At 42.5% G+C, this 57,671-nt stretch carries 49 protein-coding genes and 1 pseudogene (1 of these 50 running past the window's edge); 31 read left to right on the top strand and 19 right to left on the bottom strand.

The window, feature by feature from the left end:
* A protein-coding gene (locus C509_RS0111215) for a sensor histidine kinase (protein ID WP_018707035.1) crosses the window boundary here: on the top strand, window positions 1–661 show its end. Its footprint begins 1,103 nt before the window's first position; the window shows 661 of its 1,764 coding nt (coding positions 1,104–1,764); its start codon lies off the left edge, out of view; its stop codon occupies window positions 659–661.
* A gap of 167 nt (window positions 662–828) precedes the next feature.
* Here C509_RS0111215 and C509_RS0111210 read toward each other — a convergent pair whose 3' ends face one another.
* On the bottom strand, window positions 829–2,172 hold the full coding sequence (locus C509_RS0111210; protein WP_018707034.1) for an APC family permease: 1,344 nt from the start codon (window positions 2,170–2,172) through the stop codon (window positions 829–831).
* A 266-nt stretch (window positions 2,173–2,438) separates the two neighbouring features.
* Between C509_RS0111210 and C509_RS23855 the strand changes: the two genes are divergently transcribed.
* From C509_RS23855 to aspA, 5 genes are all read left to right on the top strand, one after another.
* A complete protein-coding gene (locus C509_RS23855) occupies window positions 2,439–3,704 on the top strand; it encodes a sigma-54 interaction domain-containing protein (RefSeq protein WP_018707033.1) in 1,266 nt (421 codons plus the stop codon).
* Window positions 3,701–4,507: a carbon-nitrogen hydrolase family protein gene (locus C509_RS0111200; protein ID WP_018707032.1), complete on the top strand. Its 807-nt coding sequence runs from the start codon at window positions 3,701–3,703 to the stop codon at window positions 4,505–4,507. Before C509_RS23855 ends, C509_RS0111200 begins: the two co-directional genes overlap by 4 nt.
* A gap of 79 nt (window positions 4,508–4,586) precedes the next feature.
* Window positions 4,587–5,381: a carbon-nitrogen hydrolase family protein gene (locus C509_RS0111195; RefSeq protein ID WP_018707031.1), complete on the top strand. Its 795-nt coding sequence runs from the start codon at window positions 4,587–4,589 to the stop codon at window positions 5,379–5,381.
* A gap of 329 nt (window positions 5,382–5,710) precedes the next feature.
* Complete coding sequence (locus tag C509_RS0111190) at window positions 5,711–7,054, top strand: MATE family efflux transporter (protein ID WP_018707030.1); 1,344 nt, start codon at window positions 5,711–5,713, stop codon at window positions 7,052–7,054.
* 178 nt (window positions 7,055–7,232) lie between these two features.
* Entirely contained in the window at window positions 7,233–8,660 is a 1,428-nt protein-coding gene (gene aspA, locus C509_RS0111185; RefSeq protein WP_026319810.1) for an aspartate ammonia-lyase, read from the top strand.
* Between the two features lie 152 nt (window positions 8,661–8,812).
* Here the strand turns inward: aspA and C509_RS0111180 are convergent, their stop codons facing one another.
* The 3 genes from C509_RS0111180 to C509_RS0111170 form a co-directional block, all read right to left on the bottom strand.
* Window positions 8,813–9,409 carry a cadmium resistance transporter gene (locus C509_RS0111180; RefSeq protein ID WP_018707028.1) on the bottom strand — a complete coding sequence of 199 codons (597 nt, stop codon included), beginning with the start codon at window positions 9,407–9,409 and terminating at the stop codon, window positions 8,813–8,815.
* A 103-nt stretch (window positions 9,410–9,512) separates the two neighbouring features.
* The gene (locus tag C509_RS0111175) at window positions 9,513–10,082 is read right to left on the bottom strand and encodes a manganese efflux pump MntP (protein WP_018707027.1); all 570 of its coding nucleotides are present in this window, start codon (window positions 10,080–10,082) and stop codon (window positions 9,513–9,515) included.
* A 565-nt stretch (window positions 10,083–10,647) separates the two neighbouring features.
* Window positions 10,648–11,640, bottom strand: a complete 993-nt coding sequence (locus C509_RS0111170; protein ID WP_018707026.1) for a zinc-binding dehydrogenase — start codon at window positions 11,638–11,640, stop codon at window positions 10,648–10,650.
* A gap of 171 nt (window positions 11,641–11,811) precedes the next feature.
* On the opposite strand from C509_RS0111170, the gene C509_RS23850 reads away from it, so the two are divergent.
* The 3 genes from C509_RS23850 (at window position 11,812) to C509_RS0111155 (ending at window position 15,025) form a co-directional block, all read left to right on the top strand.
* Window positions 11,812–12,396, top strand: a complete 585-nt coding sequence (locus tag C509_RS23850) for a class I SAM-dependent methyltransferase (protein ID WP_018707025.1) — start codon at window positions 11,812–11,814, stop codon at window positions 12,394–12,396.
* A 532-nt stretch (window positions 12,397–12,928) separates the two neighbouring features.
* Complete coding sequence (locus tag C509_RS23845) at window positions 12,929–13,174, top strand: hypothetical protein (protein ID WP_018707024.1); 246 nt, start codon at window positions 12,929–12,931, stop codon at window positions 13,172–13,174.
* A gap of 399 nt (window positions 13,175–13,573) precedes the next feature.
* Window positions 13,574–15,025, top strand: coding sequence for an alanine/glycine:cation symporter family protein (locus C509_RS0111155; RefSeq protein ID WP_018707023.1), 1,452 nt, complete (start codon window positions 13,574–13,576; stop codon window positions 15,023–15,025).
* Window positions 15,026–15,302: 277 nt separating this feature from the next.
* Here C509_RS0111155 and C509_RS0111150 read toward each other — a convergent pair whose 3' ends face one another.
* A complete protein-coding gene (locus tag C509_RS0111150; RefSeq protein WP_018707022.1) occupies window positions 15,303–16,418 on the bottom strand; it encodes an NAD(P)/FAD-dependent oxidoreductase in 1,116 nt (371 codons plus the stop codon).
* 16 nt (window positions 16,419–16,434) lie between these two features.
* Window positions 16,435–17,130 carry a DUF421 domain-containing protein gene (locus C509_RS0111145; protein ID WP_018707021.1) on the bottom strand — a complete coding sequence of 232 codons (696 nt, stop codon included), beginning with the start codon at window positions 17,128–17,130 and terminating at the stop codon, window positions 16,435–16,437.
* A 132-nt stretch (window positions 17,131–17,262) separates the two neighbouring features.
* Here C509_RS0111145 and C509_RS0111140 point away from each other — a divergent pair, with 132 nt between their 5' ends.
* Together C509_RS0111140 and C509_RS0111135 are read left to right on the top strand one after the other, a co-directional pair.
* The gene (locus C509_RS0111140; protein WP_018707020.1) at window positions 17,263–18,267 is read left to right on the top strand and encodes a DUF3231 family protein; all 1,005 of its coding nucleotides are present in this window, start codon (window positions 17,263–17,265) and stop codon (window positions 18,265–18,267) included.
* A 5-nt stretch (window positions 18,268–18,272) separates the two neighbouring features.
* A complete protein-coding gene (locus C509_RS0111135) occupies window positions 18,273–18,719 on the top strand; it encodes a hypothetical protein (RefSeq protein WP_018707019.1) in 447 nt (148 codons plus the stop codon).
* A gap of 22 nt (window positions 18,720–18,741) precedes the next feature.
* On the opposite strand, the gene C509_RS0111130 is transcribed toward C509_RS0111135, so the two are convergent.
* A complete protein-coding gene (locus C509_RS0111130) occupies window positions 18,742–18,972 on the bottom strand; it encodes a YczF family membrane protein (RefSeq protein WP_018707018.1) in 231 nt (76 codons plus the stop codon).
* A gap of 120 nt (window positions 18,973–19,092) precedes the next feature.
* Here C509_RS0111130 and C509_RS0111125 point away from each other — a divergent pair, with 120 nt between their 5' ends.
* Window positions 19,093–20,184: a GerAB/ArcD/ProY family transporter gene (locus C509_RS0111125; RefSeq protein WP_018707017.1), complete on the top strand. Its 1,092-nt coding sequence runs from the start codon at window positions 19,093–19,095 to the stop codon at window positions 20,182–20,184.
* 10 nt (window positions 20,185–20,194) lie between these two features.
* Here the strand turns inward: C509_RS0111125 and C509_RS0111120 are convergent, their stop codons facing one another.
* From C509_RS0111120 to C509_RS0111110, 3 genes and pseudogenes are all read right to left on the bottom strand, one after another.
* Window positions 20,195–21,427 carry a Ger(x)C family spore germination protein gene (locus C509_RS0111120; RefSeq protein WP_018707016.1) on the bottom strand — a complete coding sequence of 411 codons (1,233 nt, stop codon included), beginning with the start codon at window positions 21,425–21,427 and terminating at the stop codon, window positions 20,195–20,197.
* Window positions 21,411–23,019 (bottom strand): annotated as a pseudogene (locus C509_RS24780) (spore germination protein). The gene C509_RS0111120 and the pseudogene C509_RS24780 overlap by 17 nt, the downstream one beginning before the upstream one ends.
* Window positions 23,020–23,047: 28 nt before the next feature.
* Window positions 23,048–24,460 (bottom strand): FMN-binding glutamate synthase family protein, encoded by a 1,413-nt coding sequence (locus C509_RS0111110; RefSeq protein ID WP_018707014.1) that lies wholly within the window; start codon window positions 24,458–24,460, stop codon window positions 23,048–23,050.
* Window positions 24,461–24,598: 138 nt separating this feature from the next.
* Between C509_RS0111110 and C509_RS0111105 the strand changes: the two genes are divergently transcribed.
* The 16 genes from C509_RS0111105 (at window position 24,599) to C509_RS0111030 (ending at window position 41,643) form a co-directional block, all read left to right on the top strand.
* Window positions 24,599–25,339, top strand: a complete 741-nt coding sequence (locus C509_RS0111105) for a YqjF family protein (RefSeq protein ID WP_018707013.1) — start codon at window positions 24,599–24,601, stop codon at window positions 25,337–25,339.
* 139 nt (window positions 25,340–25,478) lie between these two features.
* On the top strand, window positions 25,479–26,135 hold the full coding sequence (locus C509_RS0111100) for a potassium channel family protein (RefSeq protein WP_018707012.1): 657 nt from the start codon (window positions 25,479–25,481) through the stop codon (window positions 26,133–26,135).
* 363 nt (window positions 26,136–26,498) lie between these two features.
* A complete protein-coding gene (locus tag C509_RS0111095; RefSeq protein ID WP_018707011.1) occupies window positions 26,499–28,076 on the top strand; it encodes a spore germination protein in 1,578 nt (525 codons plus the stop codon).
* A complete protein-coding gene (locus C509_RS23835; protein ID WP_169509205.1) occupies window positions 28,060–29,292 on the top strand; it encodes a Ger(x)C family spore germination protein in 1,233 nt (410 codons plus the stop codon). Before C509_RS0111095 ends, C509_RS23835 begins: the two co-directional genes overlap by 17 nt.
* Window positions 29,289–29,516 (top strand): hypothetical protein, encoded by a 228-nt coding sequence (locus C509_RS23830; protein ID WP_018707009.1) that lies wholly within the window; start codon window positions 29,289–29,291, stop codon window positions 29,514–29,516. Before C509_RS23835 ends, C509_RS23830 begins: the two co-directional genes overlap by 4 nt.
* A gap of 31 nt (window positions 29,517–29,547) precedes the next feature.
* Window positions 29,548–30,651 carry a GerAB/ArcD/ProY family transporter gene (locus C509_RS0111080; protein WP_018707008.1) on the top strand — a complete coding sequence of 368 codons (1,104 nt, stop codon included), beginning with the start codon at window positions 29,548–29,550 and terminating at the stop codon, window positions 30,649–30,651.
* A 129-nt stretch (window positions 30,652–30,780) separates the two neighbouring features.
* A complete protein-coding gene (locus tag C509_RS0111075; RefSeq protein ID WP_018707007.1) occupies window positions 30,781–32,385 on the top strand; it encodes an ABC transporter substrate-binding protein in 1,605 nt (534 codons plus the stop codon).
* 140 nt (window positions 32,386–32,525) lie between these two features.
* The gene (locus C509_RS0111070) at window positions 32,526–33,464 is read left to right on the top strand and encodes an ABC transporter permease (protein ID WP_018707006.1); all 939 of its coding nucleotides are present in this window, start codon (window positions 32,526–32,528) and stop codon (window positions 33,462–33,464) included.
* Between the two features lie 14 nt (window positions 33,465–33,478).
* Window positions 33,479–34,366, top strand: a complete 888-nt coding sequence (locus tag C509_RS0111065) for an ABC transporter permease (protein ID WP_018707005.1) — start codon at window positions 33,479–33,481, stop codon at window positions 34,364–34,366.
* Window positions 34,367–34,388: 22 nt separating this feature from the next.
* Window positions 34,389–35,228, top strand: coding sequence for a sensor histidine kinase (locus tag C509_RS23825; protein ID WP_018707004.1), 840 nt, complete (start codon window positions 34,389–34,391; stop codon window positions 35,226–35,228).
* Window positions 35,203–36,324, top strand: a complete 1,122-nt coding sequence (locus tag C509_RS25140) for a response regulator transcription factor (protein ID WP_018707003.1) — start codon at window positions 35,203–35,205, stop codon at window positions 36,322–36,324. Before C509_RS23825 ends, C509_RS25140 begins: the two co-directional genes overlap by 26 nt.
* On the top strand, window positions 36,315–37,568 hold the full coding sequence (locus C509_RS0111050) for a hypothetical protein (RefSeq protein ID WP_018707002.1): 1,254 nt from the start codon (window positions 36,315–36,317) through the stop codon (window positions 37,566–37,568). The genes C509_RS25140 and C509_RS0111050 overlap by 10 nt, the downstream gene beginning before the upstream one ends.
* A gap of 27 nt (window positions 37,569–37,595) precedes the next feature.
* The gene (locus C509_RS0111045) at window positions 37,596–38,609 is read left to right on the top strand and encodes an ABC transporter ATP-binding protein (protein WP_018707001.1); all 1,014 of its coding nucleotides are present in this window, start codon (window positions 37,596–37,598) and stop codon (window positions 38,607–38,609) included.
* Window positions 38,587–39,561 (top strand): ABC transporter ATP-binding protein, encoded by a 975-nt coding sequence (locus C509_RS0111040; protein WP_018707000.1) that lies wholly within the window; start codon window positions 38,587–38,589, stop codon window positions 39,559–39,561. The genes C509_RS0111045 and C509_RS0111040 overlap by 23 nt, the downstream gene beginning before the upstream one ends.
* A 20-nt stretch (window positions 39,562–39,581) precedes the next feature.
* Window positions 39,582–40,655, top strand: coding sequence for a M42 family metallopeptidase (locus tag C509_RS0111035; protein WP_018706999.1), 1,074 nt, complete (start codon window positions 39,582–39,584; stop codon window positions 40,653–40,655).
* A 508-nt stretch (window positions 40,656–41,163) separates the two neighbouring features.
* Complete coding sequence (locus C509_RS0111030; protein ID WP_018706998.1) at window positions 41,164–41,643, top strand: C40 family peptidase; 480 nt, start codon at window positions 41,164–41,166, stop codon at window positions 41,641–41,643.
* A 448-nt stretch (window positions 41,644–42,091) separates the two neighbouring features.
* Here C509_RS0111030 and C509_RS0111025 read toward each other — a convergent pair whose 3' ends face one another.
* The 8 genes from C509_RS0111025 to C509_RS0110990 all read right to left on the bottom strand — a co-directional run bounded on the left by C509_RS0111025 (window position 42,092) and on the right by C509_RS0110990 (window position 51,702).
* Window positions 42,092–43,786, bottom strand: a complete 1,695-nt coding sequence (locus C509_RS0111025) for a DL-endopeptidase inhibitor IseA family protein (protein ID WP_018706997.1) — start codon at window positions 43,784–43,786, stop codon at window positions 42,092–42,094.
* Window positions 43,787–43,833: 47 nt separating this feature from the next.
* Complete coding sequence (locus C509_RS0111020) at window positions 43,834–45,216, bottom strand: sensor histidine kinase (protein WP_018706996.1); 1,383 nt, start codon at window positions 45,214–45,216, stop codon at window positions 43,834–43,836.
* Complete coding sequence (locus tag C509_RS0111015) at window positions 45,213–45,920, bottom strand: response regulator transcription factor (protein WP_018706995.1); 708 nt, start codon at window positions 45,918–45,920, stop codon at window positions 45,213–45,215. Before C509_RS0111015 ends, C509_RS0111020 begins: the two co-directional genes overlap by 4 nt.
* A 117-nt stretch (window positions 45,921–46,037) precedes the next feature.
* Window positions 46,038–47,141 carry a Ger(x)C family spore germination protein gene (locus C509_RS0111010; protein WP_018706994.1) on the bottom strand — a complete coding sequence of 368 codons (1,104 nt, stop codon included), beginning with the start codon at window positions 47,139–47,141 and terminating at the stop codon, window positions 46,038–46,040.
* Complete coding sequence (locus C509_RS0111005) at window positions 47,138–48,235, bottom strand: GerAB/ArcD/ProY family transporter (RefSeq protein ID WP_018706993.1); 1,098 nt, start codon at window positions 48,233–48,235, stop codon at window positions 47,138–47,140. The genes C509_RS0111010 and C509_RS0111005 overlap by 4 nt, the downstream gene beginning before the upstream one ends.
* Complete coding sequence (locus C509_RS0111000; protein WP_018706992.1) at window positions 48,232–49,599, bottom strand: spore germination protein; 1,368 nt, start codon at window positions 49,597–49,599, stop codon at window positions 48,232–48,234. Before C509_RS0111000 ends, C509_RS0111005 begins: the two co-directional genes overlap by 4 nt.
* A 506-nt stretch (window positions 49,600–50,105) precedes the next feature.
* Entirely contained in the window at window positions 50,106–51,527 is a 1,422-nt protein-coding gene (locus tag C509_RS0110995; protein WP_018706991.1) for an amidase, read from the bottom strand.
* Window positions 51,520–51,702, bottom strand: a complete 183-nt coding sequence (locus C509_RS0110990) for a hypothetical protein (protein ID WP_018706990.1) — start codon at window positions 51,700–51,702, stop codon at window positions 51,520–51,522. Before C509_RS0110990 ends, C509_RS0110995 begins: the two co-directional genes overlap by 8 nt.
* A gap of 279 nt (window positions 51,703–51,981) precedes the next feature.
* Here C509_RS0110990 and C509_RS0110985 point away from each other — a divergent pair, with 279 nt between their 5' ends.
* Both C509_RS0110985 and C509_RS0110980 read left to right on the top strand, forming a co-directional pair.
* Complete coding sequence (locus C509_RS0110985) at window positions 51,982–54,252, top strand: transporter substrate-binding protein (protein ID WP_245542470.1); 2,271 nt, start codon at window positions 51,982–51,984, stop codon at window positions 54,250–54,252.
* Between the two features lie 167 nt (window positions 54,253–54,419).
* On the top strand, window positions 54,420–55,418 hold the full coding sequence (locus C509_RS0110980; RefSeq protein ID WP_018706988.1) for an ABC transporter substrate-binding protein: 999 nt from the start codon (window positions 54,420–54,422) through the stop codon (window positions 55,416–55,418).
* Between the two features lie 414 nt (window positions 55,419–55,832).
* On the opposite strand, the gene C509_RS0110970 is transcribed toward C509_RS0110980, so the two are convergent.
* Window positions 55,833–57,086 (bottom strand): glycosyl hydrolase family 18 protein, encoded by a 1,254-nt coding sequence (locus tag C509_RS0110970; protein ID WP_018706986.1) that lies wholly within the window; start codon window positions 57,084–57,086, stop codon window positions 55,833–55,835.
* Window positions 57,087–57,299: 213 nt separating this feature from the next.
* Between C509_RS0110970 and C509_RS26745 the strand changes: the two genes are divergently transcribed.
* Window positions 57,300–57,671, top strand: a 372-nt coding sequence (locus C509_RS26745; protein ID WP_211214267.1) for a hypothetical protein, incomplete at its 3' end; no start/stop codon positions are given.

Here is a 57,671-nt window from a genome sequence, read left to right as displayed (position 1 = left end):
AACCATTCAAGGATATGGACATATGTTAGAGAGTAATAAATATGATTTTTCTGCTGGTGAACTTGAAGAAATCGGTAAAACGATTAGGAAAAAAGGCGATTATATGCTTGAATTGGTAAATGATTTTTCATTGGTTTTTCAGCTAAAGAACAGTGGAATCACGTTGAATAAAAGCTCGCTTGAATTAAATCACTTTGTGCGAAAAGTGGTTGCGAAATTTAAAGAAGACTTCACGCTCTCAGAATACTCCTTTGAATGTATTGGAATGGAAAATCCAACCTATATACCTTTGGATCCGAAATGGTTTACAAGGGTTTTGGATAATCTTATTTATAATGCAATTAAACATAATCCTCCAGATACAAGAGTTACAGTGAGACTTCTTAGAACAGAAGAGTCAGTAAATATTCAAATTGAAGATAATGGAATAGGGATGGATGAAGAAGCAGTTAAAAATCTGTTTGGCCGGTATTATCGTGGTACAAACACGAATGAAAAGTCGGATGGGCTCGGCTTGGGGATGAGCATAGCGAAAGCGATTGTCGAATTGCATGATGGAGATTTAGTTGTCGCGTCCGAGGTTGGAAAAGGAACAACCATTACGATTGCACTGCCAGTAGCAATCTATTCTGCGAAGCAGAAAGAAAGCATTGCATTGTAGGTTGTTGGCTTTGACATTGGTTCGTTAACGGGCAATCCGAAGGGCGCGCTCTTGACTTTTAAGGCTTTGGACATTGGTCCGAAGCCTTTTTTGGATACTGAAAACACATAGAAGAAAAGAGGAGGGGACGTGATCCCCTCCTGAATCACAAAATTGTTGAAAAACAGTTATTCCGCATCCTCGAACTTCATCTCGGGAGGCTCTTTCTTAAATCCTCTTGTTAAAATGAGTAAATAGACGAAGCCGATGGCAGCCCAGATGGATCCAAGTGTCAAAGCGTGGACATCCAGGTTAGTGAATAGCCAGATGTTCAACCCTGTTCCGATTAAGGGAAGGAGTAAATAAAGGATTGTTCCCTTGCCGTTTCGTCTTTTACTTTTTACAAAGTAGTGCCCAATGACTGACAGGTTGACAAATGTAAAAGTGATAAAGGCTCCAAAGTTAATAAATGAAGTGGAAGTTGAAACATCCATTGCCAATGCTATAAGTCCAATAATGCCTATAGCGCTAATGTTGATAATGGGTGTGCGGAATTTTGGGTGCAATGCGCCAAATAATTTTTTCGGCAACACATTATCCCTTCCCATTGCAAACAGCAGACGAGCGGCGCTGGCCTGTGCAGACAATCCTGAAGCAAACTGAGCGGTAATCATCCCGGCAAGAAAAATGGCGCTGAATAAGTTACCTCCGACAAAGCGGGCGATTTCCAGTCCGGCAGAGTCGGAATTGGCAAACTGTGTATAATCCGGAAACACGAGATGAACAAAGTATGAAGCCAAGACAAAAATGGCTCCACCAATTAAAGCAATAAGAAAGATAGCCCGAGGCAATGTCTTTTCAGGATTGATCGTTTCCTCTGAAAGGGTTGTTACAGCGTCGAAGCCTAGAAATGAATAGCAGGCGACTGAAGCTCCGGCGAGAACAAGCGAAAGAGACATGTCACCATTAAAAAATGGTGTGGCTGTAAAAAAGGTGCCCATGCCATTCCCTTTTGACAGACTGACAATGGATAAGATGATAAACAATCCGATAACGAGAAATTGAAAGACCATCATAATTAAGTTGATGTTTGTTGTTAAACGGATACCGATTACATTGATTGCTGTGGTAATTAAAATAAATACCAAAATCCATATCCATATGTCTACACCGGGAAATGCCGCATTTAAATAAACGCTTCCAATCAGCCAAATAACCATCGGAAGAAATACATAATCAAGTATGACGGACCAACCGACCATAAAGCCTAAATGCGGGTTAATGGATTTCCGAGTAAACGTATAAGCAGAACCGGAAACAGGGTAGGCTTTCACCATTTGCCCATAACTGTATGCCGTAAATAACATGGCGATCATGGCTACTAGATACGCAGTGGATACTACTCCTTCCGTTGCCTCAGCAAGTACACCATAAATGCCAAAAACAATCATGGGAGTCATATAAGCAAGGCCAAATAAAACGATTGGCATTAAAGTCAACGTTCGTTTAAGAGATTGAGTGCTCTGTTCCATAGTATGCATCCTTTCATTTGTTAGCTTTGATTAGACTAACATTTTATATGCAATTATCATGCCAATTTTGTTATGCAAAAAAGACGCATTCTTTATAGTTGAAAAGCTCTTAATGATGATTTTTTTCATTATATTATAAGAGGAGAGGTGTTTTTCAGAATGAAAACGATTGATATTTCTTTGGGAACTGAAGTATAATGAAAATAATCATTAAAGATGCCAATTTTCATTAACGTGTGCTCTACCCTTTAGGGGAGGTTTTTTATATGGTCGATTATTTAACAGTTTTTATGGATAAAAGACATAGAATATCTAAGATACAAGGGGATGTAACGAAGGTTTTCGGCGCCACTCCATTCTCATTGGCGGTTGGTATTCATTTATTTGATATTGACTGGAGCAATGTGGTGGATGCTCCCCCTTCTTTGATGGAAGGGTCTCATATTACAAAGATGCACTCGGGAGACTTTATTTTATTCTTTACTGTGGATATTCCGTTTTCAAATCCGGAAATGGATTATTTGCTGCTCATCTGCCGGTTGGACAGCGGTTTTTATATGGAAGGGCTCCAGCAGTCTTTCCAAGAACCTCTGGATCATATGCCGGCGAAGTCGGATGCAATGAAAAAAATCATTGATATTATTCAACGAATATCTGAGGTTGATTCCACCGTATTGCTATTGGGAGAAACCGGGGTAGGGAAAACGATGCTGGCCCGTTACATTCATAAATCCAGCTCCCGTTCAAAGCAGCCATTCGTAACAGTTAACTGTGGGGCGATACCGGATAGCTTGATTGAATCTGAATTATTCGGTTATGAATCTGGTGCTTTTACTGGAGGAAGAAGTAAGGGGAAGAAGGGATTGATTGAATTAGCGGATGGGGGAATCCTGTTTCTGGATGAAATCGCAGAATTGCCCTTTTCTGTACAATCCAAGCTGCTTGAGGTGCTGCAGGAGCACACTTTTAGAAAAGTCGGCGGTACAAATAGTGTAAGCGTTGATATTAGAATCATAGCAGCTACCAATAAGGATTTGCAGCAGATGGTGGACGAAAAGAAATTTCGCGAGGATTTGTATTATCGTCTGCACGTCGTACCACTTACAATTCCTCCTCTGAGAGAAAGGAGGGAGGAAATCATTCCTTTGGCAGAACATTTTGTGCGCAAGTTTAACGAACAATATGGCCGTCATTTTGTTTTATCAGCAAACGTAAAGGACCGCTTATTCATAAATCCATGGCGCGGAAATATCCGTGAATTAGAGAATACAATCGAGAGGATGGTTGTCACCCAATCAGAAGAAATGGCTCCGCCGGGAGATGAAATGCCATTTGAAATTTCAGGCAGCTATGCAGGGAATAAGCTTCCTCCATTGAAAGAAGCAAAGAAGCAATTGGAAAAGGAATTAATCTTACGGGCTTATGACCTATATGGAACGACTTATAAAGCGGCAGAAATTTTACAAGTCGACCAGTCGACTATTGCAAAAAAAATAAAGCAATATCGGGAAGAAGAGAGGCTGACAGAATGAACACAATCAATATTGCTTTGGCACAACTTCGTTGTGAATTGTGCAATAAAGAGATGAACCTTTTACGGATCCTTAAAAGTTTGGAGGAGGCGAGTAAGAAGGGAGCTGATTATGTCCTTTTTCCGGAATTATACTTGACGGGATATATCATGGACCAACAGCTTCCTATTCTGGCTGAAACAGAGGATGGTCCAAGCATTCGAAGAATCCGGGAAGAAGCAAAAAGGTATGGTGTCGGAGCGATTGTCGGGTTTCCTGAGTTGGAAGGAGATTTGCTGTATAACACAGCTTTGTTTATAGGTAAAAATGGTGAGATCATAGGGAAATACCGTAAAGTCCATTTATATCATCGTGAAAAAGAGTGGTTCACTCCAGGAGAATCATTCCCTGTGTTTTCTCTTCCAGAGGGAAACATAGGGTTGATGATTACATATGATATGGAATTTCCGGAAGCCGCTCGTATCCTTTCCCTCAAAGAGGCGCAACTCCTTCTTGTTCTGGCTGCCAACATGGTTCCTTATCAGCATTTCCAGGATACCTTTATCAAGGCGCGTGCTTTGGAGAATCATGTTTATACAGCTTTGGCCAATATGGTTGGACTTGACAATGAAAATATATTTTTTGGTGAAAGCCAAATTGTTCATCCAAGTGGACGGGAAATTTATAAAGGAAAAAATAACGAGGAAATTCCTGTGATCAATCTTAATTTATCTAAAATAAATTCTGAAAAACAAGTGCTTGATTACCTTCATAATCGTAGGACTTCAGTTTATGAGGCAGAAAATTTAACTGAGAAAAAATAGAAGTGTGGTTGGGTAACCACACTTTTTTTAAGAAACGGCACAAAACTTGCATGAGATTTATAGGTGAGGAGGGATCATTGTGAAAGCGATTAAAGTTTCTGTAGCACAATTGACACCAAAACTGGGAGACAAGCAGCATAATCTCCAATTGATTTCCGACGCAATGATTGAGGCGAAAGGAGATCGGGCCGATTTGATTGTATTCCCTGAATTATTCCTAACGGGTTATTCCGTAGGAGATGATTTGGACCGAATGGCCGAAACGGAAGAAGGACAAGGCATGACTGAAATAAAAAAATTATGCGTAGAACATGGGCTGTACGCAGTGATCAGTTTTCCAGAGAAGGGTGAAAGCGGGCAATTCTACATTTCTTCCGCGCTGATTGATAATAATGGAGATGTGTTGGGCATTTACCGAAAGACGCATTTGTTTGACAAGGAGAAAGTGCATTTTACTCCGGGATCGGAGTTTAAAGTCATCGAGACGCCAATTGGAAAAATGGGACTAATGATCTGCTTTGATGTAGAATTCCCGGAAATAGCCCGGTCGTTGAAATTGCAGGGAGCTGACTTCATTGTCATCGTCAATGCCAATATGTATCCATACGAATTGCATCACCATCTTTTTTCCAGAGTCCGGGCGATGGAGAATGAAATCCCCGTCATTATTTGTAACCGTCTGGGGGTAGAGGGAGATTTGGAATTTTGTGGAGACAGCATGGTCATTGATGCGACTGGAAACATACTTTTGGAAATGAAGCAGGCGGTAGGCGTTAGAACTGTGGACATGCCAATCGAACAGCAACTTGACCCAAAAATGAGCTATACGGCCAATAGAAGGGCGGAACTGTATTCCAAACTAGCTAAACATTAAATAATGAGCCAATCATAAACCCGGTTTTCCGGGTTTTTTTCCATTTTCTGCGTGCCTTCAGTCAGAAGGTGTATTCGTCCCAGATCTCCATTGCCGCATAATCAATTGTTTGATTAAATCCCGTTTAAGCGGACTCTCTGAATGAATTAAACGTTTGATTAGCTTGGAACTATTGATACCTATAAGGATTTGCCGCTACTACCTCAATGGCTATTTATTGATCAAACGTTTGATTAACTGCTTAAGCCAAAATCATGCTTTTCCCTTAATCCAGCATATATAATGAAAGTAGTATCTATCAAAGCAATGCAGGAAAGGATATCTTTACAATGAAACAGGAGGATTTCACGGCTGGCCCGATTGGGAAGCAGCTCCTTGCTTTTTCGCTCCCTATTCTGGTTACCAACCTTCTTCAGACATCCTATCAATTTATCGACAGTCTGTGGGTTGGGAATTTGCTTGGGACAACTGCTCTTGGAGCTGTAGCGGTTTCGAGTACGGTCATTTTTACTGTTCTTTCTTTTATAATTGGCGTAAATAATGCGACGCTGACAGTCCTCTCCCAACTTAAAGGGAAGGATGACGACGCTAGGTTAAGGAGTTTTGTCAACGCATTTGTTGTCATTTTAAGCGGTATGGCAATAGCTCTTGGGGTTGTAGGGTTTATCTTGGCAAAAGACATTCTCCAATTCCTCGGTACTCCTGATTCAATGATTGCGGAGGGTGTCAGTTATTTGCAAATCAACTTTCTGGGAATTTTGTTCTTGTTTGGCTATAACTTTATTTCCACTGTGTTTCGGGCGCTTGGAAACAGCAAAACACCTGTCCGCTTCGTCTTGGTTGCTGTTATTTTAAATACGGTTCTTGATCCTTTGTTTATTGACATCTTTGATTGGGGAATCGAAGGGGCAGCTTATGCGACAATTTTTGCACAGGGAGCTGCTTTTGTTTATGGCCTGATGGTCAGCATCCGCTTCAGACAGATTCCTTTTTCCATACCAAAGCTTCCAAAAAGGGAAGAGGTATCCATCATTTTAAAACAGGGGATTCCTTCCGGGCTCCAAATGACAGTGATTTCGGCAGGGCTTGCTGCTATTATGAGTGTTGTCACTTCATTCGGCCCGGATGCTGTGGCCGGTTTTGGTGCAGCCCAGCGGCTGGATAGCATCATCATGCTTCCGGCACATGCACTTGGTACGGCAGTCAACAGTATGGCGGGGCAGAATATCGCAATCAAGCAATGGGATCGGGTCAGGCAGATCACGAAGTATGCTCTGCTTATGAACTTGGCTGCTATGTTCTTGGCGGCAGTGGTTATCTTTATTTTTGCAAGATGGGGGATTCGCATGTTCATCTCTGATGAAGGGGCAGTTGCCTTCGGGGCGGAATATGTGAAGATCATCGCTTTTTTCTATCCGTTTCTCGGTCTCAATTTTGTATGGAACGGTATTGTTCGGGCTTCAGGGGCTATGTTCCAGGTACTTTTGCTTAATATTATTTCTTTCTGGGTGCTTCGTTATCCTTTGACGTTCATTTTTGCGAAGTTAATTGGAGAAAAAGGGGTAGGTGTCGGTATTGGTGCAAGTTTTGTCATTAGCAGCATTCTTGCGTTTGGCTACTATCGATTCGGGAAATGGAGAGAAAGGGATCTGTTTAAGAAAGCAGCTCAGTAGGGTACTTCTTTTTATAGGAGAAGAATGGGGAAAATTAAATGTTGAAAACTTACTGTTTTCAAAAGCTGCTTAACCATGTAAGATGGAACTATAAATAACCTATGATAGCCCGGATCTTGAAAATTGATCCGGGCAGACTTTTATGCATGTAAAAGAATACCAGATGGGAGACGGAAAAATGGAAGCGTCAGTCATGGAAACGCGAGTGGAAAAAGATTTTTTAGGAACTAAAAATGTACCCGTTGATGCTTATTACGGGATTCAGACACTCAGGGCTGTGGAAAATTTTCCTATCACGGGAAACAAACTTCATGAAGAGTTGATTAAAGCATTGGCCATTGTAAAGAAGGCTGCAGCACTGGCTAACACTGAAGTCGGATTGCTGCCGGGAGAAATAGGGCAAGCGATTGTTGAGGCATCTCAGGAGATCATTGAAGGGAAACTGCATGATCAATTTATCGTGGATCCGATTCAAGGCGGAGCCGGTACATCGATGAATATGAACGCCAACGAGGTTATTGCAAACCGGGCGCTTGAGTTGCTTGGCAAAAAGAAAGGGGATTACGCCTCAATCAGCCCTAACTCCCATGTGAATATGGCCCAATCGACTAATGACAGTGTTCCAACAGCCATCCATGTGGCGGTCTTGAATGTTCTTGATGGATTGCTGTCAGTCATGGAAGATATGAAAGCCGCTTTTGAAGAGAAGCAAAAGGAATTTGACCATGTAGTAAAAATGGGAAGGACACATCTTCAGGATGCTGTTCCCATCCGCCTTGGCCAGGAGTTCGGTGCTTACAGCCGTGTCATCAAAAGGGATATTCAGCGCATCCGCCGTTCAAAAGAGGCTCTTTATGAAGTAAACTTGGGCGCAACGGCTGTCGGATCAGGCTTAAATGCGGATCCAAAATATATCAAACTGGCTGTTGAATACCTGGAAGATATCAGCGGATTGCCAATGGTGGCTGCAGAAAATCTGGTTGATGCAACGCAAAACACGGATGCTTACACAGAAGTGTCCGCCGCATTGAAAATCTGCATGACGAACATGTCCAAAATTGCAAACGACCTAAGATTCATGGCATCCGGACCAAAAGCGGGCCTTGCGGAAATCAATCTTCCTGCAAGACAGCCAGGTTCATCGATCATGCCTGGAAAAGTGAATCCGGTTATGGCTGAACTCATCAACCAAATCGCATTCCAAGTCATCGGAAATGACCAAACAATCAACCTAGCTTCGGAAGCGGGACAATTCGAATTGAATGTCATGGGACCGGTTCTTGTCTACAATTTGATGGATTCCATCACAGTGATGACCAACGGTTTCAGAGTGTTCACGGAATATTGCGTTTCCGGCATCACCGCCAACGAAGAAAGAATGAAGCATTATGTAGAGTCAAGTATTGGCATCATCACGGCAGTCAATCCGCATATCGGATACGAAGCTGCGGCTGCCATTGCGGGAGAAGCATTAAAAACGGGCCGTTCTGTTCGTGAACTCTGCCTTGAGCTAGGCGTTCTGACTGAAGCAGAGCTTGATCAAATTTTGGATGCACACGAAATGACCAATCCTGGCATCGCTGGTGCGGCTTTGTTGAAAAAATAAAAGAAAAACCCTCGATAAATCGAGGGTTTTTGTTGTTTTGCAGGATAAGAAAAACAGAACATATAAACATGATACGGATAACCATTATTGCAAAACGTTAGAGGAATAGTTCCATGTAAAAAGGATGTGCAGATATTGTTACAATGCGCCGTTCAAGTGATCAGCAGAACTCTATAAAAATAAATCAATGTCCCTTGTCTAATCATAATAAGGATGCCTAGAGTTATGAATACAAAAGGAACCATCTTTTGAACGTAGAGCTCTAATATGCGGGAAATGAATGGTTGCTTAACTAAGGCATTTCCCAAGTAACACCAAACAGCTACCAGGACTAAAAAGATTACCAGAAGCAAAATAATACGTTCAAGATTATGAATTGCTAAAAACGGAATATATACGCCAATATTATCAGCACCGTTTGCAAAGGTGATTGTGGCCACTTTGAATAACCATCCGAGGTTATGGCTAGCATCTTTTCGTACCTGATACAAGTCCCTTAATGATTTGATCCCAATATAAATGGGAGCTAATCCCAACAAACCTATCCACTCAGCAGAAAGCTGCACAGCACCAATAGCGCCGATAAAACTAAAAATTAAAATGAGTATAAAACCCAGGTATTGTCCGGCTACAATACATAGTTTTTGTTCGGTTGTCTTTACTTGTGAAAACCAAGTCATCAAAAAAAAGAGGTCGTCAATATTAGTCGCGATAAAAAATATAATGATGGAAGCAATCAAACTTAACATAACGATGGAAATGATCCCTTTCTTTGTTTTTCAAGTTATCATTCCATTATATTAATATTAATTGTCCAAATGATGATTCGACTAACAACGTTAAATAACGATATTAAAGTAATTGGTTAAGTCCGATTGCAATAAAAATAAGCCCCGCAACAAGAGAAGAGTAACGACCAAGCATTTTTGAAATAAGATTTTTCCCTACCGCATTTCCTATCATGATGGAAATATACCCCCATAATGTTATGCTGATGATCAATTCCCAAATAAGTGTGTCATAGGCAACAGCTAGGCCAATTCCAGCAGCAATATTTGTAAACGACAATGCAAAGCCAAGAAAAATAGCATCTCGCAGCCTAGGTTGTTGTATTTTTGTTCCAGAGTGCTTTTTCCTATAAATCAAACTTGAATAGCGATTGCAGATAGTCACTATTCCGATACAGAAAAACACAAAAAATGAAACTAGTCCAATGTCTGCGGGAGAAATAATTTGGGAAATTAAAGAGCCTAGATAAACACCAATCAGTGTGTAAAAAAAACCGATTATATTGATAATCATGTTGAACCAAGCTGGTATTCGAAAATTATTAAGCCCGTATGCAATTCCAACACCAGTATTATCCAGGTTTGCACTTATTCCAATTAAATTTACTATTAAGAAAGAGCTAAACCACTCCAAATGACATCACCCCAATAATGGTCTCTACAACATCACAAAAAATCCCTACAAAACTAGCATATGTAAAAGGAATTCCAAGCGTGTCCTTATGAATACCCATTAATAGAGCAAAAATTATACACAGAAAAAAATGATTGTCCACATTTTTTAAAAAAGTAGATGTAAATCTGGGGTATTCTTGATAAAAGAAGAAATATCCACAGGTCTACCAGGAGGTTATCCACAAAATCCTGTATATCCACTACATGAATCCACAATTGTGGTAAAACAAACTTTTCTATAGAGAGTTACCAACATAAAAAAAGATAAACATGTCGTAGAAGTAAAATTATCCACAAAGTTATCCACGATTGGGTATAAATTAGAAAACGCTTAAAACTGAGAATGAATAATCTGCAATGTCAACAGCTCCTCTAAACGAGCCCGACTAAAGCTTTAACCTGGCTGAACGGTTGAAATGTTGATTATATATAAACTCCTTAAGGTCCAATAGGTATCGAATTGGCTGTATTAACAAAGACCATTCCAATCAAAACAGGACAGAGCAGCCGCCCTGTCCCAATTATTAATCAATCAAGAATCCTATTTTTCCAAATTGCTCGGCCTCTTCCAAACGGTTGAAGGCGATTTCGTATCTGCTTAACGGAAAAATAGCTTCGATTTCCGGTTTGATTTTATGTTTTTCCACAAACTTGATCATCTCTTTGAACTCTTCGGCACTTCCCATGGTAGTGCCAAGCATGTTGTACTGTCCATAGAAGAAGCTCCTGAGGTCAATACTCACTTCATCTCCCGCGGAAGCTCCAAAGGTAACGATGGTTCCCCCTGGGCGGAGCTGGCCGAGTGATTTGTTGAAAGTAGCTGCTCCAACGGACTCGATTACTAAATCAACTTTTTCGCCGTTTAGCTGTTCATTCCAATCGCCATCACTATTGATCGCTTTATCGGCTCCAAGTTCAAGGGCGCGCTGAAGTTTTTCTTCTGAACGTGATGTAACATAGACGGTGGCTCCTGCTGTTTTGGCAAACTTTAAAATAAAGGTGATAACGCCGCTTCCGACTCCTGGAAGAAGCACTGTTTTACCAGGTGTAATATTTCCTCTCGTAAAAAGGGCGCGATATCCTGTAAGGGCAGCGAGTCCAAATACCCCTGCTTCTTCCCATATCAGATGTTGGGGTCTGGGGACTGCATTTTCAGCCGGAATCACGATGTAATCGGCAAATGTTCCATGGTCCGGAAGCCCGACAATCTCAAATCCCTCAGGCGGAGCATCGCTTTTTTCCTTCCAGCCCAATCCAGGATTGATGATCACTTCGTCTCCGACATTGATACCCGTGACATCGTCACCGATCGCATCGATAATGCCTGCCCCGTCGGAACCAATGATGAGCGGAGGTTCCGTTGGTTTGTGGCGGTGAAGAACAAATAAATCGCGATGATTTATCCCTGCTGTTTTTAGTTTAACCCTTACTTCACCCGGGCCAGGCTGGCCAACTTCCATTTCGCGTAAAGAGAGACCTGCAATTCCTGACTTTCCTTCGTGAACAATCGCTTTCAACAAAATCCCCCCATTTTGTATATATTCCAACCATTCTCATAGTCTATCATAAGGAGTATGGTTCTGCGTCGGATAAATCAGATTTTTATATATTTTGACTGTTGAAAATAATAGGTCCTTATGTTTAATTAGGGGTATATTTCAATTAAAAAACGGAAAGAGGGAAACACAATGGCCGACCTGGGACAGTTTGGAAAGCCGAAGGGTCCACTTGGAAAGTTCTTTGGCTGGATGATGGACAGATATAATAAACTCGAGCATGTTGAAACAATTAAAAGTCTTGATTTGCAACCGGATGATCGGGTACTGGAAATTGGTTATGGAACAGGTCAAGCGATGATTTTGTCGGCGGAAAAAATTCATGATGGAAAGATTGTCGGCGTTGACCATTCAATTACTATGTTTGAAGTGGCATCACGGAAAAACAATAATTGGATTGATCGAGGAATTGTTGAGCTTCATGTGGGAGATGCAGAAAGCCTGGATTTTTCTCAATCGTCCTTTGATAAGGTTTACAGCATTCATTGCATTTACTTTTGGACTCAGCCTGAATCCAATCTACAAGAGATTTATAGGGTGTTGAAAGATAAGGGGACAGCAGTGATCGCCATTCGGACCGGTAAGGGAGAGGTCTATCAAAAATTTACAGATACGAATGTAAAGAAGTGGATGGAGAACTGCGGATTTAAAAATGTCACGATAAGACGTCTTGGTAAAAGAAAGCACAAGGCATCTGTCATAATGGGGGAAAAGTGAGACTGAGGAAATTGAGTCGCTGTTAGCGATTAGGAAGCATACTGCCTATAGGACTGTTTTTCGATTTTTTTGCTGTGAATTTAGCGGTCGAAGCTTCTGCTCAGTTTAATATCCGAAGATGGCAGCTTATCACTTCGGAGCGGTCTGAAAATTGAAGAGTTGTGGTGGTGATTTTACAATATCGATCCTGTATGGACGTATTTTTATCATTTATGAATTTCGAAAGCAAACAGTTAGGAAATCAATCTTTAGACTGTTTGTCACCCAAAGCAATGGGAGACTTACAATGTCACAGGGTTGGATCTGTACGTTCATCAAGTTACCCCTTGGGAATATACGCATATAATCGTTTTGGTACGGTACCGGAGAGCTGAAACGATTCAATTTTATTACATTCATTTATCTGTTCTGGATGAGGGGAGAGAAAGGGACCGCATGGCCTCGTATCCGGCATACAGGTAAAACGTCTGAAGATCTCATGAAACTTTAGATTAAGTTTGGTCGTATTATGAAAAAAGGGAGGCATATCGAGATGGAAAAAGAAGAAATGAGTCAGCAATTATTAAATGAATTAAAAGAATTGAAAGCCAGGGAAGACGCAAATACACAATTGCTTAATGAGATAAAAGATATGAGAACCAAGATGGAAAAGATAGAGCAGGATATCGAAGATATCAAGTTTTTCACCCCAAAGCCTGTACTGACTCCGGCAATGATTGGGCAAGTGGGCGGCATTATATTAGGTGCGCTCGTCATCATCGGGATTTTTTGGCTATAAATACGTTGGAGATACCGAACAAGCACTGTATCAAAATGTTAAGTTAGCCAGCTTTAAACTCAATCATTTGCAAATTCATTTTACAACGTACAGTGGGCTTGTGCGTTGTTTTATTTTTTGCAGACATCATACCCATCCGTGATTGAAACGGTTCTTGCAGGTGGTGGATGAGTGCAGTTGAAGAAAAAAAGGTTGGACAAGATGGACTGTAAAAATTAGGAATTATGAAGGGGGATGGTTCAAAAAAGGGTGTTTCAAAGGGAGTATTGGTTGCTCGAAAAAATAGGCACAACTTGTTCCGTAAAAGATATTGTTTTATTTTTTATTACAGTATATAATTCTAATTGTAAGCGCTTACACATATATTGATATAGTCTTATAAAATGAGGAGGAATGCAGGTGGGACATTTCGTTGAATGGCTGAACGGTGTATTGTGGAGTTCTCCCCTTATTTATTTGGCACTGGGCATTGGCATTTTATTTTCGATTATGACTCGTTTTATGCAGCTTCGCCTTATCAAAGATATGATCACACAACTATTTTCGGGGAAGAGCTCTGATGCTGGAATTTCGTCGTTCCAGGCGATGGCGGTTGCACTTTCAGGGCGGGTCGGAACCGGTAATATTGCCGGAACGGCAACAGCCATTGCATTCGGAGGACCGGGGGCCGTCTTTTGGATGTGGGCGATCGCCTTCCTTGGTGCCAGTACAGCGTATGTAGAATCAACTCTGGCGCAAATTTATAAAGTGAAACAAGATGGACAATACCGCGGAGGTCCTGCCTATTATATTGAAAAAGGTATGGGGAAAAAGTGGTATGCAGTGATCTTCGCAGTCTCAACTGCTATAGCCATGGCTTTTCTGATGCCCGGGGTGCAGGCAAACTCCATTGCCAACGGTCTTCAAAATGCTTTTGGGCTCAGCACTGTTGTCACAGGCATTTTTATCGTTCTGTTACTGGGTTTCATTATATTTGGGGGTATTAAAAGAATTGCAAAGACGGCAGAATTGGTTGTTCCGTTTATGGCTGTTGGATATGTTCTTGTATCACTAATTGTCATAGCGTTTAATATTACAGAATTGCCCTCTATTATTGCGCTGATCTTTAAAAGTGCTTTTGGTCTGGATTCTGCCTTCGGCGGTATTCTTGGAATGGCTATTTCCTGGGGGGTAAAACGGGGAATCTACTCAAATGAAGCCGGCCAGGGATCGGGAGCCCACGCTGCGGGGGCGGCCGAAGTATCGCACCCTGCCAAACAGGGAATCGTTCAGGCGTTTTCTGTTTACATTGATACCCTTGTTGTATGTTCAGCTACAGCATTCATGATTATTATCACGGGTATGTACAATACGGTTCGCCCGGACAATTCCTATATTGTCAAACGTCTTGGTGATGTTGAGCCCGGGCCGGGCTATACACAGGCTGCCGTAGAATCTGTATTGCCCGGATTCGGTTCTGGCTTTGTAGCAATTGCCCTCTTTTTCTTTGCGTTTACGACAATTATGGCTTATTACTACATGGCCGAGACGAATGTCGCATATTTAACAAGAGGAAGAAACGGGCAGATTGCGATGTTTTTCGTAAAAATCGCCTTACTGGCAACTACGTTTTATGGATGCATCCGAACGGCCAAAGTAGCTTGGGATCTCGGGGATATCGGGCTGGGCATTATGTGTTGGTTGAACCTGATCGCCATCCTGATTTTGTTTAAGCCGGCCATGATTGCTTTAAAAGATTATGAAGAACAGAAAAAACAAGGATTGGACCCTGTTTTTGATCCTAGGAAAGTGGGCATTAAAAACGCCGACTTCTGGGAGAGCGAAGACTTTAAAAAGCGGGATGTCAGCTAAAAGAGGCAGCCGGGCTGTTTGATCAGCCCGGTTTTTCTTTTACAGGAAGACCGGAAACGCATAAATTGTTAGAAACGTATTATCTGTTTTTTTGACCAGCTTTAACGGACAAGAGATCAAGTACTGCCGATGTCACAGACCAGCGTATAGTTCCGGATCAAACCGCTTAGCAAGAGCTCTTGTTTCAGTGCTTTTGTTCTCATGAGATTAATTATTTACTCTGCATATAACAGTCATACACCAAGTTTTGATATAGCTGTTATGTCAAAGCATATCCTCACCCCAACGCACGCTCGACACGATACAGGCTCAAATCCATTCCCGGCTCCTCCTCCAAAGCCAGACGAGCCAGCTCCGAGCCTAAATATGGTCCTGCGGTCAGGCCAGTTGCCCCCAGACCGTTTCCGATCAGGATGTTTTCAAATCCAGGCAACTCCCCGAGTACCGGAATCGATTCAGGCGTATAGGGCCTAAAGCCAACTCTCGTTTCCAAAATGGTACTGTCGGTGAGGCCAGGTGCTGTTTCCAGTGCCTTTTCCAATATTTCATGCATTCCGCCGGCCGTTACCCGCAAATCGAAATGAGTGAAATTTTCATAGGTTGCACCTGCCACAATCCGGCCATCTTCAAATGGCACGATATATTGGCTTCCTGGTGGCATGATCACCGGCCAATTCCCCGTTTGTGTTTCAGGCAGTTCCATATGTACAATTTGCGCCTTCAAATCCTTCGACCGAAAGTCGACACCGATTGCATTCATTAGCTCCTGAACCCATGCACCCGTGGTTACGATGACCTTTGAAGCATGATGAAAAACCTCATTTGCCTCGGCACCCACAACCTTTTTCCCTTCCAAAACGAGTCGTGCATCTCCGTAAATGATTCGCGCTCCAAGTCGCTCCGCTGAACGCAAAAGGGAGTCACGCAGCGCACGTCCATTCACACGGGCCGCGCCACTTACAAAAACAGATCCGTAGCCTTCCGCCAGAGGAGGAAACATCATTCGAGTTTCTTCCTCGTCCAGAAGACGGATATCCCCTATTTCGGGAGCACCTTCACGTCTCTTCAAAGCCCGTTCTTTCATTTCAATCAGTTTTTCCCGTTCGGTATGAAGGCTGACGGCCCCGACTTTCGCATATCCGGTATCTGTTTCCCCGGCCTTTTCAAGCTCTGAAATGAGGCCGGGATAGAAAGCAGCTCCTGTTTTGGCAAGTCTATACCAATCTTTATTCCGCCGCTGGGATAGCCAGGGACAAACAATGCCTGCAGCTGCATCTGTTGCCTGTCCTTTGTGTTTCCGGTCAATAACGGTCACTTTCGCTCCTGATTTGACCAAATGATAAGCTGTGGATGCGCCGAAAATCCCGGCGCCGATTACAATAAAAGTATCCATGATTTACATCCTTTTTCTACGATTGCCCCTTTAAGGAACGATATGTTTTGATAAAAAACCCTTCTGTTTCAGACCATTCTGCGTACAAAATATTATCTATGTCCGAATAACCTTCCCTTTTCAATTGCTCTTCCAGCCAATCGTCCGTTTTTCCGATGGACTTCAGCATGTCTTCTTGTATTCGTCCTTCGTCTACTAGCAAAATGGACGGTGCTTCGTCTTTAACTTTCATCCGAAGGATTTCTGCGGTTGGCGGTTCAGCGGAGGAATGTTTCTTTACACTGATGGATCCGCTTGTCTCCAAATAGAGATCCCTCACATCTTTTAATGAGAATATTCCTTGTTGACGAAGCATTGTACGAAGCTGTTCCATTTCTATATGGTTACTTTTTAATTTCTCAAGATCAAGCTCTCCGTCTTTCATCAGCCTTGATGCACTTCCTTTGAAAATGCCCCTTAGCAAGTCGTTTTTCCCAACTAGAATCTCTACTATATAAATTAACACAGCCCATACGGCAACACCAAACAGCATTTGCCAAATGGATATTTGATGATCGTAAAGACTTTCCTCTAGCAATGCGCCCAAAATGAGGGCATATACGAAATCAAAAGGGGTGAATTGCCCCATCTCTTTCTTTCCGAGCAGCCGAGTGACTGCGAGCAGAGCCCCTAGCCCCAGTACTAATTTGATGACGGTATCAAAGTAGAGCATAGAAACCTCCCCAATTTTCTGTCTTCCCTCATTTTTTACCACAATAAATGCTTGCTAAGCATTTGGCATAAAGCATTATAAGTTTTTTAATGAAGGGAATACTATTCAATAATCAAAAGGAGGTCCGTTCTTATGACAAACCATGACCATGTAAAATTAACGGCAAGTGAATTGTCCACATATTTTATGTCGTATTTGCGGGATACAATGGCAGTGTGTGTACTTTCTTACTTTCGGGAGCACGTAGAGGATCCGGATATTAAAGAATCTGTTGAATATGCATTACGGCTATCGGAAATGCATGTCGACATTGATAGGAATTTATTTGACGAAGAGGGACTTCCTACGCCGGTAGGGTTTACAAAACAGGACGTAAATGTGAATGCACCTAGGCTTTTTGGGGACGAGTTGATTCTTCAGTACATCACTAATTTAGGGATATTGGGAATGAGCGCCTACAGTCTTGCCATTACAAATTCAGCCCGGCCAGACGTACGGGAGCATTTTACATCTTGCCTGCAGTCGTCAGCCGAGTTATTTAATCGAACTGCAACTCTTCTGCAGGAAAAAGGTTTTTTCATTCGTGCACCTTATATTCCTTACCCGAAAACCACTGAATTTGTTAAGAAAGAGCACTTCTTGTCAGGGTGGATAGGTAAACAAAGGACTTTAACGAGCACGGAGATTTCATTTTTGTATATGAATTTATTGCGAAACAGTCTCGGAGGGGCCTTATTGACAGGCTTTGCGCAAGTTGCAGAGTCAAAGGAAGTCCGCACATTCATGGTAAGAGGGTCAGAGATTGCCAAACATCATGAATCTGTATTCAGAAAGTTTTTATCTGAAAGCGACATTGCTACTCCCCTTCCATGGATTTTAACTGTATCAGATTCTAGAGAACCTGTGTTTTCCGATAAATTATTAATGTTTCACACAAATTCCTTAAATATTTCCGGTGCAGGTTATTATGGCCAAAGTATGATAGCAAGCCCTCGGAGCGATTTAGCAGCGGCATACAGCCGTTTAATTATTGAAGTTGGTGAATATGTAACGGACGGGACGGAAATCATGATTTCTAATGGATGGCTTGAAAAGCCGCCTTCTGCCCCTGACCGACAAGATTTGTCGAAGGGTTAAAGAAAGTGAATGCGAAGGAAAGGTTGTTTTGGAGCATTGCCGTACCGGGATTTGGCCAGTTATTAAACGGAAAATATATAAAGGGAATTGTACTGATCGCTTTGGAATTTCTCGTTAATGTAATGGGTAACTTTAATGCGGTTATCATTGCCAGCTTCCATGGGGATATCGAAAGGGCCATCAATCAAGCCGATTTTCAATGGCTCATGTTTTACCCCTGCCTCTATTTCTTTGCCATATGGGATGCGTACAAGGATGCAGGTGGGGGTAAGGAACCTTATTCATTTCTTCCGTTTGCCTTTACAGCTTATTTTGTTACAGCGGGAGTCATTTTTTCAACAAAAGTAAGATTATTTGGAGTGCTGCTCGGCCCCATATGGCTTCCGATCCTCAGTGTCATTCCTGGAGTGTTGGCAGGACTTTTATTGAAAAAAATATTGAAACCAACGTAAAAACGGCAGAAAATCCTGCCGTTCATTCATTCTGGCTTTGTTTTCCTTTTTTATATCGGAAATAAAGAGGGTGTAAAAAAATAACTAAAGGGAATAAAGTGTAAAGTACTTTTTCTGAAACGGTCATGGCATAAAAAGATTTGGCCGATTCACGGATGGCATCTTTGAATCCAATGCCGATAAATAGGTTGGCACTTATGGATAATACTGTCATCAACGCCATCATTAATAAAAATATCACGATTATTTTCAATTTAATCACTTCCTGCCAACTTTCTTTTCTTTAGGGGTCATGGTTATAAAAGTGTTTTATTATGGGTAAAACGGTGAATGAGCTCACCTTTAGGGTTCTCTAAACAGGAGTGATCCATCCATGGAAAAGGCCAAGATCAGTTCTTATCAATTGTTTGTCCTTTTACTGTTGTTTCTACTTGGAAGCGCTTTGTTGTTCCCGCTTGGCATTGATGCCAAGCAGAACGTATGGCTTGCTATACTGATCTCAACTATAGGCGGATTTTTAATCTTTTTTATTTATTACGGTCTATTTTTGATTTATCCTGATGTATTACCAACGACCTATGTCCAGGAGATAATAGGGAAGTTTTTTGGAAAAATAACCGCTTTTTTATTTATGGTTTATTTTACATATTTTGCTGCCAGAATTCTTAGGGACTTGGGGGAGATGCTTGCAGTTGTTGGATATCTCAATACTCCGTTGGTCATTAATCACACATTATTGATTTTAGTAGTGATTTATACTGTCCGCAAAGGCATTGAAGTCTTGGCTAGGACAGGAGAAATCCTATTTGTATTGATTTATTTAATGGCTATCGCAGGATTTTCATTTATTGTTTTTTCCAGTTTAATTGATTTTGATCGATTGAAGCCATTTCTTGAAGACGGTATTTGGCCAGTTTTAAAAGTGGCTTTGACACAGGTTATCTTTTTTCCGTTTGGTGAAGTGTTTGTTTTTGCTATGATTTTTCCTTATATTGCAAATAAGAAAAAGGTGAAATCTGTAAGCTTATTTGCCATAGGGTTAAGTGGAGTGAACTTGGCCATCAGTATGGCGATAAATGTTAGTGTTCTTGGTGTTTTCGAGGTGGAACGATCGCTATTCCCTCTCCTTGGTACCATCCAATCCATCGAGATAGCTGATTTCTTAGAGCGGCTTGATATTTTTTTTATGCTTGCATTAATCATTTTGGGATTTTTTAAAATCAGCATTTACTTTTATGCAATTACAATGGGGATGGCTGACATATGGAATATTAAAGAACCAACGAAGCTTGTTCTTCCGATTGGATTTGTCGTTTTGTTTTTCTCCATCGCTATTGCGGGCAATATGGAAGAACATGCGAAAGAGGGAGTTAAAGGAATCGCTCTATATTTACAGTTGCCATTTCAAATTATTATTCCATTACTATTTCTGATTATCGCTTTTTTTAAAAACAAGAAAAAATAACTCCATATTCTCATTCGGAGTTATTTTTCATTTGGTATAGGTAAGGGCTATTTTTTAATCCAGTACGTACGATAGCTGCATCAACCGTCACTTTTACTTTCAATTCCGGGAAATGCTCTTCATTCCAATCTTTTTTTAATCGATCCCATGCTTGCGGATGATTACGATAAATGTTTTCTCCGAAGCCGAAAATATCCGCCTTTTTTGATTGGGCATGTTTTAAGGATGCATGTACTTGCTCTTTAATTCTCTTTTCCACCTTTTCATTAATTTTATTTCTTACATTTAAATCCTTCAGGTTGATGGGAACATCCACCTCCCCAACATTGCCTTTTACCTGGATCCGAATGGATATGACAGGATTCCCGTTGGAAAAGTCAGTTGTAACCTTTGTTTTTTCCCTTAAAACCTGATAGGTTATTGCGTCTTTTTTATCTCCCCAATCGACCGGAACATTCGTTTCCTTTATTTTATCTAGTGTCCATACAATGCCTCTTGCCTTCCTTGTATCCACCCAATCAATCATCTTATCTTCCTTGAAAATGGCCAAACCGTCAGCCGAAAGCGTTGCTTTTGGTTCGGTGTTTTGCAGGTTGCTAATATTTTTTCCTTCTTTTAAACTCCCTCGAACTTTAAAGACCGGTATAATAGTTTCTTTGCCAGGGAGGGAAAGACTTTCAAGCACATCCCGAATATTGACTGTTACGTGACCACCCCATAGTTCTTCAGAAAACTTTAACGTCTTCATAATTTTATTGGCAGGAATTTTATCGACAGGAGTAGTAACCTTTAAAATATCTTCTGCTTTTGTTTCATGGGCAATCACGACCTTGGCGGTGTTTCGGAACTGGATATCCCTATCAAGAGTATCCAATACCCTGTATAGGCCTTCCTCCTTTGCCAACTGTTCTCCGATCACCAACAAGTTGGCGTGTGAATAATATAATATTCTTGACAGTTTACTGGATGCCTGCCGGGTTACTTCATAAACATTTTTTCCAGTTGACGTATAAACAGTGACAGCAGAAGCATCTCCCATTGTTCCTCCTTGCAGCCCCCCGGCTACATTGCTTGGATTTACAATTTGAAATGTCCCGACAATCTTTCCATCTTCACTTTTATCAAAACCAATTGCAATGACAAATGCCAGGTCTGTTAATTCTTTATTGCTCCAGCAGCCGGAGAGTATGAGCATATGGAGGAAAAGAAACAGAGCGACTAATATTTTACGTTTCATTGGCATCACTTTGCCCCTTTTTACTCATGGTCATTTCCCGCTTGTTAGGTGGCTTTGGTTTAGCCATATTTTTTCCATGGATTTGTTCACCTTGCATAATCAGGTTTGCCCTTTCCCTTGTTGCCCACAAAGGTACACGAATAATGGTATCTCCCAGATTACCGAAGGATAATGGGGCGAGCGGCGACATGTAAGGAACGCCGAACGATCGGAGACTGCATAAATGCACAATAAGAACGATGATCCCCAATATCACACCATACATTCCGAAAATAGCAGCAATCACCATGAACAGGAACCTAATTAAACGGGCGGAAACTGCCATTGCAAAGGAGGGGGTGGCAAAGTTGGCAATAGCTGTAATTGAAACGATGATGACCATAGCAGGGGAAACAATCCCTGCCTGCACGGCAGCCTGGCCAATGACAAGCGCTCCCACAATCGAAATGGCCGATCCCACAGCTCTCGGCATCCTGACCCCCGCTTCCCGTAAAATTTCAAATGTGATTTCCATCATGACTGCTTCCACAAAAGCCGGGAACGGCACTGATTCCCGTTGAGCGGCAATACTGATCACCAGCTGTGTTGGTATCATTTCCTGATGGAAGGTTGTCCCTGCAATGTAAATGGAGGGGGCGATAATTGAAATGAAAAATATTAATATTCGCAGGAAGCGCGGTGGCTATATCAAACCGCATGTAATAGTCTTCGGCGGCCTGGAAAAATTGGATGAAAACTGCAGGTGCAAGAAGAACAAATGGTGTTCCATCGACAAAGATTGCTATTCTGCCTTCAAGGATATTGCCTGCAACTGTATCGGGCCTTTCCGTATGATACAAGGTAGGAAAGGATGTCCAGGTCTGATCCTCAACTAATTGTTCGATATAACCGGATTCAAGGATGCTGTCTATATCAATCGTGTTTAATCTGTTGCGGACCTCATCCACAATTTTTTCGTTCACGGCACCTTTTAAATACATGATGGTTACATTGGTTTTTGTCATTCGGCCGATTTTCATTGACTCCGTCCATAAATTCGGGTTCCTTATGCGTCGTCTGACAAGGGCAATATTTGTTTGGATTGATTCATTAAACCCATCCCTTGGGCCTCGGACTGTCACTTGGCTCTCCGGCTGTTCTACGGAACGGTGCTCGCCGCCCTTTGTCCCTGCCGAAATGGCCTGGTTTGTCCCATTGATAAGAACAATTGTGTTTCCGTCCATTAATTCCTGAAAAAGGTCTTTCCATTCCTGAACCGTTTTTAAGCTTCCTAATGCCACTCCATTGTCTGCCAGATGCTGAAGAAGTGCTTCAGATGTCCCTTCATATTGCCGGGGATTGGCCATAATTGATTCAAAAATAAATTCATTGACTGTTGCGGCATCAACAATTCCATCAACATAGACAATTGCCAAATTAGCTACTGGTGATGCTTCAGTCTTTAATGGTCTTATGACAATGTCCTGACTATTCCCAGTTTGTTGCTTTATGACTGTCAAGTTATCTGGCAATGAAGGGGATAGAAAATCAGACTCTTCTATTTTTTTGTCGCTTTTCTCAAATAGCTTTTTTCTTGTTCGTTTAAAAAGTGAAGACATCCATTTTGTACCTTTCCGAGCTTTTGCTCTATTTTTTTCTTCCCTTTTCTGGCCACGGGTTAAATGTAAACGGAATTCCAATCATCCTTGCCGTCAGTTCATCATAGGAAGTGAGATCTCTTCTGGAAAGCTCGCTCAATGAACGTTTTCCCATCGCTCTCAGAGCCATTTTCATCTCTTCAGTACTTGCTTTCAAAAATTTTTCAGCCGATTCCGCTCCGTCTTTTACTTTAAATTGATGACTATATTTCCCTTCATTCCAAACTACCTGCGTTGGCGGTTCGAAGGGGAGAGATTTGGTCACCTGGCCGTGCGCAACGCTAAATAATATAGCCGAGCCTAAGTAAACGGCATCAGCCCCAAGGGCCAGCGCTTTTAAAAAATGACCGGGGATTAAAAGACCCCCAGAGACGATCAGACTGACCTGATCTTTCATTTTTCTCCTTTTTAAATGGTTCGAAGCACGGACTACTGCATGCAGCGTAGGGATTCCAAAATCATCGGCCAAAATGGGCGCACCGGCGTGAGTGGCCGCCTGCCCGCCATCCACCGCGATATAATCTACACCCATTTCCAGAAGATGATCGATATCTTCTTCAATTTTTCCACCGGCTCCCATTTTAGCCCCGATAGGGACTCCGCCGGACATGTCACGAAGCTCATCAACCAATTCCTTCAGATCCTCCAAAGTCTGGTTTTCAAAAAAATGCTCATGGATGACGGCATCTTCTTCTGCTTTCAGCCCCATCACTTCACGTGCCCTGCCAGTCAGGTTTTTCGGTGAAATCTTTGTACCGATTCCGAGTTTCGCACCTTGTCCGAGTTTGATTTCAATCATGTCCGCACGCTTGATGAATTCTTCTTCTTTTCCCCATTCCGTTTTTGAAAACTGCAATATATATTTTCCGGCAGCCTCCAATTCCTCCTTCATGATGCCGCCTTCACCGGAATTGATGGCCGTACCAGTTTTATTTGCTGCTTGAGCAAAAGACAATCGGACTTCTCTGCTGACACCAACCCCATAAGCCATTCCACTAATCATGAGTGGAATATCTATTTTCATCGGTTTTTTTGCTTTGGGACCTATTTTTACACTTACATCTACTTCTTCGTCTCCTGAAATGGCAAACGGAGAAGTCTGTGCAGGGATAAATGTAATCGAATCTAAATGCGGCCAAGTTTTTGAAGAGCCAAGCGGACGATTCAGAACATCGCCGCTTTCAGTCCGCAGATTGTTTTCAAGTACATTTTGAATCCCCATATGCTTGAAGCCTGGAATCATCTCAATAATATTTTCTTGATAACTATCTGTAAAAATGATGTTTCCCGTTTTTCTTACAATCATTTTCGCGATCCAGCGCCAGCTGAAAATCATCATCACAAATACAATGAACATAAAAACAACGATTCCAAATGTAATATAGGACAAAATATCTGCCATGCTCTTGTCCCCCAATCTCATAAGGCTTGATTCTATTGTTTCTCAGATGGAGAAAACTATGTGACGCCTTTGAAAAAATAGTGGTTAGCATAGAAGGCAAGTAAAAAGCACAAATTATTCACGAAAGGAGACGATACCATGGATATCTATAAAGAAGACGGACATCGTCCGCTGCCACTTCCTCCAAACAATTGGATCATGCGGCAGGCATGGCGGGATGTATTGTTTCTCCATTGGCCCGTTCAGCCTGAACAACTCCGTCCCTTTATTCCTTCCGAGCTTGAAATTGATACATATGACGGGTCTGCATGGATTGGAATAGTGGCGTTTGCAATGGAGGGTATTTATTTCCGTGGCCTGTCTTTCTTTTCTGTGGTAACTCCTTTTTCAGAGATGAACGTACGTACATATGTTAAACATAAGGGGAAACCCGGGGTTTTTTTCATTTCTCTCGATGTAAACGACTGGGCTTCTTTGAATATTGCCAAGAGGTGGTACCGGCTCCCGTATCATTCGGCTGACATTTCTATAAGACCGAAAGGAAGCACGATCTATTACGAATCGATTCGAAAAAATCAGCCTGTTCGGTTTGAAGGAACCTGCACAGCGAAGCAGGAGGAGTATTTTCCGGTGAACGGAACCCTTGATCACTTCCTCACAGAAAAATATTGTTTTTATACAGCCTGTGACAAAATAAATATATTTTATGGAGACATACATCACCCACCATGGCCGCTGCAAAGGGCAGATTTTCAAATTCAAAGGAACACGCTCTTTTCTCCATTAAACCTTGATTTTTCCGATGAAACTCCGATTGTCCACTTTTCGAAAGGGGTCGATTCGCTGATGTGGAATGTAAAGAAGTTGAAGAAGCTTTAGCATTCGTTTCGAGACATAAAAACTATCGTTTGAAAGATGCTTAGAGAGACAGAAGGCGGGTATTCATAAAGAGATTGGTGACATGTACAAGCATTTCTACACAAACGCAATAACTGGAGTTAAAAAATGAGGAGAGTCTATGAAGAAACAGTATGTTGTATTTGGTTTGGGGCGCTTTGGCGGAAATTTGGTAAAAGCGTTGGCTGAATCCGATTCTGAAGTGTTAGCAGTGGATCAAGATTATGACAAGGTCCAAGAATATTCGAAGTATGCGACCCAAGTGGTTCGAGCAAATGCCCTTGACGAATCTGTCCTCCGGAATTTAGGGGTTAAGAACTTTGATCATGCATTTGTCTCGTTTGGCGACAATATTGAGGCAAGTATTTTAACATCTTTAATGTTAAAGGAATCAGGAGTACCAATCGTTTGGTCCAAGGCCCAAAGCGATTATCACAGTAAAGTGTTAGAGAAGATCGGCGTAGATCGGGTCATTCAGCCTGAGAGGGATACAGCCAGAAGGATAGCTAAGCATATTGTCTCGGATAAACTGATCGATTTCATCGAGCTATCCAGCCACTATAGTATGGCTGAAATTATCGCATCTGAAAAGCTAGATGGTAAATCACTGGTACAATTAAGTATAAGGTCAACATATGGATGTGTACTGATGGGTATTCAGCGTGGGGAGGAAATTATGATTGCCCCGCCAGCAGAAGCTCTTGTCCGGAAGGGGGACATTCTATATGTCATCGGCCGCAACGAAGACATTAACCGTTTTGAGGAAGAAGGGGTATGAAGAAGAATGGATGTTGATTTCTTTACCTTCCGAGTAATGGATCTTGTTTGATGTTGTAGCTGTTTTTGGAACCGTGTGTTTAACTTTTGTACTGGAAAAGCCAATATTATGATCACCCTTTATAGGAAAAGCTAGCGGCCCTACCACTTTCCTTTCTTTGGCAAGATTGAAACCAAATAAAATCAATTTCATGAATGCGGACATCTGCACAGATCTTTTTTAAAAGCCGAGGGACTTCAACAGCCTTCGGCTTTTACCCTTTTTAATAAACCCGAAGGACTCACATGGTATTTTTAGGATTTACTGTATAAATCATCCCATTTGTAGAAAGATAAAAAAAAGATCTGAACGGAGGGAAGCGGCTTGATTCGGAATGTGCAAAGGCTACTTAAGAAAAAACATAAACACCAAACAAACGATCAAGCCCCATTGCCCAAACCAAAGGAAACCCTTCAGCGAAGCTTAAAAGAAAATGAAGAGGTTTTTCGGTCCATTTATAAAGAATGTTCAGATGTAGTTTTCCGGGATATTTGGATTTTTGGCAATTTCAGAGGGATGGTTATTTATATTAATGGTTTATCAGATGTAGAGTGGCTGGATGAAAGTGTTCTCAATCCGCTTATACGGAAAGACATCATTGATCCGCAGGAGCTGGAGCTTAAGATGATCGAGAACGAAATTTCCGTGCCTAATATCAAACAGGTATCTCTTATAGCTGACTGCGTTGAGTCAATTTCTAATGGGAGTCCTATTTTATTGATTGAAGGAGAAAAAATTGCTATTTCCTTAGGGTTGTCCAAGTATGAAATCCGGAATATAGAAGAACCACAGGCCGAAAAGGTGATAAGGGGACCGCGGGAGGGGTTCGTTGAATCGATTCAAGTGAATACGGCCATGTTGCGGCGCATTATAAAAAGCCCGGCACTTAAAATGAAATCGATCAATATCGGAGATTATACAAAGAAAAGCGTTGTTCTTACTTATATCGAAGGGTTAGCAAGTCCCACTTTGATAGAAGAGTTTGAAATTAGGCTTCAACGGATTGTGATTGATGGTGTTCTGGAGAGTGATTATATTGAGGAAATGATTGAGGACAATCCGTATTCGCCATTTCCGCAAATTTTATCCACTGAGCGCCCTGATGTCGTAAGCGCCCATTTGCTTGAAGGGCGAGCAGCCATTTTGACGGAAGGGACGCCATTTGCCTTGATCGCTCCGATTTCTTTTTTTTCGATGCTTCAGTCGCCTGATGATTATTATGAGCGCTTTATTGTAGGTACAATTATCCGATGGCTGCGTTATACATTTGTCGCCATTTCCTTGTTACTTCCATCCCTTTATGTAGCCATCACAACATTTCACCAAGAAATGATCCCTGATCCATTGGTTCTCAGCATTGCCGCTGCTAGAGAAAGTGTTCCATTTCCCGCTTTGGTGGAAGTGATCCTGTTGGAATTGATGCTAGAAGCATTGCGTGAAGCAGGAGTCAGGCTTCCAAATCAAATTGGTGCTGCTGTCAGTATCGTCGGAGCGCTTGTCATCGGACAGGCAGCCGTGCAGGCAGGGATTGTCTCGGCACCAATGGTCATTGTGGTGGCAACAACTGGAATCGCATCTTTTTTGATTCCACGCTATACGATCGGATACCCTATTCGCTTTCTCCGGTTTCCACTTGTTTTCCTTGCCGGGTTATTAGGGCTACTGGGCATCATGCTCGGAATGTTGACGATTCTCATCCATTTATGCACTTTAAGATCCTTCGGGGAGCCATATATGAAACCGATAGCACCGCTAAAGAAGCGCGAATTGAAGGATGTTCTTTGGAGATCGCCTTTATGGATGATGGATACACGCCCTCACCTTGATAAGGAGATGAATGTGTATCGGCAGGCTCCTAATCAGAAACCGGGTCCGCTTCGGGGCGGTGAGTCAGAGAATTGAAGAGAGTGTGGGCCAAAGTGAGGGAAAAGTGTTGAAAAATTCTTTAATAAGAAAATCAATTTTTCTTGCTGTCTTTGCCGGAGGCATTTTTTTTCTAGCCGGCTGCTGGGACCGAATAGAAATAAACGATCTGGCCATCGTAACTGCAACAGGAATTGATAAAAGTGAAGACGGGCAAGTAGTGCTTTCTCTTGAAATTTTCATCCCTAAAAATATGACAGGGGGTGAGGGTGGCAATGGTCTTGGGGGAGGCGAGCAACAGACGACGATGGTCACTTATCATAAAGGGAGGAATATAGCCGAAGCCCTTTCGAAGCTCCAAGCTGAAATGCCCCGTAAAATTTATTGGGGGTCTTGCAAAATATTTATTTTTGGTGATGCAGTTGCCAAAGATGGTATACAAGAACACGTTGATTTTCTTCTTCGGCACCCGCAGCCAAGGGAGAGAGCCTTCATATTGGTCAGCCGGGGAAAAGCCAAAAAAATTCTTGATACAAAGGCTACCTTGGAACGCTTTTCATCGGAAACACTCCGAGAAATTGCTAACAAGAAACATGGAATGAGTGTCACACTTCAGGAGCTTGATACAATGTTAACGTCTAAGGACCAGAATGTTGTGCTTCCTTATTTAAAGATATTAAAGGAGAAAAGCGACGGAAAAAAGACCCAATACACAGTTTTGGAAGGGACTGTCTTGTTTAAAAAAGATCGGATGATTGGAACGATTTCCGAATCAACGACGAGAGGATTGCTATGGATTACTGATAAATTAAAGGAATATACAGTAACTTTTGAGATAGAGGAGGGAAATGGGCATATCTCTATTTTCCCAGTAAAAACCGAAGTAAATCTCACACCCCGCATTCAAAATGGAGAGTGGAAGATGATTGTAGATGTTCATACCGAAGGGACCATTGTGCAAAATGGAACAACATTAGATTTAGATGATAGGAAATCAGAAAGAAAAATCAACAAAGTGTATCGTGACAAAGTGGAAGAACGGATTCGCAAGGCAATAGAGGCAGCACAGGAACATGGATTGGATGTTGTGGGGTATGGAAGGGAATTTCATCAGAAATACCCACAGCAATGGAAGAAAGTTGAAGGTCGGTGGGAGGAAGTTTTTCCTGAAGTGAAGACTGAATTCCACATCCATGCAAATATTCGCAGACAAGGGTATATCAATGAGCCGATTAAAACAAAGGGACAGAAATGAGTATGATGTGGGGACATTTCTTCAGTGTAGCAGTGGTTGTTGCAGTAATTGTCATTTTGCAATGGCCTGGGATCAAAAACAATCCAACGAGGGACAAAGGAGCCTTCATGATATTGCTTCTGATAGGTCTCATACTATCCTTATTTAATTTGGAGTATATAAAGGGTCCTCCTCATTTGGAAAGAGCAATATTCCATCCGATCAGCCGACTCATAGGAAAGTAGTATAAATCAATAATGGTAAGGAGTGGTAATAATGGAAAAAGGGAAAATATCAGCTCTTCAAATGGCTTTATTATTGTATCCCACCATTATTGCCACTGCTATCCTTTCTATGCCGAGCCTTACAGCCCAATCCGCAGGCAGGAATATGTGGGTGTCTCCCATCTTTGCATCTTTTGCAGGCTATTTAGCTGTTTTTTTGGCAGTCAGCCTTCACAATAGGTACCAAGGAAAAACCATTATCCAAATCAGTGAAGCTGTCTCGGGAAAAATAGTAGGCAAAATGATGGGCTTCGTTATTCTATATTTCTACCTGGATCTCACTGGAACAATCGCCAGGTCATATAGTGAGTTTATCGTAACCTCCTTTTTGCTCAAGACTCCCCAAATAGTAATCATATCCTCGATGGTATTGCTTTGCGGGTTCTGCATATATGGAGGGGTGGAGGTGATGGCAAGGACAGGTCAGCTGCTATTTCCGGTATTCGTGCTGCCGATCATTTTTTCTTCTCTTTTCTTGGCGCCCGACTTTCAATTCCAAAATATCTTGCCAATTTTGGAAGACGGATGGATTCCCGCCATAAAAGGTGCCATTTCACCCACTGGATGGTTCGCTGAGTTTTTTATCATCGGCTTTCTTCTCCCTTATTTATCAGATATGAAAAAAGGAATGAAGTATGGGCTTTTCACTGTTTCAGGAGTCATGCTCTCACTGGTGATCGTGAATTTGATTGTTCTTTTTATACTGGGTGATGCAACGTCCAACAAGATTTATCCATTAATGAATGTCGGCCGGTATGCAAGCCTTGGTGGATTCTTTGAGAATATGGAGGCTGTAATCATGGCAGTATGGATTGCTGGAGCCTTTGTCAAAATCTCCGTCTTTTATTACGTTACCGCCCTGGGGACTGCCCAATGGCTGAATCTTTCCGACTACCGGCCGCTTGTCTGGCCATTGGGAATATTGATTGTACAGTTCTCCTTTTGGGGAATGCCAAGCACGATGGAGATTGCCCGATACGACTTTCAGACATTCCCATATTATTCGACTTTTATCCAATTGCTTTTGCCGATGTTGCTTTTAGCCATAGCATTTGTTTTGAAAAGAAGAAAAAAGAAAGACAAAAACGCCTCCTGAAAAAGGGCGTTTTTTCCTATTGAGAATTAATTTTAGATAAAATTTCAAGGGAAATATGATCAGATTTTAAAACTTTTAATTTCGAAAGTTCATTATAATTTTGATAAATGTAAGAGAGGGGGACAAAAGTTGCAAAAGCAAACAAAAGCGATCCTTGTAATGATAAGCGTTTTCATGCTGCTTGTCTTTACTGGATGTTCAGGAAAAAGTAGCTCAGACTCCAAATCCGAAGGCAAATCCGGTGGAACAATTACAATCGGCTTGGCCCAGGATATAGTGGCTGTGGACCCTGCGTTCACATATGACTTCGCCACTGGACCTGTAGTGAATCAAATTACTGAAGGATTATTGAAATTCAATGAAAAAGGTGATCTTGAGCCGAATCTGGCGAAGGATTGGGAGAACCCTGATGAACTGACGTATGTTTATCATTTGCGCGATGATGTCACATTCTCCGACGGTACTCCTATGACCATAGACGATGTCATTTTTTCATTGGAAAGAATAAGGGATCCTAAAACAGCGTCATACGTAGGCTGGATGTTCGATAATGTAGACAAAATAGAAAAAGAAGGTGATTGGACAGTCAAGGTGACATTGTCCAAACCGGATGCATTGTTCAAGTATGCCGTTGCGACTACAGCAGGACACGTCATTAGCAAAGCATATTATGATGAGCATAAAGACAACTTCGGCAAGCCAGAAGGCGGAATTGTCGGTACGGGACCATTTAAGTTTGTCAGCTGGCAGACAGGTTCGGAAATAGTACTTGAAAAGAATGAAAACTACTGGAACAAAGAAGGCGGGCCTTATTTGGATAAAGCGGTGTTCAAGGTTATTCCGGAAGGAACAACGCGAATTACCGGCTTAAAAACAGGCCAGTTGAATATAGCAGTCGAACTTCCATTGGATTTGCTTGGAAAAATCGAAGAAATGGATAATGTGAGACTGGATACTTCGGATAGTTACCTGATTGATGGAATTGAATTCAACACACAAAGAAAACCATTTAACGATCCAAAAGTTAGACAAGCGATGAACTATGCGCTTGATAAAGAAAAGATCATCAAACAGATCATTAAAGATGCAGGAATTCCTGCAGAAGGAACGACTGTTCCTCCAGTGATGTGGACATTTGCAAAAGATAAATGGGAACAGGCGTATAAAGAATTGCCAAACTATTCTTATGACATTGAAAAAGCCAAAAAGCTAATGGCGGAATCAAGTGTCCCGGAAGGATTCAAAGCGAAAATTTCCACTGACGGTGATACACTCCGCATGAACGCCGCCTTGTCCCTACAAGCAGCAGTCAAGCCGCTAGGAATTGATCTTGAGATTGAAAAACTGACCGGTGAGGAGTTAATGTCCCGGACGTTTGGCGGAGCGAGAGATTACGACATTGCCATTCAAAACTGGGGTGCCGACTTCCCGGATCCATCCGGCAACTTGCATCCATTGTTCCATTCCGTCAATACGGGAGACGGTGGAGCTAACTATGCCAATTACAAAAATGCAGAAGTCGACAAGCTGTTGGCTGAGCAAAATGAATTGATTGATGATGAAAAACGTGCGGAACTCATGATTAAAGCACAAAAAATCATTGCGGAAGACTCTCCGTGGATTACTCTCAGCCATCAAAAGCAAATGATGGCCATGACAAATGATGTGGAAGGCTATCATATTACCCCATTATGGTATTGGGATGGCTTCTTGAAAGATATTAAATTGAAATAATAGCAGAAACGTCAACGGAGATTCCCCTTTTTCAAATGAAGAAGGGGGTTTCTCTCATTTTCTACCTGGGGTCAGATCCCCTTTAATGCATTAATACTTTAAACCACCGGGGGTCAGACCCCCTGACAGGAGGTGTGAGTATGGTCAGTTATATTGCCAGGCGACTAATTATTTTGATTCCTATTTTATTCATTGTTTCTATCCTGATCTTCGGCATGTCAAGAATGGTTCCGGGAGATCCCGCGCTTATCATGGCAGGCGGACACCAAACCTCGCCCGAAGTGCTGGATAATATTCGCGAAAAATACCATCTGAATAAGCCGATTGTTGAACAGTATGCCATCTGGCTGAAAAATGTGGCCACAGGCGATTTAGGCGAAAGCTATAAAATGAAGCAATCTGTCACAAGCATGATCATTGAACGGCTGCCACTCACTTTGCAGTTGGTAGTGATGAGTATGATTTTTACTTTACTGATAGCGATCCCTCTGGGAATATTATCCGCCATCAAGAAAAATACTTGGATGGACCATTTATCGACGATGTTTGCCTTTGTCGGTGTTTCTTCACCAGTTTTCTTTACGGGAATTTTATTCGTTTTGCTGTTTTCATATCATCTTGATGTGCTTCCTGCCTTCGGAGCCGGCGAGGGATTTACAGATAATCTTGTCCATCTGTTATTGCCATCATTGGCTTTGAGTTTTAATATGATTGCGCTCAATTCCCGCATCACAAGAAGCGGAATGATCGAAGTGATGAATACGAATTATATACAAACAGCAGTGGCAAAGGGAATGCCGCGCAATGCCATTATTTTAAAACATGCACTTAGGAACGCGCTCGTACCACTGGTGACTGTAACCGGAATCCAAATCGGGGTATTGATTGTAGGAACGGTCCTCGTCGAATATACATTTGGTCTTGGCGGTTTGGGAAGTCTCATTATCAATGGAGTACAAACAAGTGATTACCCTGTCGTTCAAGGTACGATGCTGTTTATGGTCGTTGCATTCCTTTTGATTAATCTGCTGGTCGATGTCCTTTATGCCGTGATCGACCCAAGAATTCGTTATAAATAGAGGGGAGGGATTCGATGGAACTACAAAGCCAGCCACCTGCACAGGTGTTGAATGAACAGGATAAAAAAAGAAGTATTTGGCATTCGCCTTTTTTCAAAAATAAATTGTCTATTATTGCCGGAATCATTATTATTATGATCATAATGATTTCGCTGTTGGCACCACTCATTGCTCCATATGATCCCAATGCCCAGGATTTGGAGAAATCACTGGAACCGGCATCGGCAGCTCATTGGTTTGGAACCGACATGCAAGGAAGGGACATACTCAGCAGGGTCATATTTGGAACAAGAACGACTTTACTTGGTGCCCTGCTTGTTGTGTTATTTTCCGTAGTGATTGGTGTCCCGCTTGGATTGATTTCAGGATATTTCGGAGGAAAAATCGATAATATTATTAACCGTGTATGGGATGTCATCCTTGCATTCCCGACCATTCTTTTGGCATTCATCATTGTCGCTACTTTCGGGCGCGGTTTTGAAAACGCGGTGATTGCACTTGGCATTGTATATGTGCCAATGATAGCCAGACTAGTCAGATCAGTGACTCTCGTCGAAAAACAGCAGTCATACGTGGATGCAGCCCGGTCTCTGGGCTTTTCCCACGCACGTGTTATCTTCCGGCATATACTGCCCAACTGTATTTCCCCCATCATTGTTCAAGTAATGATTGACTTTGCGTATGCCATCATTGATTTGGCCGCACTCAGCTTTCTGGGTCTTGGGGTACAGCCGCCTACAGCGGACTGGGGATATATGTTGTCAGAAGGGAGAGAATATTTACTTGTTTCTCCCAACGCTGCCCTTGCTTCGGGATTTGCCATCATGATAACGGTTATTTCTTTCAATTTATTTGGAGACGGGCTGCAAAGCCATCTTGATCCGAAACAGCGAAAACAATGACTCTTGCATTAATGGAGGACGTATGCTGTTATCACTCAACCTTTTTACGACTTTGATCATTTTAGGCATTGTTGGCGGAATGATTAGCCTCACCGCCATTGTCATCATCCTGATCACAGAAAAAGAAGTGGATTATTTGGAAGTTGAGAAGAAAAGGGCGGAGTTGGAGGTTCTGTTGAACGAATCAAAGCTGCTCCATCTATCTGCTCAAATCCGTCCGCATTTTCTTTTTAATACATTGAATACCATCTCGACGTTGATCCGGTTGGAGAAAAATAAAGAAGCCGAGCAGGCTATCTACTCGGTATCGTCTCTGCTGCGCTACCATTTGGAACACGAGGATTCACTAATACCATTAAAAGACGAGATGACATACGCTGAACAATATTTGTCCATACAAAAGCTTCGTTTCGGAGACAGGCTTGACTGGACGTTGGACATGCCCGGAAATTTACTGGACAAAAAAATTCCGATGCTCGTGATCCAGCCTTTGGTCGAGAATGCCTGCATTCATGGTATCGAGCCGGCGATTGACGGAGGGCGTATCACACTTTCGGCTGCATCCGGCCCAGACGCTTTATGCATCGAAATACGAGATGATGGTGTGGGGATAAGCGATGAAGTGATTGAAGGCTTTGAAGATTGGAAGAAAGGTATTCCATCCGCCGAAGAACATCTTCATATTGGGCTTAAAAATGTCCATTCCCGTTTGACAGAACAGTTTGGCAGCAGAAGCGGGTTGATAATAAAGAGGGAAGGAAATGAAACGGTAAGCCAGGTGAAGATTTTTTATCAAGAAGGGCTGGATCAAGGACATTGGACAAGGGAGGATTACGATGAAGATACTACTAGTAGACGATGAACCTTTGGAACTCGAAAACCTTAAAAGTATTCTTTTATCTTTTGATCCTTTACTTGAGATTTTTACAGCTGAGAATGGCATGGCTGCGTGGTCCCAATTGGAAAAGCACCAAATCGATATCGTATGCCTGGATATCCGCATGCCCGGCTGGGATGGAATTGAGATATTAAAAAGGATTAAGAATAAATGGCCGCATTTGAAGGTCATGCTTGTTTCAGCGTACGGAGAGTTTCAATATGCTCAGGAGGCCATCGCTTCAGGAGCATCTGCCTATATTTTGAAACCTGTTGTGCCGGAAGAGTTTATCGAGGCTTTTAAAAAAATGTGCCAAGAAATTGAATGGATGAGAAGTGAATATTCCTTTATTTTGCAAACAGCCGTTGAAAGCTGGTTGCAGGATGAAACGAACGAAGAGTATGTAAACTTCTTAAACCTTCCCATTCAGCCCAGTGTTGTGGTTGTTGTAAAAATAAAAAGTGAAACGCAGCCCGAAAAAGAAAAGTGGGATGCAGCATTTTGCGAAGGATTAGAAAAAACGATTTCGGTACCCCATCCAATCAAGGGTCACTGGGTTTATTTGATGGAAAGCAAGGAATCCGAAACCCATGAGATCACAGAAAAGCTTTCATTTCTCAAAATGTTTTTGTCAGAGAGGTTTCAAGGGGTCGAGTGGATCTTTGGGGTTGGTGAGGTTGTTCATTCACCGGCAGATTTGAAAAGGTCTTTCTACAGCGCCATTCAGGATACACAAAATAAAGATGAAGCGATTATTCAGAAATGCTTTGATTATTTATCAGCCAACTATGCAAGCTCCATCACCTTGAATGATTTGGCAAAATCCGTCCATATTAGCGCTTCACATCTGAGCCGTATTTTTAAGAATAACCTGGGAGTCACGTTCGTTGATGTGTTGACGAAAATAAGGATTGAGCGTGCAAAGGGATTGTTGGAAAACAAAGATCTTTCCATTCAATTCATATCCAACCATGTCGGATTCAGCAGCCCGGATTACTTTTCATCGACTTTCCGGAAGCTGGAGGGCATCTCACCCAGTCAGTATCGATTAAAGAAAGATGGCAGGCATCCATGTTTATAACACTGCAGATAACGATTCTTTTAAGTTTGTTTTTCCTGCTATTGGGAGTTCGGTACATTCAGAAAAGCAATTCGGATTTGACTGACGAGTTCGGCTTAGGAAGAGGGATTGTCGCACTGCTCGGCCAGTCAATAGGCCTTGTAACCTTTCTGGCGTCATCACAAGCTTCCTATGAATATGGGGTAATCGGTTTACTTGGCTATTGTCTGGCGGGGATTGCCAGTTTTTTATTCATCTACCTGCTTTTGAAAAGAAATGACGGAATGCTCGGCCGCAAGAAGGAAATGCTTGAGGCATTCAAATGGCTGTGCCAATTGGAGAACATTTTAATCTTCATCTTGGCAGGGAAAATGATCATCAAACTTTTTTACGGCCTGAATATTATTATTGCGGCTTGCATGCTGGTCATTTTTTATCAGTTTATTATTCTTGCAAGAAATAAGAATCAGTATCCCGGTTCATTGATGCTTGTGATTCTATCATTGGTAACAACTGTTTTGATACCAACTTTGGTTTATTTAAAAGTGAGTGTTCCGACAGTGTACTCCGGAGTGGACTTTTTAGCGACTGACATGCTGATTTTGGATGAGCCCTCAAGCTGGTTGATTGTTGTCATCCTTTGTGTCAGATTTTCGGCGCACAACCTTCTGAATGAACAGATTTGGAGTATTTATTCGAAGATCAAACAGACAAAAAGGGCTCTTTCTTTTACTCTAACGCCCCTTATATGGATGTTTCTTCCGTTATCTATTGGAACTCTTTCCTTTGTTGCAAAAGCGTCGGCGGTCTGGCCAGCATTGAATGATGAAGTGAGTTTCAATGTTGTCCAACAATTTGGCGGGCAATTTGGAGGCGCCCTCTTGGTCGTGACACTGATTGTTATAATGTTTTCTTCCATTTCAACCTATGTGATACACCAGGAGTCTGGGCAGTTCAGTGCCGCCATCAAAGTAGGAACAGTGATCATTGCGGTGCTTATTGCTGCTTTCATTCCCGATTTAACGATTTTGGATGTCATGTTTTACTTTTCTTTCATTTGGGCAGCCATGGTTCCAATCTTTTCGATCAAAAAAATACCTGTACCACCGTTTATTGTATGGGTCGCTGTAAGTGCCTGTGCAGCAGCAGGGATATATTTTATGATCCAACAAGGATTGATGGCGGGAATAATCATTGAATTGTTTTTATCATCCTTTGTGACGGTAATTTTTGTGGCAGTTACCGGAATCAAGCACCGACAGTAAAAGAATTTCTGTAAAGGGGGTTATATGATGGGGCAATTGCTTGAAGTAAAAAATTTATCCACCCAATTCAAGACGGAACGTGGGATCGCGCATGCTGTCAGATCAGTTAACTTTTCAATCAGCCCTGGGGAAACGATGGGCATCGTGGGCGAAAGTGGCAGCGGCAAAAGTGTTACGGTCAAGTCGATTATGAGACTGGTAGAAAGCCAGCGGGGTAAAATCTCTTCCGGAGAAATCTTATTTGAAGAAAAGGATCTTGCCAGCCTGACGGAAAAGCAGATGCAAAAAATCAGGGGAAATGATATATCGATGATTTTCCAGGATCCAATGACTTCCTTGAATCCGTTGATTAAGGTAGGCGTACAAATTTCAGAGGTGCTTCGCTACCACAAAGGGATGACGAAGCAACAGGCTGAAGAAGACGCGATCAGAATCATGAAGGGTTTATCGATCCCTTCTCCGGAAAAAAGGTACCATCAATATCCGCATGAATTCAGCGGCGGTATGCTGCAGCGTTTGATGATTGCCATCGCCCTTGCCTGCAAACCGAAATTATTGATTGCGGATGAACCGACAACAGCACTTGACGTAACAATCCAGGCGCAAATTTTACGTTTGATGGAAGAACTGCAGAAGGAATATGGAATGGCCATTCTTATGATCACCCATGATTTGGGGGTTGTGGCGGAAATTTGCAATACCGTATCCGTCATGTATGCGGGGGAGATCGTTGAAAGTACGAGCGTGGAAGTTATCTTTGATAACCCGCTCCATCCCTATACTCAGGCATTGATGGAATCAAGACCGAAGCTTGGAGAAAAGCAAAAACAACTGCAGCCGATCGAAGGCTCACCCCCGGATCTTACAAAAGAGATCAAGGGCTGTCCATTTGCTGCACGCTGCAAGTTCAAGACTGAGATTTGCGAGGTTGAAAAGCCTGTTTTACAAGAATTGACTCCTTCACATTGGGTTGCATGCCATGTGGCCGGGCAGTTTAAAAAGGAAGGGGAGGAGCGCTGTGTCGACGTTATTACAAGTTGAGGGTCTGAAAAAGTACTTCCCGGCAGGAAAAACAAATTTTCTCGGGAAACATACCCAGCTTCTGAAAGCTGTTGACAATATTTCATTTGCCATTGAAGAGGGAGAGATATTCGGATTAGTCGGAGAAAGTGGATGCGGAAAATCCACGACAGGCAGATGTATTTTAAAAATTGAAGAAATAACGGAAGGGCGCATGCACTTCATGGGTAAAGACATTACGGATATTAGAGGCAGGGATCTGCTTGATATCCGCCGTGAGATGCAGATGATCTTTCAGAATCCGTATTCGTCGCTTAATCCGCGGATGACCATTTACCAATCTCTTGAAGAAGTGTTGAAAGTCCACGGAATTGCGACAGGAAAAAAAGCGAAAGAAAGAATTGCGGAGCTTTTGGAACAGGTAGGGCTGCCAAAGGATGCAATGGATCGCCATCCTCATGAATTCAGCGGGGGACAGCTTCAAAGAATCGTTATCGCCCGAGCATTGGCAGTCGAACCGAAATTTATTTTCGCGGACGAACCGGTATCCGCGTTGGATGTTTCAGTTCAAGCCCAGATTTTAAACTTACTTGCATCGCTTCGGGAGGAATTAGGCTTGACCATATTATTTGTAGCCCACGATTTGAGTGTAGTAGAGCATATCAGTGATCGGGTTGGCGTCATGTATTTGGGACAGATGGTTGAGATGGCAGATGTAAAAGAATTGTACGAAACTCCCTTGCATCCATACACCCAGGCATTGATCGATGCAATACCTGTCAATCATCCAAAAGAAAAGAAAGATAGAGTGATATTGGAAGGGGATATTCCAAGTCCGCTTGACCCACCAAGCGGCTGCCGTTTTGCTTCACGCTGTCCGAAATGTTTTGCCCGTTGTACAAAGGAAGTGCCGAACTTCCAGGAAGTTAAACCGGGCCATTACGTGGCATGTCATTTGTATGATGAAGAATAATAGTTTTGGAGGTTGGAAGTATGAGTTCACTATCTGATTTATTGGTTCAATTTGATGCCATCCACGGAGTTTCAGGAGATGAAGAACGCGTCGCCGATTGTTTGAAAGGACACCTGCAGCCGATTGCGGATGATTACTTCGAAGACGCGCTAGGCAACCAGGTTTTTGTTAAAAAAGGGAGCAATCCTGATTTGAAAATCATGCTGGCAGCCCATATGGACGAAATCGGTTATATAGTTCATAATATCGACTCTGATGGATTCATTTACTTTTTGCCAGTTGGCTACCATGACAGCCGCACCGCATTTAACCAGGTCTTGACCATTCATACAGAGAAAGGGCCTGTCACCGGAATCACTGGCGGAAAGCCGGCGCATATTGTGACACCGGAAGAAGCGAAAATGGCTATCCCGCTGAACGAGTTGTACATTGACGTCGGTACAAGCAGCAAAGAGGAAACCCACGCTTTGGGCGTCCAGATTGGAGACTATATCACTTTTGAGCGGACGGGGCAATTCCTGAACGGAAGCAAAATTTTTACCGGAAAAGCGGTCGACAACCGTGCAGCTTGTGCTGTTCTTGTTGAAGTCATGAAACGTCTTGCGGACAAAGAGATTGCTGCAACGGTTTACGGAGTTGGAACAACACAGGAGGAAATGGGCATCCGTGGTTCTGAACCGATCTCCGGGCAAATTCAGCCTGATATTGGGCTCGCTCTGGATGTATGCTTGTCCGGAGGGACACCGGCTCTTTCTGAAAAAGATATCCCGGTTACACTTGGCGGAGGTCCGGCTATTATGTTCTATGACTGGACTCCGGATACAGGACACGGAAACAATGTCCCGAAAAAATTGACCCGCAAACTCGTTGATGTTGCGGAAAAAAATAGTATCCCATACCAGCGCCAGGCAGTATTGAACGGCGGAACAGATGCATGGGCAATGAGCATCAGGGGAAAAGGGGCAATGGCTGGCTGTATATCGTTCCCATCCCGTTATATTCATTCAGCTACTGGCTGTGTTCATATGGATGATCTGGAGTATGCGGTACAATTGGTTGTAGCGTTTATTGAAGATTTGAAGGAAAAATTATAATAGAGACAGCGCGCGGCGGGGGTGAATCCTCCGCCATTTTGTATGTGGATTTGTCGTATGTCTAACGATAATTAAGGGATCTGCGATCGAACTGAGTAAACCACGGGTTTTGGATCCCAAAAATCTATGCGTTGACCTTCAGCTTCCACGTCTGCATGTGACCGGTTCTATTTTAACTGCTAGCATTAACAAAACAGGTTCCCCCCTGCTTTTTTAGGAAATGTAGGAAAAAAATAATCTTTCCTGCTTCAACGAACATCGGCGTTATGGGCTCTCTATGGCGGCCAGCACCTCGTCCTCAAATCTCAGACTGTTCCTGGTGACTGAAAAAACTGTCCCTTCCGCAGTCGGCTTATTTGCCCGCTCTCAAGGGTCATCCGTTTTATTCATAGCCCAAAGCAGCCTGTAACCTCTGTGTAACCATTTTTAAACAATTAGAAACTTATAGAATTCCAAAAACGAATATGCTGTTCTTGAAGCAAAAAACTTAAGAAAGCGGGGGTTTTTCATGGAAATCAGCTTAAAGATCAAAAGGTCATCGTTTCTCGTCGCAATCTTCACGGCTTTGGCACTTTTATTTTCTTCCATGTTTGGAGCGAGTGCGGATGCAGCGGGTCAAACGAAAGGGGAGAAGGTATCCGCCTATGCGCAAACATTAAAAGGGAAGCGTTTTGAGTATGGAGGTACAACACCGAAAGGATTTGATGCATCCGGCTATACGCAATATGTTTATTCAAAAAGTCTAAAGGTGAAGCTGCCACGTACAAGTGCTCAGCAGTATAAAAAGGGAAAGAGCGTCAAAGTGAAGGATCTTAAGGCAGGAGACCTTGTATTTTATAAAACAAATGGTAAGACAGTATCTTTTGTAGGAATCTATATCGGTAAAAAGCAATTCATCGGGGCGACATCGAAAGGAGTCCGTGTTCAGTCCATGGACCTGAAATACTGGAAAACAAAATATGTCGGTGCCAAACGAGTTGTAAAGTAAGTCGACTGGGGTGAATCAACGACGATCGAAGGAGTTCGCTGAATTTCTTATATATGTACTTATTGCAGTATCCATTTCAACTACCCTGATCTTATGGATATTCTTTCTGATCCTAACCCTCTAATTGATTCTCATTGTTATAATCGGGGAATGTTTCAACAGTCTATTATTGGAAAATTGGAGGACTTCAAAATGAATTCCCGGATTTTGGTCCGACTATCTCAGCAATTGTCGGTGGTATGATCACTTCTATTCAGGGAGCTCAATCATTAGAAGGTAAAGGTGCAAGAACTGAAAAGAAATTGAAAACAAAGTTGCCTGAAATAGAAGGGTGGTGGAGAGATACGGATACATTTTTCTCCACCTCTTTATGAATGGTTGACAGGCAAGGGAATTGCACTTTTTGACACTTAGTTCGGGTTTTCACTGCATTTAGGATCTGGCCGCATTAGAATGTTCCCAAATCGGATGAGATTCTCCAGCCGTCCTTAGTTTTCGAAAAAACAACGTGGACATATTCGAACGACAAGCTGTTTCCGATCGGCACTCTCAAATCGAATTCTTTTTCCATCCCGTTGTCTTTTTTTCGGACGATCACGGCTTTTTCATAGTGTAATTGTGAACCGCCGTCTGCGTTGGACTGTACCAATTTTCCGTTATGTTTTGACAGATTGGTGCGCTGGAGGTAAGAGCGGATCGTTCCGGGTGTATAGGATGTTGATAAATAACTCGCCAGCTTTTCTCTGGTGTCGAGATCAGACCCCATATACCGGTTTTCCATCCCGTCATTCACGGAAGCTTCAACGATTCCTTTAGGCATTTTCCCGCCGGTCGTAACAAAGGTGTATTTGTCAGCAGCTTCTTTCACCTGTTTCACGATCAGCTCGTTTTCCAAGTTTGTAAATGCAGGATAGACGGACCCAGGCCGTACATTTGAGATCATTTTATCTACCAAGGCAAAGCTTTTTTTTTCTATAATGCCCCCGCTGGTAGCAGGGACAGATTTCCTTGCAAAGTAAACGAACTGTTCCGACTCAGCTATTCTTTCAAGGTCGGGTTCATCCTCGGGGACATATATATCCTTTGAAAATATTTCAATTGTAAAAAGCTTTTTCCTGTTTGTTCCGGCCGATACGAGCACGGAAACCTCATAACCGCCCATATCCGCCGCCTTTTCTTCATAAGTGATATAAGGAGAAATCTCTCTTGGAATCTCCATAGTAATTCCTGCATTCCGGACTTCCAATACCAAGTCCTGATCTCCTGCCAATGCTAGTGACCGTTCGATTTTATTCCGCAGTTCAATAAATTGGTCATAGGTTGGAACAACCATATTGAAGGACATGCCCTCTTCCACCGCAGTAAGGGCCTGTTCAGGAAGGTTTGCCTTTAACAATGCATCGGCCAAATAGTACCAATAATAAGAGGCATCTGGGACTGCTGCTGTTCTTCGTTGATAATAATTGACCACCTCGGGAAAAAAGACAGGGTAATGGTCCTTGTCAGGTTGTAGTGTTTTTCCTCTCCATTCCAGCAGATCGACATTGTAAATATCATTGCCGTCTTTTTTCCATACGGCTAGTCTCGCCTTTGGGTCGTTATCTATATGAATCAAGTCCAGTTCATGGTAGTTGATTTTTGTCACTTGATCCATCCCATTTTTTCTATAAGTGAAAATCTCAAGAGTGCTGCCGGCAGAGCTACCTATTTTCCATCCCACCAATAATTCATTTTTCCCATCTCCCGTCAGGTCAGATGCGCTTGCCCAACTGATTTCATAGCCCATCCCTTTTTTTGCAAAAACCTTCTCCCATTCATCCCCGTACTTCTTCAATACAAACATGCCTACGGAGCCTGAGCTGTTTCTTGATTGATAAAAAACGACCACTTCTTCAAGGCCATCTTCATCAAAATCTGCTGTTAAGATCGGCTCTCCATGAACTGGGGAGTTTGGCGTTGCTAAGATTGTTCCTTTCGGGAGGAATTTTTTCGCAATCAAATGGATATCTTCACTATCGGCAGCTCCCGTAACCGTCTGTTTGGGAGCCTGAATCAGGCTGCCTGGCTCTGGAAGAATAGTGCAGCCGGCTGTCAGCAAAGAAGCGGCAGTCAGGAAAATGAATGAAACAAGGAGATTTTTCATAGGCTCCTCCAATACTCTTTTCCAAATACTATTGGCAGGGAAGAGAGTTACAATTCGGTAACAGGCAAGGTGACTTCTGCTATTGTTCCTTCTTCAGCAGAACTTCTCAGCTCAAGTGAACCGCCATGCCCCTCAATAATTTCTTCACAGATCGCAAGCCCGAGTCCTGTGCCCGAGCCTTTTGCTTTCCCTTTGGCAAATTTGTCCTTGATGGTGTCCAATTGGTGGGCCGGAATACCGACCCCGGTGTCCGACACTTTAACGATCGCTCTATTTTCAATTCTTTCAACGGACATGGTGATACTTCCATCCACAGGAGTGAATTTAAGTGCATTATCCAGCAGATTAATGAACACTTGAATCAGCCTGTTTTTATCCGCTTTGATTCCAATAATCGGCTCCCTTACAATTGTCGTCAGTTGTACACTTTGTCTTTGAGCTCTAGGCTGCAACTGCTGAACGACTTGCTGAATGGTGTCAGCCAGGTCCACTTCTTCGAAAGTGAAGGAAATCCTTCCACTTGAAAGACTGGAAAAATCAAGAAGATCGCCTAGAAGGTGTGACAGGCGTTCACTCTCAGTTTTAATAATATCCAACCCTTCGCGGAACAAGTCATCCTTTGCCATCGAATGCAGAGTGATGGCCCAGCCATTGACGGATGTGAGCGGTGTACGGAGATCGTGGCTGACGGAGGCGATGAATTCATTTTTCAGCTTTTCATGCTTCTGTACCTGGCTTGCCATGTAATTCAATGTGTCAGCCAGGCGTCCCAGTTCATCATTCTTGCCTTTTGGCACCCTTGCTGAAAATTTTCCAGAAGCCATTTGTTCAGCGGCGGAGATCATTTGACCGATCGGCCTGATGAGCGATCCTGCCAGAAAAAAACTGATAAAAGCAGCCAGGACAATAACTACTCCGCCTATTGCCAGGAGAATCAAGGCGTTTTCGGTAAAAACTGTATGAACTGGTACGAGTGAAGTCGTAAATCGGATAGCGCCTATCATCTCGCCGCCCGATTTCAAAGGATAGGTCAATGACATGACTTTTTCTCCGTCCACCCTTCGAATGGAGGTTGTCATTCCGCCGTCAAGTCCGTTTTGTACATCATCTTCCTGTGAAATATTTTTTACAGCGGTTTTATGGGACTCCGCTAATATATTCCCTTTCATGTCAACGAGCTGAACGTGAGCATTGATGTGGAAGTTGTACTGTGACAAAAGCTGGCTCGCTTCGCTTTTATATCTGCCTTCAATCAATTCCTGTTCATAAAAGGACGAAAACATGGCGCTCTGGTCGCGAAGGGTCTGTTTTACACCTTCTTTGTAATACATCATCAGAGCTGATAAAATGATCGTCTCGAATAAGACAACAGTAAAAATGATGAGGAGCAGATAACTCCATGCCAGCCTTCTCTTTATGCTTTTTTTCATTTGGTATCCTCATCATGGAAGAAGGAATACCCATATCCCCAAATTGTTTTCAGGTATGCCGGATTGGAAGGATCTTTTTCAATTTTTTCTCTTAACCTCCGAATATGTACATCTACTGTTTTCGGGTCGCCAAAAAAGTCTAACCCCCAAATTTCATCAAGAAGCTCATCTCTTGTAATGGGTTCGTTCAACTTTTCTGTAAACAACTTGATCATCTGGAATTCTCTGTTCGTCAATTTGATCTGTTTATTGGATTTATAGACTCTTTGAGTTCGGAGTTCGATTATGAAGGGGCCTGTTCTGATGACATCCGGCTCAGTTTGATTAGCAATACTGCTGAGCCTTCTGAGGACCGATCGGATTCTTGCCACCAGTTCCAGTGGATTGAACGGCTTTACAATATAATCGTCTGCTCCAAGCTCCAGTCCCATGATCTTTTCCATATCTTGCCCTCGTGCGGATACAATGATAATCGGAATCTCGGGGTGATTGTCGGTAAGCTGTGCGCAAAGATCAAATCCGTCCATATCCGGTAGGGTCAGATCCAATAGAATAAGCGAAGGGTCATGTTTTTTTATTAAGGGTATTACCTGTTTTCCTTCATCCGTTTCGATTACATCGAAATTGGAACGCTGGAGATTAAAATTAATCAGTTTACGGATAGCCAACTCATCTTCCACGATCAGAATTTTTCCTTCTCTCATCGTCCATACCCCTTGTATTCATCTTCTATCTACATTATACAGTCGGCATACCCATATATGATGGAAAATTTCGAATATAATTTGATGTGAACCATTACCACAACTTATGATGGGACATTATTCTATCGCTCCGGTACTTTTAATGCTTGCATCAACAGAAACATCAAAAGTCAAATCTGGGTATATCTTTTTCCACTCATCAAATCTTTTCCCGTTATTTAATTTTGTCGCTTTATACCTTAAGCCAAATCCCAGTGGGTCAATATTCTTCTCCTGAAATAATGTCAAAAGTTTCAAGATTTCTTTTTTTGTGTGTTTGCCTGCTTGGCTGCTGTACTTGTCTAAATTTTTGGGAGACATATCGAAACTGGATTCTTCAATAATTCCGCCGATTCGAATATCCATTTTTAAAACTGGTTTTCTCCCGGAAGTGATGATTTTATATCTCACCTTTGCAGTATCCACGGACATTGTAAAGCTTTCCTCCATTTTGCCTACTTCAATTTCCATTTTACTTGTATTATTGGCCAATAAATTATAAAGCTTCGTCTGTTTAGGGGAGAGCTGTATAGTCCTCGTCTTTTTGACCCCCGAAAAAACCACTGATTGATTCACCTTCAGTTTACTTTTGTTCCCTGTTTCAATGATGGGAAGAATCGGATCAATCCCGCTTTCAACGATTCTCCTTCTTGCATCAAAAAGGAAGCTTGACACAATATAGGCACTCTCGACCCCGTTGTTGGAAAAAAAGTTACTGAGTGCGAACGTTCCGGACATTTCTGATTTGGGATGGACTTTCAACACTTTTTCGGCGGAAGGATTGCCAACAGCTACCCACGAAATCATTTGAATATCTCTTCTTCTGAAAAAAAAGTCCAACATCTCGTGCAGATCGCGTTCCAAAATATTTTCTCCCAAAACAATCACTTTTGCATGGCCAAAATCAAGTTCTTTGTCCTCATGGCTCTTTAGAAACCGGATTGCTTCTGCCATGCTTGAGTCTTCCTTTGAAATATAAGCGTATTTAGTTTCTGCCTCCTTTAATGAACCGGATGGAACGGCTAATTTTAAAGTCACTTTATATGGCTGCTTCTCATTGTTGGAATAATCCACACCAATGGCTTGGACGAAAATCCGCTTATCGATATCTTTGAATCCGCAGCTTGTAAGAAACAAACAGGCAGCAATTCCAATGAATAATCTGAATAACTGTCTCTTCATGTTGCCGCCCTCCTTTTTATGAACCAACATAAGAAAAAGAAAACAGCGACTAGGCCTGGTACAGCATTGAAGAAATAGGACGAATACAAATACACTTCATATTCGGAAAGTGTTGTGACAAGTTTTAATGTAATAATCCAGAATACGACCAGGTAAAGGTAAGGCGTCAGGTTGACTTTTTTCCATTTAAATCGCTTCAGCCAGATCACATCCTTACACGTTTCAATAGCCACATGCCAATGAATCAGCATGCTCAAAAAAGATATGGCCAGAAAAAACGGCATGAACAGGTAAATAAGCCGCTCAATAAGCCCAAATTTCATCCGCAGCGTATCACTTGTAGTGATGGCAGGATAGACCAGATCGTTTATCTTATTGAATCCATTCAAACCGATAGGGACAAAATAGGCGGCCGACAACACGGAAATACCGGTAATTCCAATCAAAAGCAATTGCTTCCATGTCAAGCGGCGCTTTGTTTGGGTAAAGGCCCGGTTAAAGATGATGATATTCATGATGCCGACGTAAACAAAAGAGGAAGCGGAAAAAGCACTATAGCTGGGAAGGTGATTTACGTGCATAATCGCTTCCCTGACAAAGTCCCACTCAAACTGATCACTGAAAAAAGGTTTAACCATCATGTAAATGATTACAGGTATAGTAAAAAAAAGGACATTTTCCACGGTGTTTAGAACACTTTTTGTATTCATCAAAATACCGAATGAAACAAAAATCAAAATACTTGAAGCGATCCATATTAAGGACATGTCCGGCGTCATAAATCGTTTGAGCATGAAAGAATAAGTGATTAGTGTAATGAGGCCGCCAACAAACCAGAAGGCTATGATGGTGATCAAAAAAGGATAGTAAAACCAGGGAGAGGTAAACTCCTTCAATAGTTCTGGCAAACCTTTGCTTGGGAACTTATTGAAAAACTTGACGAATAAGTAAACGAGCAAAAAGCTGAATATAACTGAAAGGAGCATGGACGGGATCGTGCCATTTAACCGTTGGTCCAAAAGGATTTTTGGTACGGCCGATATCATATTTGCAGACATATTAACGAACAGCAAGTAGTACAAAAAGCGGTTCATGACTGGCTCCCCTTAATCTCTTGTTTCCTTCCTTTATAGAAAAATTTTAGATAAGGCTCTCCAAAGCTGCTTTTGTTCGTCAAATACATAATTAACCCGAGGAGGCCAAGCATTATTCCGGCCATTCCCGATACAGTGGAAAAGAACAAAATAACATATCTGAAGACCCTGATGGCAAGACTCATCTCGTTAATAGGGATGACAAAGGTAGAAATGGCTACTGCAGAAATGATAATAATCATCACATTGGAGGTTAAAGCAGCCTCCGTTGCAGCGGTGCCCAAAATGAGCCCTCCGACTGTCGTGGCTGTGGCACTCACCGCTTTTGGAAGCCGGATACTTGCCTCTGTCAGAAGTTCCATTACAAATAACATGAGCACAATTTCAATAAATGAGGGGTAAGGAACACCGATCCTGCTTCCTGCTACAGACAGTGCCAATTCAGCACGAAAAACATCAGCATTATAAGAAGTAACAGCGACATATAATCCCGGCAAAAGTAAACAGTTGAACAAACCAATATACCGTAGCATAATTGCAAATCTGGACACCCAATAAGTGTGGTAGCTGTCTTCACTGGAAGTCATGAAATCAAAAAATATGGCGGGCGCAATAATGGCGTTCGAATCACCATCAAGAAGAAGGAGCACTTTTCCCCCTGCCAGATTGTACACCATTCGATCTGTTCTTTCCGTCATCATCATGCCTGGAAAAAGTGAAAATCTTTTGTTGTTAATCAAAAATTGTAATTCAGAACTTGATTGGACGATATCCCGGTCAATTCCCTTCAGTCTATCCTTTACTTTTTCCAGTGTATCCTGCTTTACGTTGTCCTGATCATACATTATGGCCAACGATTGATTGGATTTTTTTCCGATCGTCATCATTTCAATCTGTAGAGAAGGCTGATGATATCGCTGACGGATAAGATTGATATTAGTCATAAGACTCTCACTCAAGGCAAACTGAGGCCCTTGAATGGTAGGTTCAATATTGCTTTCCAGGATAGTATCATTACTTACTAAATTAAAATCAAACAAAAAGAGGGAGTCATTGATATGGATTAAAAGACTGCCTTTTGTAAGTTCCACCAAAATTTGCTCTTTTGATTCAATGTCGATCTGGTTGGGAAGAGATCTTAAGTAAGCCTCCACATCATTCGTGGTAGGCAACTCAAAAAAAGGCCTGATGATGCCCTCTTGCAGTTTCTGATCGTCTATAACGGTTTTAATGAATAAAAGCATGATTTTTTTATGATTGATTTCAAGCGGTTTATGTACAAAGTCGAAGGAATCCTTTAGTTTCTCCTCTATCCAGCTGATTGTTTCAAATGGAGTGTACATGATGGGAATTTTTTTGCGCATATGTATGTTCTCCTTAAATGGGACTAGGGTGTAATCTGACCCTCGTGCGGATTGATATCCCGGAAATCTCAATGATTGTGTATATAGAGTAGGTCCCTATGACTGGGATTACCCTGTTGGAAAGATAAATCGTAAGAACAGAAAATATGAATTAGCCGAAAATCCTGCTGCTTTTTAGCATGTCACGAAGAGAGGTGGAATATGCAATCTGTACGGTCATTTTAAAAGTTGCCTCTGGTTGCTGTCTTCGTTACGAAAGGGCAAAGCATCTCTTGGCTGCTTACAACAAACAGGAGGCTATCTGTTGAAATATGTTTACTTCCAATGGAATACCGCTCCGTATTTGTTAGATTGAAACGAGGATGGTAATCTTAGATCTCAGGGGGGAAAACCCGCTCGGTCTGTCTTCCTTATAAGCAACCAAATAAAAAAGCACTTTAGACATTTGATATCTAAAGTGCTTTCTGCAAAATCTAACAGCCAAGCGGGTGCAAAATGCCGCCTTTTTATTTAACCGGACTTGCCATTTCAGCTTTTTTTCCTTTTAACGGATCGGTCTGCTCGAAGGCATAGCCTGCGTTGAGCACAGTGCTTTCGCAGAAAGCTGGACCGATGATCTGCAACCCGACCGGCATTCCGTTTTTCAATCCACATGGTACCGTCATGGCCGGCAGCCCGGCTAGATTGCACGGTCCCATGAAGCGGATGAAGTTATCGATGAGATCGACCTGCTTTCCGTTCAGATCAGCAAAGTCGCTACCGATATCAGGCGGCATGACCGGCAGTGTCGGTGCCATCAGGACGTCCACTTTTTCGAAAGCTCTCTTGAAATCCTGCTTCAGCTGGCGGCGGAGCTGCTGTGCCTGTAAGTAATCTACAGAGGAGAACAGTTCTCCAAGCTCAAAGAGCAAGCGGATATCATCACCGAAATCATCCGGACGTTTTTGCAGGTTGCGATGGTGGATAGCCGACGCTTCCGACAGGGAGGTGACGAGCTCTGCATATTCAGAATATTGGAGCGCAGGGATTTCAACTTTCTCCACCTTTGCCCCTTGGCTTTCAAGAGTATGGATCGCTTGTCTGACAAGCTTTTCAACATCGGAGTCCACATCCTTGAAGTAGTACTCTTCGTTAATTCCGATGACAAGGCCTTTCACATCACCAGTCAGCTTGGATGTATATTCTTCCGTTGGCGCATTGGCAGATGTTGGGTCGTTTGGATCATATCCCGCAATGATCTCCAACAGGCCCGCTGCATCTCTTACAGTCTTTGTCATCGGTCCGATATGGTCGAGTGACCAGGCTAGCGGAAAGCATCCGTACTTACTCACCCGGCCAAAGGTTGGCTTGAGGCCGACGATCCCGCAGGAGGACGATGGGATGCGGATGGACCCTGCCGTATCCGTTCCAAGTGTTGCCACCGTCATGTCCGCGGCTACCCCTGCACCGGAGCCTCCGCTTGATCCGCCAGGAATTTTTTCAAGATTCCATGGGTTTCTGACAGGGCCGAAATGCGGGCTATTATTGGTGATTCCCCATGCATATTCATGCATGTTCAATTTTCCGGTGAAAACGATTCCGGCTTCTCTCATTTTTGAAATGACGGTGGCGTCATAATCGGAAACAAACTCTCCATGGATTTTAGAGCTCATCGTCGTCACTTCATCTTTAAAATAAATATTATCTTTTATCGCCATCGGAATCCCGTGATACATTCCTTTGTAATTGCCGGCTGCAATCTCTTTATCCGCCTGCTCCGCTTCTTTTTCCGCTTTGTCGCGTCTGAAACTGACATAAGCATTGATTGTATCATTGAGGGCTTCAGCATGGTCGAGCACTGCTTTCGTCAATTCAAGTGAGGAAATTTCTTTCTTTTCAAGGAGCGGCGCCAATTTTTCCACCGGTTTTGTAACGAGCTCTTTACTCAATGTGGTCACCTCCGGGCGTATTGCGAAGACTGATGTCTGCATCATCAAGATTCGCACTGTCAATTCTTTTCTTCAAAGCCTGAATTGCGTCCCATCGTGTCTGGAGCAGGGGAAGGTGTCCTTCTTTAACTATAATCCCCTTATCCTCCAATTTTTCCTGAATCGATAACTTCAACCTGAATCCTCTCCTTTTTCAATTTAAGTAGATACGGATTGAAACTTATGTTGGATCGGTGTTCTCTGCGCCCTCCTCTCACTTAGAGTTTTGCAAGTTCCATGCCAAGGAAAAGGGCAGCAAGAAAAGGGTTTCGCTTTTTTTCAAGTCTCAAAAACGGACATATTAATTGAATTATTTGAAATTTGGATATACGATATAAGGGTGATCGTATGCCATGTCCGATAATGAGACGGTTTTCCTAAAATGGGACATAGGGGGGGAGAAGATGGTTTGCAAATGAAAGTCGGACTTCTATTTTCGTTGACAGGAATCACGTCAATCACGGAAAGAGGGCAGTATGAGGCTGCCAGTTTTGCCATCAGTGAGTTCAATGAACAACATGCGGAAATTGAAGCCATTGTCAGGGATATAAGTTCGGACCCAAGAAAAAGTGCCGAAGAAGCAGAGGCGCTTGCTCTGGATGGCGTCAAGATTTTTATCGGATGCTATACTTCCGCTTGCCGGAAGGCCGTTTTGCCAGTCCTGGAAAAGTATGATTGCCTCCTAGTTTATCCGACCCTTTACGAGGGGCAGGAAGACCATCCCAATGTTTTTTACACAGGAGAAGTCCCCAATCAGCAGGTCCATATATTGATTGACTATTTTATGCACCATTATGGTAAACGCATTTACCTCATTGGAAATGATTATATTTATCCCCGGGAAACAAATGAGCAGGTAAAGACGTATACTTCAGGGAAAAATGGAGAGGTGATTGAGGAAAGATATGTGCCTTTCGGTAACCAGGAATTTCATGAAGTGATTCAGGATATCATCTTAAAAAAACCAGATGTGATTTTTTCCACTTTGGTAGGAAAAAGTGTACCGGCGTTTTACCGCAAATATAAACAGATGGGCCTCTCACCGGAGTCCGTTCCCATATTCAGCCCAATTACAAAAGAAACGGAAATAGAAGCGATGGGAGCCGAATTCGGGGCAGGTCATTACAGTTCGGCCAGTTATTTCCAATCATTGTCCAATCCGCTTAACCAATCTTTCATCCAGCGGTTTCATCGCTTTTCCGAAGGGAAAAAACCAGTTTCATCCGTCATGTACAACACTTATTTGGGAACAAAAATCGTTCTAGATTCGATGTTGAAGTTAAGAGCCTTTGATCGGGAAAAAATCATGGGGTACATGGGAGGAAAAAGGATGGATACGGCATGTGGGACGCTCCGTGTAGATGCTAATGGGAGGCATCTGTCACGTCCGGTAAAAATTGGGAAGGCATTGCCTGACGGACAGTTTGACATTGTTTGGGACTCTGATAAAAATATAAACCCGGAACCTTTTAAAATCAGTACAAGAAAAGCAAGCCGTGTAAACGAAATCGTCCTTGAAGCGTGGGGGCAGATCAGTGAAGAAGCGATCATCGCCCTTTCCGAAAATGGGACAATTCAATATTTGAGCCGAAAAGCAGCAGAGCTGACGGGTTTCAGGAAAGGAAACAGGCTTACAAAGAAAATGATCGGACAATTGAACGACGCCTTTCAGGTCATCTCACATGAAGCAAAGCACAAACATTTATTACTATTAAAGCCGCGAATAGGCAGAAAATCGATTCCCGTGATGAAATTTGGCAGAGTAAGAACAAGGAATGAACAGTACCAGCTTGAATTGGAGACGGCCCGGATTGCTGCACAGTCGACGGCGAATGTATTAATTTTGGGAGAAACCGGAACAGGAAAAGAAGTGGTCGCCAAATCCATTCACGAAATGAGCGATAGAAGAAATGGCCCCCTTATTTCGGTCAATACTGGGCTTATACCGAAAAATTTAATTGCAAGCGAATTGTTTGGCTATGTGGAAGGAACTTTTACCGGGGCAAGGAAGGGAGGAGCCATCGGAAAATTTGAGGCTGCTCAAAAAGGGACGCTTTTTCTCGATGAAATCGGTGATATGCCAATGGACCTGCAGGTCATTTTACTGCGGGCATTGGAGACGAAAAGAATTGTCCGCCTTGGTGATACGAATGAGCGGGAAGTGGACATCCGGATTATAGCGGCAACGAACCGGAACCTGCCAGAGGAGATTGCGTATGGAAATACTTTTCGATCAGATCTTTATTACCGCCTGAATGTACTGTCATTGACGATTCCACCGCTTCGGGAGCGGCCGGAGGACATTGAAGGGCTTATAAGGGAGATGTTGGAGGAATTAAAAGATTCGTATGGAGACGGCCCGGATCAGGTGAACGGAGAAGCATTACAGCTATTGGTTGAATACCCATGGCCGGGCAATATTCGGGAATTGCGGAACGTCATAGAGCGTGCTTACTTGCTGGCGCGCAGCAAGGCAAGAGACATTACGCAGGATGATTTTCCGGCCAACCTCCGTGGATATACGGCAAGAAAGCCGATGCAGCAGCTTTCATTGAGAGAAGTGGAAAAGGATGCCATCTCAAAAGCACTCCGCGAAACGAAAAGTGTCCTGGAAGCGGCCCGGAAACTGGGCATTGCCAGAAGCACCCTCTATCGGAAAATCAAAGAGTTTGGGATTAGTATTTAGAACCCATTTTTTTGGGTTCTTTTTGATTATTTGAAGCTTTGAAATACAATTGACAGCACAGATACACTAGTCTATAATTTTTTTAATTCGATAACTTCAGATTATTTTAAAATGGAGGAAAAAAAGTTATTGATAAAAAGGGAGTTTCAAAATGGGGGTATTACATAGTGAGATTTAAAAAAAGTATTTTTTCATTAGTAGGGGCATTGTTCATCCTTGGGGCCTGCAGCAGTAATTCCGCTTCGCCCGAATCTGAACCGGCGGACGAAGGTGAAAAGGAGAGCAAGGAAACCTATACGATTGGCGTTACACAGCTTATGGAACACCCGGCATTGAATCTGGCAACTGAAGGATTCCAGAAGGCGATCGAGGAAGCGGGGATTGACGTTGAGTATGACATGCAAAATGCCCAAGGAGACAACAGCGCCAATGACACGATTGCTTCCAACTTTGTGGGTCAAAATGTAGACCTTATTTTTGCTAACTCAACGCCGAGCGCCCAGGCGGCATTAAGCAAAACAACGGACATTCCAATTGTTTTTACATCTGTCGTAGATCCGGTAGGAGCAGAATTGATAGAGTCCATGGAAAAACCTGGGGGTAATGTAACCGGGACAAGCCATCATCATCCGGATTCAATTCCAAAAGCCCTGGAGTATTTGAAAAATGAATTGGGAGCCAAGAAGGTAGGGACAGTCTACAATGCAGGAGAGCAAAATTCGCGCGCCCAAATCGATAAAATAAAAAAACAGATGGACGAATATGGATTGGAATTGATTGAAGCGACGGTTTCCACAAGCGCGGATGTAAAACAGGCGACAGAGTCGATTGCCGACCAGGTCGATGCCTTTTATTGCATTACGGATAACACTGTAGTATCTGCATTTGAGTCAGTTGCTGACGTCGCCACTACTGCTAAGGTGCCATTGCTCGCGGCTGATCTTGATTCAGTTCCAAGAGGTGCTTTCGCTGCGTTCGGAGTTGATTTCTTTGAAGTCGGCCACGGAGCAGGTGAAATGGCGGTGAAAATTTTAAAAGGAGAAGCAAAGCCGGCAGACATTCCGGCCGAGCCGCCAAAAACACTGAAGTTCATGGTTAACAAGAAAGTGGCGGACACAATAGAAGTAGAAATCAAGCCCGATTGGGAAGCGGAAATTTATGAATAAGAAAGAGATCTCCTTCTTAGGGCTGCAGCTCTAAGAAGGAGATATTTTTATTTTAGATAAGGTAGTGGCTGGCAATTCAGATAAAAGGTTATTCTCCGATAGCAAGGCTGTCCTCATTAAAGGCAAAGCGACAGGGCAATCATTGCCTATTCCTTTCGAACGCCCAGGAAGTGCAGGTGCAATTGAAGCAACAGGACGTTGCGGCTTGAGTCTTCAAAGGCACGGGAATTGCTAGTGTAATCGAAGCAACAGGGTGTTGAAGCTTAATCCTGTCGAGCACCATTGCCATAAAGATTCAGCTTGAAGGTATCTACGCTTATCTCAGCGGTTCGTCTAACTTTGTTCCGACAAACAGGCACCATCATACTTACTTAACTTTCATCTCATTTTTTTACACAGATAAATAGGGGCTGCTTACCTTTTTTTTCTGAAGAATTCTCGTACCAAAAACGCGGATTGCGGGAAGTGCAGACCCAATTGCCATGCTCCCACCCCTCTGATCTTGTAATCCACGACCAATTGAAATTTTGCCGCCCGCGCCCGGACATCTTCAAACCAGACAATGTGCCTTGCTCCATTTTCATCCCAATACGTGTAGTGGGGCTGTTGGTATTCTGTGGAATACTGGATGGGTACTTGGTACCTCATCGCAGTTGCATAGGCATTGGAGACGGAAAATGCACTTGCGCTGGCAACTTCTCCGTTTGACATCGTCCAATTGTATCCGTACCGAGGGACGCCCAATACAATTTTGTTCCTGTTCATTTTCGTAAGTGCATAATCTAGCGTATTCCTCACTTCCGTGATGGGGGCTACTGGTCCGGGCGGGCTGCTAGCCTCATGCCAGTCATACGCCATAATAAAAACAAAATCGACTGCTGCCCCAATTCCGCCGTAATCAAAACCTCTCAGCCATGGAATATTGTCTGACGTTTTTGCAGGAACGGCTGCGGAGATACTGAATCCTTCCGGTTTCAACCGGTCCCTTAGGGCTGCCAGGAACCCACTGTATAAATCCCGCTCACTCTCAAGGATCCGCTCAAAGTCCACATTGACACCAGCGTAATTTTTACTCTTGACCAAATTATAAATATTATTGATTACCTGTTGCCGGAGTGACGGACTATTTAAAATTCTCCTGGTCAATTCAGGGCTGAAGCCGCTCTCTGTTAAATTAGTGATGACTGCAATCGGGGCCGAACCATTCTCTCTTATGAGGGAGATGAGTTGCTGGTCATCGAGGGTACTTAAGCTCCCGTCTTCAAAAATATGATACTCAAACACACCGAAATTCGTAATGATCGGTGCAAAGGTTTGTACATTAATCCGGTTTTGCGCAGACGTAGAAGGGGTCAAATAACTTAGCCCTTCATCCGGATACTTTTCTCTCGGCGGTAAATAAAGCTCCATTCCTACGGTTAAAGCATCCGATTGAAGTCCATTGTATAGGCGGATCGTTTCAGCTGGAATAAAAGCGATTTGAGCAATAGAGAAAAGCGAATCCCCAGGCTGTACAATATACACGTTTGAAGGGACCAGTAGGTCTTGTCCGGGAACGAGGGCGTCCGTTCTCAAACCGTTAGTGATGCGAAGGCTATCCATAGAAATCCGGTACTTGGCTGCGATTGAAAACAAAGAATCCCCCAGTTTCACAACATAAATAAACATATGGCACCCCGTTTCCTCTTGCGCGGATATTCTTTTATTGATATATATGTAGGTAAGTTTTTTCTTATGAATGGGGTGAGGAATAGGAGAGCCTTTTGTGGATATACTTTTGATTTCAGGACAAGTTGTTTTTAAGAAATACTCTTCACTATGGGTCAAATACTCTTTACTTTTGGGAAATACTCTTCACTATGGGTCAAATACTCTTTGCTTTTGGGAAATACTCTTCACTATGGGGCAAATACTGTTTACTTTTGGGAAATACTCTTTATTATGGGTCAGATACTCTTTATTTTTGGAAAATATTCTTCACTATGGGTCAAATACTCTTTACTTTTAGGAAATCCTTTTCACCATGAGTCAAATACTCTTTGCTTTTGGGAAATACTCTTTATTATGGGTCAGATACTCTTTATTTTTGGAAAATATTCTTCACTATGGGTCAAATACTCTTTACTTTTAGGAAATCCTTTTCACCATGAGTCAAATACTCTTTGCTTTTGGGAAATACTCTTTATTATGGGTCAGATACTCTTTATTTTTGGAAAATATTCTTCACTATGGGTCAAATACTCTTTACTTTTA

The organism is Siminovitchia fordii DSM 16014 = CIP 108821 (assembly GCF_000374565.1).
Taxonomy (GTDB): domain Bacteria; phylum Bacillota; class Bacilli; order Bacillales; family Bacillaceae_C; genus Siminovitchia; species Siminovitchia fordii.
Note: the sequence above shows the minus strand (reverse complement) of the source record. Positions and strands in the feature narration are given on the sequence as shown.

Excerpts from the sequence above, each read along its gene's own strand:
- C509_RS0111210 (WP_018707034.1), bottom strand. The coding sequence starts at position 2,172 with ATGGAACAGAGCACTCAATCTCTTAAACGAACGTTGACTTTAATGCCA.
- C509_RS23855 (WP_018707033.1), top strand. The coding sequence starts at position 2,439 with ATGGTCGATTATTTAACAGTTTTTATGGATAAAAGACATAGAATATCT.
- C509_RS0111200 (WP_018707032.1), top strand. The coding sequence starts at position 3,701 with ATGAACACAATCAATATTGCTTTGGCACAACTTCGTTGTGAATTGTGC.
- C509_RS0111190 (WP_018707030.1), top strand. The coding sequence starts at position 5,711 with ATGAAACAGGAGGATTTCACGGCTGGCCCGATTGGGAAGCAGCTCCTT.
- aspA (WP_026319810.1), top strand. The coding sequence starts at position 7,233 with ATGGAAGCGTCAGTCATGGAAACGCGAGTGGAAAAAGATTTTTTAGGA.
- C509_RS0111180 (WP_018707028.1), bottom strand. The coding sequence starts at position 9,409 with ATGTTAAGTTTGATTGCTTCCATCATTATATTTTTTATCGCGACTAAT.
- C509_RS23850 (WP_018707025.1), top strand. The coding sequence starts at position 11,812 with ATGGCCGACCTGGGACAGTTTGGAAAGCCGAAGGGTCCACTTGGAAAG.
- C509_RS23845 (WP_018707024.1), top strand. The coding sequence starts at position 12,929 with ATGGAAAAAGAAGAAATGAGTCAGCAATTATTAAATGAATTAAAAGAA.
- C509_RS0111150 (WP_018707022.1), bottom strand. The coding sequence starts at position 16,418 with ATGGATACTTTTATTGTAATCGGCGCCGGGATTTTCGGCGCATCCACA.
- C509_RS0111145 (WP_018707021.1), bottom strand. The coding sequence starts at position 17,130 with ATGCTCTACTTTGATACCGTCATCAAATTAGTACTGGGGCTAGGGGCT.
- C509_RS0111140 (WP_018707020.1), top strand. The coding sequence starts at position 17,263 with ATGACAAACCATGACCATGTAAAATTAACGGCAAGTGAATTGTCCACA.
- C509_RS0111125 (WP_018707017.1), top strand. The coding sequence starts at position 19,093 with ATGGAAAAGGCCAAGATCAGTTCTTATCAATTGTTTGTCCTTTTACTG.
- C509_RS0111120 (WP_018707016.1), bottom strand. The coding sequence starts at position 21,427 with ATGCCAATGAAACGTAAAATATTAGTCGCTCTGTTTCTTTTCCTCCAT.
- C509_RS0111110 (WP_018707014.1), bottom strand. The coding sequence starts at position 24,460 with ATGGCAGATATTTTGTCCTATATTACATTTGGAATCGTTGTTTTTATG.
- C509_RS0111105 (WP_018707013.1), top strand. The coding sequence starts at position 24,599 with ATGGATATCTATAAAGAAGACGGACATCGTCCGCTGCCACTTCCTCCA.
- C509_RS0111100 (WP_018707012.1), top strand. The coding sequence starts at position 25,479 with ATGAAGAAACAGTATGTTGTATTTGGTTTGGGGCGCTTTGGCGGAAAT.
- C509_RS23830 (WP_018707009.1), top strand. The coding sequence starts at position 29,289 with ATGAGTATGATGTGGGGACATTTCTTCAGTGTAGCAGTGGTTGTTGCA.
- C509_RS0111080 (WP_018707008.1), top strand. The coding sequence starts at position 29,548 with ATGGAAAAAGGGAAAATATCAGCTCTTCAAATGGCTTTATTATTGTAT.
- C509_RS0111070 (WP_018707006.1), top strand. The coding sequence starts at position 32,526 with ATGGTCAGTTATATTGCCAGGCGACTAATTATTTTGATTCCTATTTTA.
- C509_RS0111065 (WP_018707005.1), top strand. The coding sequence starts at position 33,479 with ATGGAACTACAAAGCCAGCCACCTGCACAGGTGTTGAATGAACAGGAT.
- C509_RS23825 (WP_018707004.1), top strand. The coding sequence starts at position 34,389 with ATGCTGTTATCACTCAACCTTTTTACGACTTTGATCATTTTAGGCATT.
- C509_RS25140 (WP_018707003.1), top strand. The coding sequence starts at position 35,203 with ATGAAGATACTACTAGTAGACGATGAACCTTTGGAACTCGAAAACCTT.
- C509_RS0111050 (WP_018707002.1), top strand. The coding sequence starts at position 36,315 with ATGTTTATAACACTGCAGATAACGATTCTTTTAAGTTTGTTTTTCCTG.
- C509_RS0111045 (WP_018707001.1), top strand. The coding sequence starts at position 37,596 with ATGGGGCAATTGCTTGAAGTAAAAAATTTATCCACCCAATTCAAGACG.
- C509_RS0111035 (WP_018706999.1), top strand. The coding sequence starts at position 39,582 with ATGAGTTCACTATCTGATTTATTGGTTCAATTTGATGCCATCCACGGA.
- C509_RS0111030 (WP_018706998.1), top strand. The coding sequence starts at position 41,164 with ATGGAAATCAGCTTAAAGATCAAAAGGTCATCGTTTCTCGTCGCAATC.
- C509_RS0111025 (WP_018706997.1), bottom strand. The coding sequence starts at position 43,786 with ATGAAAAATCTCCTTGTTTCATTCATTTTCCTGACTGCCGCTTCTTTG.
- C509_RS0111020 (WP_018706996.1), bottom strand. The coding sequence starts at position 45,216 with ATGAAAAAAAGCATAAAGAGAAGGCTGGCATGGAGTTATCTGCTCCTC.
- C509_RS0111015 (WP_018706995.1), bottom strand. The coding sequence starts at position 45,920 with ATGAGAGAAGGAAAAATTCTGATCGTGGAAGATGAGTTGGCTATCCGT.
- C509_RS0111010 (WP_018706994.1), bottom strand. The coding sequence starts at position 47,141 with ATGAAGAGACAGTTATTCAGATTATTCATTGGAATTGCTGCCTGTTTG.
- C509_RS0111005 (WP_018706993.1), bottom strand. The coding sequence starts at position 48,235 with ATGAACCGCTTTTTGTACTACTTGCTGTTCGTTAATATGTCTGCAAAT.
- C509_RS0111000 (WP_018706992.1), bottom strand. The coding sequence starts at position 49,599 with ATGCGCAAAAAAATTCCCATCATGTACACTCCATTTGAAACAATCAGC.
- C509_RS0110985 (WP_245542470.1), top strand. The coding sequence starts at position 51,982 with ATGAAAGTCGGACTTCTATTTTCGTTGACAGGAATCACGTCAATCACG.
- C509_RS0110970 (WP_018706986.1), bottom strand. The coding sequence starts at position 57,086 with ATGTTTATTTATGTTGTGAAACTGGGGGATTCTTTGTTTTCAATCGCA.